This is a genomic window from Saccharopolyspora sp. NPDC050389, assembly GCF_040655595.1.
Classification (GTDB): Bacteria; Actinomycetota; Actinomycetes; order Mycobacteriales; family Pseudonocardiaceae; genus Saccharopolyspora.
The window spans coordinates 1-40482 of the sequence record NZ_JBFAKG010000088.1; the positions used below are offsets into that span (position 1 = coordinate 1).

Annotated in this window: 39 protein-coding genes and 1 riboswitch; of the genes, 24 read left to right on the top strand and 15 right to left on the bottom strand. The window is 69.8% G+C overall.

All coding sequences use genetic code 11. From position 1 onward, the window contains the following. Nucleotides 1–107: 107 nt before the first annotated feature. Both AB0I53_RS38755 and AB0I53_RS38760 read left to right on the top strand, forming a co-directional pair. A complete protein-coding gene (locus AB0I53_RS38755) occupies nt 108–341 on the top strand; it encodes a hypothetical protein (protein WP_358614026.1) in 234 nt (77 codons plus the stop codon). A gap of 128 nt (nt 342–469) precedes the next feature. Then, a complete protein-coding gene (locus AB0I53_RS38760; protein WP_358614027.1) occupies nt 470–1891 on the top strand; it encodes a PQQ-binding-like beta-propeller repeat protein in 1422 nt (473 codons plus the stop codon). A gap of 74 nt (nt 1892–1965) precedes the next feature. Here AB0I53_RS38760 and AB0I53_RS38765 read toward each other — a convergent pair whose 3' ends face one another. The 5 genes from AB0I53_RS38765 to AB0I53_RS38785 form a co-directional block, all read right to left on the bottom strand. Continuing rightward, nucleotides 1966–3201, bottom strand: coding sequence for a hypothetical protein (locus AB0I53_RS38765; protein WP_358614028.1), 1236 nt, complete (start codon nt 3199–3201; stop codon nt 1966–1968). Between the two features lie 46 nt (nt 3202–3247). Next, entirely contained in the window at nt 3248–3826 is a 579-nt protein-coding gene (locus tag AB0I53_RS38770; RefSeq protein WP_358614029.1) for a DUF3558 domain-containing protein, read from the bottom strand. A gap of 12 nt (nt 3827–3838) precedes the next feature. After that, entirely contained in the window at nt 3839–4240 is a 402-nt protein-coding gene (locus tag AB0I53_RS38775) for a hypothetical protein (protein WP_358614030.1), read from the bottom strand. Nucleotides 4241–4393: 153 nt separating this feature from the next. Continuing rightward, complete coding sequence (locus tag AB0I53_RS38780; protein ID WP_358614031.1) at nt 4394–5182, bottom strand: ESX secretion-associated protein EspG; 789 nt, start codon at nt 5180–5182, stop codon at nt 4394–4396. A gap of 94 nt (nt 5183–5276) precedes the next feature. Further along, nucleotides 5277–5564, bottom strand: a complete 288-nt coding sequence (locus AB0I53_RS38785; protein ID WP_358614032.1) for a DUF2530 domain-containing protein — start codon at nt 5562–5564, stop codon at nt 5277–5279. A gap of 60 nt (nt 5565–5624) precedes the next feature. Between AB0I53_RS38785 and AB0I53_RS38790 the strand changes: the two genes are divergently transcribed. The 3 genes from AB0I53_RS38790 to AB0I53_RS38800 all read left to right on the top strand — a co-directional run bounded on the left by AB0I53_RS38790 (nt 5625) and on the right by AB0I53_RS38800 (nt 9133). Then, the gene (locus AB0I53_RS38790; RefSeq protein ID WP_358614033.1) at nt 5625–7091 is read left to right on the top strand and encodes an NCS2 family permease; all 1467 of its coding nucleotides are present in this window, start codon (nt 5625–5627) and stop codon (nt 7089–7091) included. 240 nt (nt 7092–7331) lie between these two features. Next, the gene (locus tag AB0I53_RS38795; RefSeq protein ID WP_358614034.1) at nt 7332–7766 is read left to right on the top strand and encodes a MarR family transcriptional regulator; all 435 of its coding nucleotides are present in this window, start codon (nt 7332–7334) and stop codon (nt 7764–7766) included. A gap of 125 nt (nt 7767–7891) precedes the next feature. Next, nucleotides 7892–9133 carry an MFS transporter gene (locus AB0I53_RS38800; RefSeq protein WP_358614061.1) on the top strand — a complete coding sequence of 414 codons (1242 nt, stop codon included), beginning with the start codon at nt 7892–7894 and terminating at the stop codon, nt 9131–9133. 277 nt (nt 9134–9410) lie between these two features. Here AB0I53_RS38800 and AB0I53_RS38805 read toward each other — a convergent pair whose 3' ends face one another. Then, nucleotides 9411–10043, bottom strand: a complete 633-nt coding sequence (locus tag AB0I53_RS38805) for a superoxide dismutase (protein ID WP_358606217.1) — start codon at nt 10041–10043, stop codon at nt 9411–9413. Between the two features lie 179 nt (nt 10044–10222). After that, nucleotides 10223–10337: riboswitch (cobalamin riboswitch) on the top strand. A 93-nt stretch (nt 10338–10430) separates the two neighbouring features. On the opposite strand from AB0I53_RS38805, the gene AB0I53_RS38810 reads away from it, so the two are divergent. Genes AB0I53_RS38810 through AB0I53_RS38820 form a run of 3 tightly spaced genes read left to right on the top strand, consistent with a single transcriptional unit; the run spans nt 10431 to nt 13137 of the window. Beyond that, complete coding sequence (locus AB0I53_RS38810) at nt 10431–11366, top strand: ABC transporter substrate-binding protein (protein WP_358614035.1); 936 nt, start codon at nt 10431–10433, stop codon at nt 11364–11366. Further along, nucleotides 11363–12376 carry an iron ABC transporter permease gene (locus tag AB0I53_RS38815; RefSeq protein WP_358614036.1) on the top strand — a complete coding sequence of 338 codons (1014 nt, stop codon included), beginning with the start codon at nt 11363–11365 and terminating at the stop codon, nt 12374–12376. Before AB0I53_RS38810 ends, AB0I53_RS38815 begins: the two co-directional genes overlap by 4 nt. Beyond that, nucleotides 12373–13137, top strand: coding sequence for an ABC transporter ATP-binding protein (locus AB0I53_RS38820; RefSeq protein WP_358614037.1), 765 nt, complete (start codon nt 12373–12375; stop codon nt 13135–13137). The genes AB0I53_RS38815 and AB0I53_RS38820 overlap by 4 nt, the downstream gene beginning before the upstream one ends. Before the next feature lie 118 nt (nt 13138–13255). On the opposite strand, the gene AB0I53_RS38825 is transcribed toward AB0I53_RS38820, so the two are convergent. Together AB0I53_RS38825 and AB0I53_RS38830 are read right to left on the bottom strand one after the other, a co-directional pair. Continuing rightward, nucleotides 13256–14752 (bottom strand): glutamate--cysteine ligase, encoded by a 1497-nt coding sequence (locus tag AB0I53_RS38825; RefSeq protein ID WP_358614062.1) that lies wholly within the window; start codon nt 14750–14752, stop codon nt 13256–13258. A gap of 118 nt (nt 14753–14870) precedes the next feature. Further along, on the bottom strand, nt 14871–15809 hold the full coding sequence (locus AB0I53_RS38830; protein WP_358614038.1) for an aldo/keto reductase: 939 nt from the start codon (nt 15807–15809) through the stop codon (nt 14871–14873). A 169-nt stretch (nt 15810–15978) separates the two neighbouring features. Here AB0I53_RS38830 and AB0I53_RS38835 point away from each other — a divergent pair, with 169 nt between their 5' ends. Both AB0I53_RS38835 and AB0I53_RS38840 read left to right on the top strand, forming a co-directional pair. Then, nucleotides 15979–16782: an RNA methyltransferase gene (locus AB0I53_RS38835; protein ID WP_358614039.1), complete on the top strand. Its 804-nt coding sequence runs from the start codon at nt 15979–15981 to the stop codon at nt 16780–16782. Then, on the top strand, nt 16779–17393 hold the full coding sequence (locus tag AB0I53_RS38840; protein ID WP_358614040.1) for a DUF2537 domain-containing protein: 615 nt from the start codon (nt 16779–16781) through the stop codon (nt 17391–17393). The genes AB0I53_RS38835 and AB0I53_RS38840 overlap by 4 nt, the downstream gene beginning before the upstream one ends. Before the next feature lie 56 nt (nt 17394–17449). Here the strand turns inward: AB0I53_RS38840 and sepH are convergent, their stop codons facing one another. The 4 genes from sepH to AB0I53_RS38860 all read right to left on the bottom strand — a co-directional run bounded on the left by sepH (nt 17450) and on the right by AB0I53_RS38860 (nt 22135). Beyond that, on the bottom strand, nt 17450–18355 hold the full coding sequence (sepH, locus tag AB0I53_RS38845) for a septation protein SepH (RefSeq protein WP_358614041.1): 906 nt from the start codon (nt 18353–18355) through the stop codon (nt 17450–17452). 274 nt (nt 18356–18629) lie between these two features. After that, nucleotides 18630–19769 (bottom strand): phosphoserine transaminase, encoded by a 1140-nt coding sequence (gene serC / locus AB0I53_RS38850; protein ID WP_358614042.1) that lies wholly within the window; start codon nt 19767–19769, stop codon nt 18630–18632. Nucleotides 19770–19974: 205 nt separating this feature from the next. Next, nucleotides 19975–20895, bottom strand: coding sequence for an SEC-C metal-binding domain-containing protein (locus AB0I53_RS38855; protein WP_358614043.1), 921 nt, complete (start codon nt 20893–20895; stop codon nt 19975–19977). 109 nt (nt 20896–21004) lie between these two features. After that, entirely contained in the window at nt 21005–22135 is a 1131-nt protein-coding gene (locus AB0I53_RS38860) for a citrate synthase 2 (RefSeq protein ID WP_358614044.1), read from the bottom strand. Nucleotides 22136–22415: 280 nt separating this feature from the next. On the opposite strand from AB0I53_RS38860, the gene AB0I53_RS38865 reads away from it, so the two are divergent. The 11 genes from AB0I53_RS38865 (at nt 22416) to AB0I53_RS38915 (ending at nt 33341) form a co-directional block, all read left to right on the top strand. Beyond that, on the top strand, nt 22416–22718 hold the full coding sequence (locus tag AB0I53_RS38865; protein ID WP_132493675.1) for an urease subunit gamma: 303 nt from the start codon (nt 22416–22418) through the stop codon (nt 22716–22718). Between the two features lie 53 nt (nt 22719–22771). Further along, a complete protein-coding gene (locus AB0I53_RS38870) occupies nt 22772–23155 on the top strand; it encodes an urease subunit beta (RefSeq protein ID WP_358614045.1) in 384 nt (127 codons plus the stop codon). Further along, nucleotides 23136–24863 (top strand): urease subunit alpha, encoded by a 1728-nt coding sequence (locus AB0I53_RS38875; protein ID WP_358614046.1) that lies wholly within the window; start codon nt 23136–23138, stop codon nt 24861–24863. Before AB0I53_RS38870 ends, AB0I53_RS38875 begins: the two co-directional genes overlap by 20 nt. Nucleotides 24864–24962: 99 nt before the next feature. After that, the gene (locus tag AB0I53_RS38880; RefSeq protein ID WP_358614047.1) at nt 24963–25655 is read left to right on the top strand and encodes an urease accessory UreF family protein; all 693 of its coding nucleotides are present in this window, start codon (nt 24963–24965) and stop codon (nt 25653–25655) included. After that, entirely contained in the window at nt 25645–26361 is a 717-nt protein-coding gene (gene ureG / locus AB0I53_RS38885; RefSeq protein WP_358614048.1) for an urease accessory protein UreG, read from the top strand. The genes AB0I53_RS38880 and ureG overlap by 11 nt, the downstream gene beginning before the upstream one ends. 135 nt (nt 26362–26496) lie before the next feature. Further along, nucleotides 26497–27264: an urease accessory protein UreD gene (locus tag AB0I53_RS38890; RefSeq protein WP_358614049.1), complete on the top strand. Its 768-nt coding sequence runs from the start codon at nt 26497–26499 to the stop codon at nt 27262–27264. Next, nucleotides 27261–28163, top strand: coding sequence for an urea transporter (locus AB0I53_RS38895; RefSeq protein ID WP_358614050.1), 903 nt, complete (start codon nt 27261–27263; stop codon nt 28161–28163). The genes AB0I53_RS38890 and AB0I53_RS38895 overlap by 4 nt, the downstream gene beginning before the upstream one ends. Nucleotides 28164–28642: 479 nt before the next feature. Further along, nucleotides 28643–29296, top strand: a complete 654-nt coding sequence (pdxH, locus tag AB0I53_RS38900; protein ID WP_358614051.1) for a pyridoxamine 5'-phosphate oxidase — start codon at nt 28643–28645, stop codon at nt 29294–29296. Between the two features lie 250 nt (nt 29297–29546). Next, on the top strand, nt 29547–30845 hold the full coding sequence (locus AB0I53_RS38905) for an MFS transporter (RefSeq protein ID WP_358614052.1): 1299 nt from the start codon (nt 29547–29549) through the stop codon (nt 30843–30845). 103 nt (nt 30846–30948) lie between these two features. Then, nucleotides 30949–32352, top strand: a complete 1404-nt coding sequence (locus tag AB0I53_RS38910) for an APC family permease (RefSeq protein WP_358614053.1) — start codon at nt 30949–30951, stop codon at nt 32350–32352. 68 nt (nt 32353–32420) lie between these two features. Next, nucleotides 32421–33341, top strand: a complete 921-nt coding sequence (locus AB0I53_RS38915; RefSeq protein WP_358614054.1) for an aldose 1-epimerase family protein — start codon at nt 32421–32423, stop codon at nt 33339–33341. A 100-nt stretch (nt 33342–33441) separates the two neighbouring features. Here the strand turns inward: AB0I53_RS38915 and AB0I53_RS38920 are convergent, their stop codons facing one another. Next, nucleotides 33442–34584 carry an acyl-CoA dehydrogenase family protein gene (locus AB0I53_RS38920; protein ID WP_358614055.1) on the bottom strand — a complete coding sequence of 381 codons (1143 nt, stop codon included), beginning with the start codon at nt 34582–34584 and terminating at the stop codon, nt 33442–33444. A 140-nt stretch (nt 34585–34724) separates the two neighbouring features. Here AB0I53_RS38920 and AB0I53_RS38925 point away from each other — a divergent pair, with 140 nt between their 5' ends. The 3 genes from AB0I53_RS38925 (at nt 34725) to AB0I53_RS38935 (ending at nt 37947) form a co-directional block, all read left to right on the top strand. Beyond that, on the top strand, nt 34725–35333 hold the full coding sequence (locus tag AB0I53_RS38925; protein ID WP_358614056.1) for a TetR/AcrR family transcriptional regulator: 609 nt from the start codon (nt 34725–34727) through the stop codon (nt 35331–35333). After that, nucleotides 35330–36256 carry a carbohydrate kinase gene (locus tag AB0I53_RS38930; protein ID WP_358614057.1) on the top strand — a complete coding sequence of 309 codons (927 nt, stop codon included), beginning with the start codon at nt 35330–35332 and terminating at the stop codon, nt 36254–36256. The genes AB0I53_RS38925 and AB0I53_RS38930 overlap by 4 nt, the downstream gene beginning before the upstream one ends. Nucleotides 36257–36642: 386 nt before the next feature. Next, the gene (locus AB0I53_RS38935; protein WP_358614058.1) at nt 36643–37947 is read left to right on the top strand and encodes a citrate synthase; all 1305 of its coding nucleotides are present in this window, start codon (nt 36643–36645) and stop codon (nt 37945–37947) included. A gap of 169 nt (nt 37948–38116) precedes the next feature. Here the strand turns inward: AB0I53_RS38935 and AB0I53_RS38940 are convergent, their stop codons facing one another. Further along, entirely contained in the window at nt 38117–39292 is a 1176-nt protein-coding gene (locus AB0I53_RS38940) for an ABC transporter permease (RefSeq protein WP_358614059.1), read from the bottom strand. After that, nucleotides 39289–40200 (bottom strand): ATP-binding cassette domain-containing protein, encoded by a 912-nt coding sequence (locus AB0I53_RS38945; protein ID WP_358614060.1) that lies wholly within the window; start codon nt 40198–40200, stop codon nt 39289–39291. Before AB0I53_RS38945 ends, AB0I53_RS38940 begins: the two co-directional genes overlap by 4 nt. Nucleotides 40201–40482 lie beyond the last annotated feature (282 nt).

Sequence of the window (40482 nt, forward strand, 5' to 3'; positions counted from 1 at the left end):
CTCCCCGACCCCCAACCGCACCGGCCCACCCCGGTGACCGGGCGCGACTCGCCCCCCGCCCCACGCGCCCGGTCACCGACCAAACCCCGCGGCTCAAGGAGAACGAGATGCCGAGATCGACCGAGAACGGCTCCGATGAGCCCAGAGCTGGCTATTGGGCGGCATTCGGCTACCAGAACCACGTGATCCCAGTCGAAGACCCGCGCCGCGAGGGCCGAGAACTGATCGCGCTCTGCGGCGTGATGACAGCGCCAGAAGACGTGACCGCCCGAGACAACCGCCCCACCTGCTCCTCCTGTGCCGCCGAAGTCCGAAGTGGACGAATGGTGTGCGGCCTGTGACGTTCCGCTGAAGGCCGCATTTCAGGCATCGCGGGTCGGGCATAATTCCGTCTGGCCTGATCGCGGGCCGTTGGGGGAGCGTTCCGCGTTCTGCGAGAGCGCGTTCATGCCGAGGGGAGCATGTTCAAGTGACTCATCAAGGCTGGCCGGGAAACCAGGGCCAGCAGCCCTATCCACAGCAGCCCTACCCGCCGCAGTACCCGGCCCCGATGCCGCCCAAGAAGCGCCGCGCATGGGTGCCGTTCCTGATCATCGGGCTCGTCGTCGTCCTGGTCGGTGGCGGCGTAACCGGATGGCTCGCGTTGCGCGCCGCGTACGGCCCGAGGGATGAGGACCAGCGGCCGTTGGCGACGTTGCTCTGGAAAGAGACACCGACGATGGACGAGAAGCCGTTCAACAGCTGGGCTTCCGACGGCATCGTCGCGGTGATGCACGAAGACTGGCTCGACGCATTCCACGCCGACTCCGGTGAAGACGCCTGGGACATGGAACCGCCGCTGCGGGCAGGGGACGATGCCAAGCTGAGCCGGTTCTGCGGGATGAGCCACGAGGTGAAGAACGGCCTCGGCGTGATCGCCTACGGCCCGTACAAGAAGGACACTTACGGCGGCACCGGCTGCTCGACGATCGCCGTCGTCGATGTCAAGACCGGTGCGGTCAAGCGGCAGTTCGACATGCCGGTCGTCGAGAACCGGGGCACCACGAACTTCACCGACCCCGAGATCGTCGGCGACGCGGTGGTCTTCGCGTTGCACGACACCGTGTTCGGAATGAGCCTGACCAGCGGTAACGAGATCTGGCGCCATGATCAGGAAGCCCGCCGGGGCTGCCGGGTGCTGGGTCCGGTGGTCAGCGAGCGGACTGTGGCAGTCCCGCTCGACTGCACGACCGACGGCGCCGCCCAGGAACTCGTCCTGCTGGACCCGGCGAGCGGCGCGGAGCGCGGGCGAGCGACGTACGAATCGCAGAGTCCGGTCGGGGTGATCTCCGCCGATCCGCCGATCGTCGAGATCGCGACGAGCGACGACATCCAGGCCCCGCGAACGCTGCTCGTCTTCGACGAGGCGGGACGCCAGGTGACCACCATTCCGGAAGCCGTTCCCGCAGGACGGCTGAACATCGCGCCCATCAACGACGAGGTCGACAACAGCGCACGCAAGAGGTATCGCGCTTTCATCGCAGATGGGTTGTTCATCGCGCCGACGACGAGCAAGGCCGTCAGCGAGTACCGCGACAGCAACAAGATCGTCGCTATCGATCTGAAGACCGGCCGGCAACGCTGGGATGCGGAGCTCGGGCCGAAGGTCAGCGGCATGCCATTCGCCGTCACGGACCGCAGCGTGCTCGCGATCAACCAGCACACCTACGAGAACCCGTCCCAGGTGTTCGAGATCCCGCTCGGCGGTGGCAGTCCCAAACCGATCAGCGGACTGTTCCCGAATCCGAGCACGCTGATAGACAACTACAACCTGCATTGGAGTGAAGGCGTGGTTTACGGCGCCTACATGAACTCCGGCGCCACTCCGATGCCGATCTTCGCCGTGCGGTAGCACCTAAAAGCGCTGGCCGCGCACCGGAATCGGTGCGCGGCCAGTTTGCTTCGGTCGACTTCAGCGGGTGTTGGTCACTCGCCGAAGACCGGCGGGGCGACCTTGGGCAGGCCCAGCTCGTCCCAGGCCTCGTCCGTGTCGACCCAGTACTTGTTCTCGTGCTCCTGGTCTTCCTCGCCCTGCTTGCCCTGGCCACGACCAGCACCACCAGCGCCCATGCCGCCGGCGCCACCACGACCGGCCGCACCAGCAGCGCCACCGGCACCAGCACCGGAGCCAGAGCCGCCACCGAGACCGCCGAGGCCAGCGCGCCCGCCGGCACCCATGCCCGCGCCGCGACCAGCACCGCCGGCACCGCCGGCGCCGAGCCCACGACCGCCACCAGCACCAGCGCCGCCAGAGCCACCGCCGGGCGGCATCATGCCGAAGCCGGCACCGCCGGTGTTCGGGCCCGTAGTGACGTTGGGACCGGGGTTAACGGGCAAGCCGGTGCCGCCGCCGGTACCAGGCGGAGTCGACCACTGCGACCCGCTCTGCGCCGGAGTCGTGTAGCCGCCGCCAGGGCCACCGGTGCTGCCTGAACCGCCGCCACCGATGTTGCCGCCCCAGCTGCCACCGCCACCGCCGCCACCAGGACCGCCGCCGCCGGGAATCCCGGAACCGTTCGGGATGCTGCCAACGGTCGGGTTCGTCCCGGTGCTACCAGAACCCTGGTCGTACGCCATCTCCGGCGCCTTCGGGTAGAAGGCGAGGTTCTGCGAGACGTCCCGGGTGCTGTTGCTGTAGTTGTCGTAGTGCTGCTTGGCTTCCTGAGCCTTCTCAGTGGCCTCGCGCTCCTGCTTCTGCAGGTCCGTCTCGCCCCCGACCAGCCAAGCGCCGCCCTTCTCGAGCATGTTGTCGGTCGCGTCGACCTTCACAGGCTCGGGCATGCTGTTCTTGACGTTGCCGAAGTTCTGAACCTGCTGCTCAGCAGAGTTGGCGACGGAGTCAGAGACGCCCTTGGCGTCCTGGATGAACTGGGACATGGGCTGGAGCGACGAACCGTGCGCTTCAGCCGCCTGACCGGTCCAAGCCAGGTTGGCCTTCTTGTTCGCAGCGTCGAGGATCGAGGAGACCTCGTCGAACTGGCCCCCGATGTCCTTCTGCCACGAGGTCACGGCACCGGTCATGTCCGTGGTGCCCTTGCCCTCGTGGATCTGCTTGTACTTCTCCGGGTGGTTGAACCCGACCTTCTGCATGATCTCGTCCGTGTTGCCACGGTCAGAATCACGCGTGAGCAGGTAGCCGCCAACCAGGATCGGTAAAACCATGGTTACACCCCCTCGTTAGTAATGGTCGTGATCTACGCGGGCGCGATCAGGCGTCCGGGATGTTCTTCAGGGCTTCGCTGGTGATCTTCTCGGCGTAGCCGCAAGGGTCGTTCATTTCGGGCGTGCCGCCGGCGTTCTTGAAGTAGTTGACCTCGAGAGACTGGTCATCGGCGATGGCGAGCTCAATCCGGCAGAGATTGCTCTGCTCATCGACGCGTGCTCCTTGGTAGCCGCCGACCTGAGTCTCCTTGAAGTTGTCGCTCGATCCGGCAGCGTCCATGATCTTCGCCAGGCCGCCGGCCTTCGTGTTGATCGCGGCGTAGGCCGTGAAGGCATCGTTACGCCACTTGCACTGCGACTCGTCGTACTTGGACTTGCTCTCCTCTGGCGGCTTCGCGCCTGCATCGCCACCGAGCTGCGCGACCTGAGCTTCGGTCAGCAGTTGACACGCATCAGTGATCGCTTTGAGGTTCTTCGGGTTCTCGACCTTTGGCACAGAGGAGGAAGTGGTGGTGGCCGACTCGGTTGGGGTCGTCTTCGGCGGTGTCGTAGACCCGGGCGAACACGCCGATACTCCAAGGACGGCGAGTAGCGACACAGCGGTCAACGTTGCGCGGCGTAGCACGTTAGATCTTCCTTAAACCTGGCGGATCGAAGCGTCTTCGTCGGTGTTCTGGTAGCCGCCCTGTGCAGCCTTCAACTGGTCGATCTGCGTCTGGATGCGAGCACGAGCATCGTTGACGGCCCAGGAGAGGCAGCCCTCGTTCTCGCCGGCCATTTCCCCAAGTGAATCCGACAGCCGCTGGCTGACCTCATCGTCGCCAGGAGGCGCGATCTTCTGCAGCTGCTGTGCTGCCATGAGGATCTCGTCAAGCTTGTCCTGGGCCTTCTCGTACTCGGTGATCAAGCCCGGAATCTGCTCGATGTCGACAGTGAACGACGCTGCCTGCGCAGAGCCGCCCGAGTTGATCGCGGTGTGGACCGTCGCCTGCCGCACAGCCTTCTGCGCCGTCGTGACGATCCCGTCGAAGAATGACACCTCTCACTACCCCCTTTGTCCCCTGAATCAGGTACACGTCGCGCTTAGCTTGCCAGGTCTTTGCCCGTTCGTGCACAGGTGTGACGATCCTTGGCTTAGATCGGTTCCCAACTCGTTGCCGGATTGGTCCTTTTGGCGGAGTGACGTTGGTCGCTACCAGGCCGCTTCGCGCTGGGTCTTCGTCGCCAGCTCCCCGAGCACCCTGGTGAACGTGCTCATGTCCGCCCCCGCGAACATCCGCTGGGTTCCGCTGTTGTAGACCGCCGTCCGGCCTTGCTGCAGGTCGATGATCCGCAGCGTCTGGTCTCCCCGGCGCTCGCGGCGGCGGTCGTCCCAGATCGTGACGCCCGCTTCGCCGAGCCCCAGCCTCGGACCCTCCAGCAGCTGCGTCATCTTCCGGAAGCTCGCCACGTTCACGCCGCGCGCTCGCAGGCTCTGCTCGATCGCCTGCGGGTCGTCGTCTCCTCGCCGGCGCACCTCCGTCATGGCCGCGCGCATCTCCGCAAGGTCGACGCTCAGCGCCGGTCGGATGCGGGCCGGCGGGTGTTCCGGGAGCACCGACACCAGCGACGGGATCAGGTCGTTCGGGTGCACCGGCTCCAGGATGATCCGGTCGCCGTCGACGACCGTGCGCACCGCCGTCTTGGTCGCCTTCGACACCGCCGCGCGCAGTTCGGTGCCCTTCTTCGAGGAGAACCGCAGGTCGTACTCGACCGTCACGTGCGCGTAGATGCCGATCAGCTCCATGACCCGGTCGTTCACGCCGCTCGGGCTGATCAGGCCGCGGTCGCGGACCCGCTGCTCCGCCGCCTCGAATTCGCGCGGCATGTCTTTGACGGTCGTCCCGTAGTTGCTGTACGACGCGATCATCGGGATCCGGCTGAGATCGGCGCGTTCGGCCAGGATCGCGAATTCGAGTCGGTCGACGTCGAGCTTGGGCACTGGTGCTGCGCTCCCGCGTTAGGGCATCGGAACTTGATGTCGACTGTGCAGACTAACTGCTCGCGGGATCGTTTGGATCAGAAATCAAGCAGGCTCAGCCGTCGAGTCCGGACAGGCCCTTCCACGCGCCCCGGGAACCGCGGCGCGCCGCCGAGCGCTGCCAGCGGAACACGCCGTAGCCGATGATGCCGAGCACGCCGCCGGCCAGGCAGGTCCAGAACTGGATGCCGGCCCAGTCGCGGATGCCGAACAGGACCACACCGACGAACCACAGGGCCGTGCCGAACAGCACCACCGGAGTGGGGTCCGCCAGCCTCCGCGGCAGCGGCGGGACCGGCCGGTGACCCGGCGCCGAGGGGGTGGATTCGCTGTCCTGTGCCACGTCAGGCAGGCTACTCCCGGTAATGAACGCGCGCGCAGGCGCGGTGATCGGGAAGTACTGATGGTGGATCGAGACGTTTCCAAGAAGTCGCTGCTGGACCGGTATTTCAAGATCACCGACCGCGGGTCCAGCGTCGGGCGGGAAGTTCGCGGCGGCGTGGTCACGTTCGTCACGGTCGCCTACATCATCGTGCTGAACCCGCTGATCCTCGGCAGCTACTCCGCCGACGACGCCGGGGCCAAGCGCGACGTGCTTGGCAACATCCTGCCGGTTTCGCAGGTCGCGGCGACCACCGCGCTGGTCGCGGGCGTGATGACGATCCTGTTCGGACTGATCGCCAACTACCCGTTCGCGATCGCCGCCGGGCTCGGCATCAACACGCTGCTGGCCGTGACCATCGCGCCGCAGGTCACCTGGCCCGAGGCGATGGGCCTGGTGGTGGTGGACGGCATCATCATCCTGATCCTGGTCGCCACCGGGTTCCGGACCGCGGTGTTCAACGCGGTGCCGCCCGAGCTCAAGGCCGCGATCGCCGTCGGCGTCGGCGTGTTCATCACCTTCGTCGGCCTGGTCGACGCCGGGTTCGTGCGGCGCCTGCCGGACGCCGCCAACACGACCGTGCCGGTCGGGCTGGGCATCGAGGGGTCGATCGCTTCGTGGCCGACCGCGGTGTTCGTGTTCGGGCTGGTGCTCACCTCGGTGCTGGTGGCGCGCAAGGTGCGGGGCGCGATCCTGATCAGCGTGGCCGTCACCACGGTGCTGTCGATCATCATCGAGTCGGTCTTCCACGCGGGCCCGTCCAAGGGCGTCAACGCCTACGGCTGGAACCTCGGCTACCCGGCGGTGCCGGAACAGATCATCGGCCTGCCCGACCTGTCGCTGGTCGGCGACATCTCCTTCGGCGCCTGGACGCGGCTGCCGGCGCTGGCCGCCGCGATGCTGGTGTTCACGCTGGTGCTGGCGAACTTCTTCGACGCCATGGGCACCATGACCGGGCTCGGCAAGGAGGGCTCGCTGACCGACAAGGACGGCAACCTGCCGGGCATCGGCAAGGCGCTGGCCGTCGAGGGCGTCGGCGCGGTCGCCGGCGGGTTGGGTTCGGCGAGCTCCAACACCGTGTTCGTGGAGTCCGCGTCCGGCATCGCGGAGGGGGCGCGCACCGGGCTGGCGAACGTGATCACCGGTGTGCTGTTCCTGGCGGCGATGTTCTTCACCCCGCTCTACCAGATCATCCCGGTGGAGGCGGCGGCTCCGGCGCTGGTGGTGGTCGGGGCGATGATGCTCACCCAGATCCGGCAGATCGACCTGTCGGACTTCAGCATCGCGCTGCCCGCGTACCTGACGATCGTGGTCATGCCGTTCACGTACTCGATCGCCAACGGCATCGGCGCGGGCTTCATCAGCTACGTGCTGCTGCGGGTGTTCACCGGCCGCGTCCGCACCGTGCACCCGCTGATGTGGGTCGTGTCGGCGGCGTTCGTGCTCTACTTCTGCTCCGGCCCGCTGCACGCGATCTTCGGCATCTGATCCGCCCGCCCGGCGCGGCGTTTCCGCAGCTGATCGGCCGTGCGCGTTTTGCGTCGCCATAGCAGCACAAAGTGCGCACGGGGCCTGACCGGACGGAACGGATGTTTGGGCCGATCGGAGTAGTGCGTCGATTGGGTTGCGATTCCGGGTGCGGGGTTGGCGGCTGGCTATGGTGGACGGCCACTGATCAGGACTGATCAGTTTGTCCGATTCCCCGAGATAGTTTGGTAGACTAACGACGTGTCCGATATCGCGGAGCGCGAGCGCACCCTGGCGAGTCGGCTGCGGCTCGCGGTCGTTCGCCTGAACCGGCGGCTGCGCGCGCAGAGCGCCGACTCGAAGATCACGCTGTCCCAGCTGTCGGCGCTGTCCTGTCTGCACAAGGCCGGCGCGTTGACGCCGGGCGAGCTGGCGGCCAGGGAAGGTGTCCAGCCGCCGTCGATGACCAGGGTGATCTCCGCCCTGGAAGACGCCGGGCTGGTCGCTCGTCGGGCGCACCCCACCGACGGCCGGCAGGCCATCGTGGAGCTGACCGAGGCCGGTCAGGCCCGCATAGACGAAGAGGTCTCGATCCGGGAGCGCTGGCTGGACCAGCAGCTCGCGGATCTGTCCGAGGAAGACCGCCGCGTGCTGTTCCAGGCGGCGGAGATCATCGACCGGTTGGCCGGCCGATGACCGGAGTCCGGTGAGAGGCGGTACGCACGAGCGTGGTTGACCGATCCGCATCCCGCACGGGAACCGACCCCGGCGAGGATCCGGCCAACCACGAATCGCCATCCACATCGGACCGATCCGGCGGCATGTTCCGCTCGCTGCGGGAGCGCAACTACCGCTACTACGCCTCCGGCCAGGTCGTTTCGCTGACCGGCACGTGGATGCAGCGCGCGGCGCAGGACTGGCTGGTGCTGGAACTCTCCGGCGGCAGCCCGGCCGCGCTGGGCGTGGCGGTCGCCCTGCAGTTCGCCCCGACCCTGCTGCTGACGCTGTGGGCGGGAGTCTTCGCCGACCGCTTCGACAAGCGGCGCATGCTCGTCGCCACCCAAAGCGCGCTCGGTGCCTGCGGCCTCGTGCTGGGGCTGCTCGACGTCACCGGTGTCGTGCTGCTCTGGCACGTCTACCTGCTGTGCTTCGTGCTCGGCTGCTTCGCCGCGGTCGATGCGCCGGTGCGGCAGTCGTTCGTCGTCGAGATGGTCGGGCCCAGGCAGCTCACCAACGCCGTCGCGCTGAACTCGATGACGTTCAACCTGGCCCGCATCGTCGGCCCGGCCATCGCCGGCGTGCTGATCACCGCGATCGGCACCGGCTGGGTGTTCCTGGCCAACGGGTTGAGCTCGATCGCCGTGATCGCCGGGCTGGCGCTGATGAACGCGTCGGCGCTGCACCGGGCCAAGCCGCCGCCGAAGGAACGCGGCCAGTTGCGCGCCGGGCTGCGCTACGTGCGCGGGCGACCGGATCTGATCGTGGTGATGGTGCTGGTGTTCTGCATCGGCACGTTCGGGATGAACTTCGAGAGCACCTTCGCGGTGATCGCGCGCAACGTCTTCGGGCGGGACGCCGACGGCTACGGCCTGCTGATCACCATGCTCGCGGTCGGCACGCTGACCGGGGCCGCGCTGGCGGCCCGGCGCAGCGGCCGCGGGGTGCCGAGGCTACGGCTGATGCTGCTGGGCGCCGGTGTTTTCGGCGTGCTGGAGGCGGCGGCGTCGCTGATGCCGACCTACGAGCTGTTCGCGGCGGCGCTGGTGCCGGTCGGGATCGCCGCGATGACGTTCACCACGAGCGCGAACGCGACCGTCCAGCTGGCCGTGGAGCCGACCATGCGCGGCCGGGTCATGGGCCTCTACATGCTGTTGTTCCTGGGTGGGAAGCCGCTGGGCGGGCTGGCTTCGGGGTGGGTCGCCGAGGTGTTCGGGCCGCGCTGGCCGATCCTGCTGGGCGGGCTGGCGTCGATGGCCGCCGCGCTCGGCGGCGTCGCGGTGCTGGCGTGGCGGCGGCGATCTCGACTTGAAACGAGGACGGGGTTGCCCGAGTCAAAAGGTTAGGCTAACCTAAAATTCGTCCGCTTCGTGGTGGGAGCGGTAGTCAGTTCGGGAACAGATCGGGCCCCGGTCTCCTGCGGGAGGCCGGGGCCCGATCGTTTCTCGGGCCGGGAGAAAGACTTCGGGGCCCTCCCGGAGGAAGGCCCCGAAGTTTCGGCAGTGGGCTTGTCGGAGCACTCACCACCGAGCTGTGGGCCGTGAGTGTTTTGTGCCGCTATGGCGACACAAAACACTCACGGCTTCTGACCAGCGAGAACCGAAGGCGCGGTGGTTCTGCCTGTCAGGCGGTGGGAAGGCGGAGGCCGTTGTAGCCGGCGCGGGCGTCGGCGAAACGCGCGGCGACCTCGTCCCAGTTGACCACGTTCCACAGGTGCTTGACGTAGTCCGCCTTCACATTGCGGTACTGCAGGTAGTACGCGTGCTCCCAGATGTCGAACACCAGCAGCGGCGTCGTCGCGATCGACAGGTTCGAGTGGTGATCACGCAGCTGCTGGGTGATCAGCCGCTGACCGACCGGGTCCCAGGCCAGCACGCCCCAGCCGTTGCCCTGGATCGTCGTCGACACCGCCTCCAGCTGGGCGCGGAACTTGTCGAACGAACCGAAGTCCTCGTCGATGGCCGCCGCCAGCTCGCCGGTGGGCTTGTCCCCGCCGTTGGGCGAGAGGATCTTCCACCACACCAGGTGCAGCGAGTGCCCCGCCAGGTTGAACGCCAGCGTGGTCTCCAGCCCCACGATGGAGGAGAAGTCACCCTTCTCCCGCGCCTCGGCGATCTTCTCCACCGTGTCGTTGGCGCCCTTGACGTACGCCGCGTGGTGCTTGCTGTGGTGCAACTCGTTGATCTCACCGGCGATCGCCGGCTCCAACGCCGCGTAGTCGTAATCCAACTCCGGCAACACGTACTGCTGCGCCATTTAGCGTCTCCCTTCGCTATCGACAGACTCTAGCTACTGCCACCATATGGCAACTAAGCCGGATGGAGGCGTTGATCTCATCTGTCGGGCGAGTCTCCGCCGTGACTGCGGTGAGCAGCTAAAACGTTGCGACGCTGGGGAAATTGCCCGGTTGACCCGGTTCGCCGGCTGGGGCAGCATCCTCGGCAGACCCTGCGAGCGGGGGAAGCCGGTCGAAATCCGGCGCTGACCCGCAACGGTAGGCCGCGCGACGCGCGGCGAGCCCGATCACCCGCTTGCGAGGGATGGCTCCAACGACCGCCGTGGTCTGCGGTCGGGGTCTGGGACTCGCGGCCGCCCGCGCGGCCCCGGCTTCGGCGCAGGCTCGCTCGCCCCTTGGAAGGCACGATGCGCCGCATACTCGTCCTCGTCCTAGTCGCGCTGTCCCTCGCGGGCTGCGCCAACGTCGAGTCGCAGGCCGACGGGTTGCGCATCGAGAACTGCGGTAGCACCGAGGTGTTCCCGGAGCCGCCGAAGCGCGTGGTGAGCCTCAACCAGCACGCCACCGAGATCCTGCTGGCGCTGGGCCTGGGCGATCGGCTGGTCGGCACGGCCTACCCGGACGATCTCGCGCCGCCGCCGTCGGTGGCCGCCTCGTACGCCGGGGTGCCGCTGCTCGCCGACCAGTACCCGTCCTACGAGCGCATCCTCGAAGCCGAGCCAGACCTGGTCGTCGGCGGCTACAGCAGTGCCTTCGACGACACGGAGGGCCGGAGCCGGAAGACGTTCGAGGACAACGGCATCCGCACGCTGCTGCTCTCCGAGTCCTGCGCCGCGAGCCCGGCCGGGATGGACACGCTGCTGTCGGACATCGCGATGTTCGGCGAGGTGCTGGGCCTGCAGGAGAACGCGAGGCAGGTCGCGACCGGCATCGAGGAGCGGGTGCGCGCGGTCGAGGCGCGCCTGGCCGGCGCGGAGCCGGTCGACGTCTTCGTCTACGACTCCGGTGAGCAGGCGGCGTTCACGCTCGGCGGCAACGGCGTCGGCCACGATGCGCTGCGCCGGGCCGGTGGCCGCAACGTCTTCGGTGACGTGCCGGACGTTTTCGCCGACGTCAGCTGGGAGCAGGTGGCGGCGCGGGCCCCGCGGGCGATCGTGCTCGTCGACTACCTGGCCGCTCCGGTGCAGAACAAGCAGGCGTACCTGACCGGGCATCCGCTCGCGGCGGGCACGCCCGCGGTCCGCGACCAGCGGTTCAGCACGATCCCGCTCGTCGAGCTGACCGAGGGCATCCGGTTCCCCGACGCCGTCGAGCGGCTGGCCCGGGACCTGCACGGCGCATGAGGGCGCGGGTGGTGCTGGTGCACGCCGCGCTGCTGATCGCGCTGGTGGTGATCGGCGGATTGGCCGTGTCGCTGGGCTCGGTCCGGTTGCCGCTGGACCAGGTTTGGCGAATCGTCCTGGAGCCGGTGGTGCCGTGGATCGACGCGGACTGGACGCGGGTGCGGGCCGCGATCGTGTGGGATTCGCGGATGCCGCGGGTGGTGACCGGCATCGTCGTCGGCGCGGCGCTCGCGCTCTCCGGTGCGATCGCGCAGCTGGTCACCGCGAACCCGATGGCCGACCCGTACCTGCTCGGGGTGTCCGAAGGGGCCGGCTTCGCGGCATCGCTGGTGATGGTGCTGGGCGTCGGCGCCGGGGCGCTGGGGCTGCCGGTGGCCGCGTTCCTCGGCGGGCTGCTGGCGCTGGTCGTGGTGCTGGCGGTGGCCGGGCGATCCGGATCGGTGACGACGCTGGTGCTCGGCGGCCTGGCGGTCGGCCAGGTGGCCTACGCGGCGACGTCGTTGGTGCTGCACGTATTCGCGACCGGAGACCAGACCAAGCAGGTGCTGTTCTGGATCACCGGCGGGCTCGGGGCCGCGCGCTGGGAGTCGCTGCCGGTGCCGGCGGCGGTGCTGGTGATCGGCCTGATCGCGGCGGTGGCGGCGGGCCGCTGGATGAACGTGCTGCACGGCGGCGACGACGCGGCCGCCGCGCTCGGACTCAACGCCCGGGCCTTCCGGATGGCCTGCCTGGTCGGGATTTCGCTGCTGGCCGGGACCGCGGTCGCCGTGGCGGGCGGCATCGTGTTCGTCGGCCTGCTGGTGCCGCACGCGGCGACGTTCCTGGTCGGGGCCGAGGCGCGGCGGATGTTGCCGGTGTCGGCCCTGCTCGGCGCGGTGTTCCTGGTGCTGGCGGATCTGGCGGCGCGGCTGGTCATCGCGCCGTCCGAGCTGCCGGTCGGGGTGCTCACGGCGATGGTGGGCGGGCCGCTGTTCCTGATCATGCTTCGGCGGCAGCGGAGGATCGCATGAGCGTGCGGGTGCGCGGAGCGCGCGTGGAGCTGGGCGGCCGAGCCGTTCTGTCCGATGTGGACATCGACGTGCGGGAAGGCGAGGTGTTCGGGCTGGTGGGCCCGAACGGCAGCGGCAAGACGACGTTGCTGCGCACGCTGTACCGGGCGATCGAGCCGGCGGCCGGGACCGTCGAGGTCGCGAGGCTGGCCGGGGCCGGGCGACGCCGGCTGGCCCGGATTCTCGCTGCGACTGTGCAGGAAGCCGAGAGCCGCACGGCTTTGACCGTGCGCGAAGTGGTGTCGCAGGGCCGACTGCCGCACCTGGGCCTGTTGGAGCGGATGCAAGCGGCGGACCAGCGCATCGTCGACGAATCCCTGCGCGCCACCGGGCTTTTGGAAGCGGCGGAACGAGATGTGCGCACGCTCTCCGGCGGCGAGCGGCAGCGAGCGGCGATCGCGCGTGCGCTGGCGCAGCAGCCGCGAGTCCTCGTGCTCGACGAGCCGACGAACCACCTCGACCTGCGGCATCAGTACAGCATCCTCCGCCTCCTGCGCGACCTGGCGAGCGACGGCCTAACGGTCCTGATGACGCTGCACGACCTCCGCCACGCCGCGGAGTTCTGCGACCGCATCGCGGTCCTCCACGAGGGCCAGGTCGCCGACGCGGGAACCCCGGCCGATGTCCTGGACGAGGGCCTGCTCGCGAACGTCTTCGGAATCCGGGCCCGCCTCGCCCACCACAACGGCCGCCCCACCCTCGACGTCGACGGAGCCCTCTGACGGCCGCCGGTAATACGCCCGTGAGTGTTTTGGGGCGCTATGGCACCCCAAAACACTCACGGAACCTGACCAGCAGAAACGGCGCGCCTTTCGGTGAAAGCGCCGCGCGGGGAGCCGATCAGCCGACCGGCCAGGTGTGAACCGGGTCTCCGTTGTCGGCCAGGTCGATGTAGCGGCGCAGCATTCCCGCCAGCGCTCCGCGCCGGTCCGCGCCGCGATCTTCCAGCAGCGCAACCGTTTCCCGCTGCCACGTCGCGCCGTTGCGCTTCGCCATGCAGCGCTTCTCGATCACGCCCAGGTAGCGCTCGCGGGCGGCGTCCGATACGCCGCACGCCTGCAGGCCGTCGTGCGCCATCGGCAGCAGGCGGCGCAGCACCAGCTCGTCCGGCGACACCCAGCCGACGCTCGGCCAGTACAGGTGCGCCTCGAAGCCGTGCCGCGCCCCGGCGTAGAAGTTCTCCTCCGCCGCCGCGAACGACATCTGCGTCCACAGTGGCCGGTCCTGCTCGGTGAGCGCCCGCTGGACGCCGTAGAAGAACGCGGCGTTGGCGACGATGTCCACCACCGACGGCCCCGACGGCAGCACCCGGTTCTCCACCCGCAGGTGCGGAACCCCGTCCACCAGGTCGTAGACCGGCCGGTTCCAGCGCCAGATGGTGCCGTTGTGCAGCCGCAGCTCGGCCAGCGTCGGCGCCCGGCCGGAGTCCAGCGCGGCCAGCGGATCCTCTTCCTCCGGTTCCGGCAGCAGCGCCGGGAAGTAGCGGACGTTCTCCTCGAACAGGTCGAAGATCGAGGTGATCCACCGCTCGCCGAACCACACCCGCGGCCGCACACCCTGGTTCTTCAGCTCCACCGGACGCGTGTCGGTGGCCTGCAGGAACAGCGGAATCCGCGTCTCGTGCCACAGCGCCTTGCCCAGCAGGAACGGGGAATTCGCGCCGATGGCCACCTGCACCCCGGCCAGGCACTGCGCGGCGTTCCAATGCGCCGCGAAGTCCTCCGGCGCCACCTGCAGGTGCAGCTGGACCGACGTGCACGCCGACTCCGGCAGGATCGAATCGGCGTAGGACCGCAGCTTCTCGGGCTGCGCGTCGTCCAGCGGCACGCCCTCCATGTCGAGCAGCATTTCCTCGCCGCGCGCCAAGAAGATCTGCTCGTTGAGCAGCGAGTACCGCGGGTTGCGCGACAGCCAGTTCGGGTCGAAGTGCGCGCTGCGCAACGTCGGCAGCGTGCCGATCATGACGATCTTCGCCCCCGCGTCGTGCGCCCCGCCGTCTGCGCGCAGCAGCGCTGCGCGCAGACGGGCCTCCAGCTCCAGGGCGCTGTCGCCCGCGAGCACCTGGGGCTCCACGTTGAGCTCGATGTTCTGCTGGCCGAGCTCGGTGGTGAACACCGGCTCGCTGATCTTCTCCAGCACCACGGCGTTGGACATGGACGGCTCCATCTGCTCGTCCACCAGGCACAGCTCCATCTCCAGCCCCATCTGCTGGTGGGGGAAGGAGAAATTGCCTTCGGCGAGCATCCGGGCCAGGGCGTCCAGGCCGCGCTGCATCTTGTTCCGATACCGTTGCCGGTCCACTGGCTTGAACGCTTGATTGTCCACGTGCCGTCCCATGCCGTCTCCCCGCTTGATCGGCAGCACGTCAGCGCGCAGCGCTGGGGAAACCACCGTGACACATCGGTACCCGGGGGGCCAGCGGCCAAAACGGTGTCACGCACGGCGCGGAGAGTGATCAATCGGAGGCTTCGGTCAGCCGCTTCAGCTCGGCGTCGGTCAGCTCCAATCCGGCGGCCGGGAGCAGGTCGGCGAGCTGCTCGGTGTTGCGGGCGCTGGCGATCGGGGCGGTCACGGCGGGCTGCCCGAGCAGCCAGGCAAGTGCGACCGACGAGACCGGCACGTCACGTAGCGTCGCGATCTCGTCCAGTGCGGTGAGCACCTTCACACCGCGCTCGTTCAGGTAGGAGCGGGCGCGTTCGGCCCGCGGGCTGTCCGAGCTGTCCCCGCCCGGGCGGTACTTCCCGGTCAGGAACCCGTGCGCCAGCGCGTAGTAAGGCAGCACGCTCACCTTCTCCCGAGCGCACAGGTCGGCTAGCGCGCCTTCGAACTCGCCGCGTTCCACGAGGTTGTAGAGCGGCTGCAGCGCGGAGAAGGCGGCCAGCCCCTCGCGGCGGGAGATCTCCAGCGCCTCGGCGAGGCGGGGCGCGGTGTAGTTCGACGCCGCGATGTAGCGGACCTTGCCCTCGCGCACCAGCTCGTCGAAGGCGCCCAGGGTTTCGGCCAGCGGGATGGACGGGTCGTCGTCGCCGTGGGCGTAGTAGAGGTCGATGTGGTCGACGCCCAGGCGGCGCAGCGAATCTTCCGCCGCGGCCTTGATGTTCGCCGCGGACAGGCCGCGGCGCTCCGGAAGCCTGCCGACCTTGGTGGCGACCACGATGTCGTCGCGGTTGCCGCGGGCGCGCAGCCATTCGCCGATCAGGATCTCGGACTCGCCGCCGGAATGGCCTTCCACCCAAGCGGAATAGCTGTCGGCGGTGTCGATGAAGTTGCCGCCGGCGGCGGCGTATTGGTCCAGGACGGTGAAGGTGGCGTCGCGATCCGCCGTCCAGCCGAACACGTTGCCACCGAGGCAGACGGGGAAGACGTCGAGTTCAGTGTTGCCGAGTCGAGTCATGCCGCGGAACCTACTCCCTCCCGCGCCACCCGGGACGTACAGCCGATCTTCATGTGATTTGCCCGAATTCCCGCGAACCCCTGCCGGCACCTCCGACCCCACGAGCCGCGCACGGCAACGCGAGATCGGCCGGGCCGGCTCGATTGGCGGCGGGTGCGAGAATGCGGGCGTGGTGCACATTGTCGAGGTCGGCGATGCCGACGACCCGCGGGTCGACGACTTCCGCGATCTGTCCCGCGCCGACCGCCGCCCGGACCGGCCTGGCGGGCGGGGGCTGGTGATCGCAGAAGGCGTCGTGGTGGTCGAGCGGCTGCTCGCCTCGCCGTTCCCGGTGCGGGCGCTGTTCGGCGTGCGCCGCCGGATCGAGGAGCTGGCCGAGGCCACCGCGGCCCTGGACGTGCCCGCCTACGTCACCGACGCCGACGTGATGGCGCGCGTCGTGGGTTTCCACCTGAACCGCGGCGTGCTGGCGGTCGCCGATCGAGCGCCGGTGGTCGAACCGGCCGAGCTCATCGCCCGCTCCCGCCGCCTGGTGGTGCTGGAAGGCATCGGCGACCACGAGAACCTCGGCGCGCTGTTCCGCAACGCCGCAGCGCTCGGCGTCGACGGCGTGCTGCTCGGCGTGGGCTGCTCGGATCCGCTGTACCGGCGCAGCGTGCGGGTGTCGATGGGGCACGTGCTCCGCGTCCCGTTCGCCCACCTCGGCTCCTGGCCGGAAGACCTGAAGTTGTTGCACGACAACGGCTTCCGCATCGCGGCGCTGACCCCCAGGGCGGATGCGAAATCCCTTCGCGATGCCGCCCTGGACAGCGGCCCGGTGGCGGTGCTGCTCGGCTCCGAAGGCCCCGGGCTCACCGACGAGGCCATCGAAGCCGCGGACCTCGCGGTCCGCATCCCGATGGCGGGCGGGGTGGATTCACTGAACGTCGCCACGGCCGGGGCGATCGCCTTCCACGCGATGAGCGGGACATGATGGACGCCCGGGAAACCGGCTGGGAGCTGCACGCGCGATCCGGTCGCGCGGTGCTGGTGCGCGGCGTCGGCCGGGAGGTCGATCCGGCCAGGCTGCGTCTGCCCGGCTCGCTGGTCGCGGCGCTGCACGAGTGGGCGCACGTGGTGGAAACCGTGCAGGCCGAGGAAACCGCGGACACCACGGCCGAGCTCGTCTCGCGGCGCGGCCGCCAGCTGGCGATGCGCCTGGCGGCGGAAACCGGCGGCCAGATCGGCTACGTCGACCCGCTCAGCGGCGAACTCGACCGAATCGGCCGACCGCGCTCGGCGCACGCGATGCGCGGGTGGCGCGGCGGAACGATCGCCCCGGTGCAGCCCACGCCGTGGGGCCCGGGCCTGGTGATCAGCGCGATCATCGGCGCGATCGTGGCGGTGACCCTGGTGGTGGTGACGCTCGGCCTGGCGGACGTGAGCGGAATCCTCGCGGCGGTGGTCAACATCGCGGTGGCGGCGGGCTTCGCGCCGTCGATCTGGCTGGGCCGAAGCGTCCCGGTCTGGCGCTGGGCGGCGTACGGAACGGCGGCGGGCATCGTCGCGGCCTGGATCGCCCTCCTCCTAAGTCTCCTCGGCTGACCCCGGAAAGCAGAAAGGCCGGGGCGAGCACGCCCCGGCCTTTCTGCGGTCGTCGGTCAGCGGTGGGAGCGGACGCCGAGCAGGACGTCCTCCCACGACGGCACGATCGGATGACTCTTGCGCCCGCGCCGCGGCTCCGCCTTGCGCTGCGCGTCGTCCTCCTCCGCCGCCTCGGCGGTCGCGCCTTCGGCGCTCTCCTCCGCCGTCGGCTCTGCCACCGGCTCCGCCGGCGGGCCGGTGTCCAGGTCGAGGGCCGGTGCCTCCGGTCGCTGCGCGACCACCGGCTCCTCCACCCGTTCTGGGGCGGGCTGCGCCTGCTGGTCGAGCTGCAGCGCTTCGCGGGCCAGCTCGGTGACCGGCCGGACCGTCCGCAGCGGGCGGTTCGGGGACGGGTCGAGCAGGTCGGCCGCGTGGTCGTCGAGCGCCGCGACGGTGCCGCCGTGCGCGCCGGGGTGGAAGATCCAGTGCGCGCGATTCTCCGAGCGCCCGGCCTGCCAGGTCAGCTGGACGACCCACTTGCCGTCCTCGCCGCGCCAGGAGCCCCAGTTGGCCTCGGCGTACTCGTGGCCGCGCATTCCGAAGGTGTGCGCGACGACTTCGCCGAGCGTCTGGACGTCCGGCCCGTCTTCGCGGACCGGGTGCGCGCGCTGCGCCATCTCGGCGATCTGGGCGCGCTCGAGCAGCACGGGATAGGCGTAGCGCTCGACGCGGTGCTCGGGGATGCCGGAGGCCTCCGCGATCTGCGCCACGGACGCGCCGGAGCGGATGCGGGCCTGGATCTCCCGGGGCCGCATCTGGGCTTCCATCTCGATCTGGACCTGGCCGAGTCTGGTGAGGTCACCGCGGGCGGCGGCACGCAGTCGTTCGTCGGCGGGCACGGTGAAGCGCTCGCCGTTCTCCGGGTCCTCGCAGATGACGGATTCACCGTCCTCGTCGAGCCCGACCACTCGCAGCGCTCGCATACGCCAGCCTCCCGCCGACCTACATGTCACCAAGCTGTGACAGTAACCCGGCGCGCCGCCTTGACGCGGGAGGCACGCCGGGCACGTCGTCTCGTTGTTGGTCGCTCTCTCCGCCTTCGATCTTGCCGGAAAGGTGGCGCCTGAGCGAACGGGTAAAATCACTCATTTTCGATGAGGATCACCGCTAGTGCCCGAATGTTCACTTGGTGGTGTGGTTTTGGGCAGAATGCCGCCGGGATCCTTGCGAATCCCGGCGGCATAGCGGCACAGCGTGTCAGGAAAGCTGCGAAACCACCCAATCGATGGACTTCGTCAGCGAGGTGACGTCGTCCGGCTCGATCGCTGGGAACATGCCGACCCGCAGCTGGTTGCGGCCCAGCTTCCGGTACGGCTCGGTGTCCACGATCCCGTTGGCGCGTAGCGCCTTCGCCACCGCGGCGGCGTCGATCGAGTCGGCGAAGTCGACGGTGCCGACCACCTGGGAGCGCTTCGCCGGGTCGGTCACGAACGGCGTGGCGTACTCCGACGCCTCGGCCCAGGTGTACAGCCGCTGCGACGACTCGCGGGTCCGCTGCGAGCACCAGTCCAGCCCGCCCTGGCCGTTCATCCACTCGATCTGGTCGGCGAGCATGAACAGGGTGGCGACCGCCGGGGTGTTGTAGGTCTGGTCCTTGCGGGAGTTGTCCAGCGCGGTGGGCAGCGACAGGAACTCCGGCACCCATCGGTCGGACGCGCCGATCTCGCCGATCCGCTCGATCGCCGCCGGGCTCATCGCGGCCAGCCACAGCCCGCCGTCGGCGGCGAAGCACTTCTGCGGCGCGAAGTAGTAGACGTCGACGTCGGCGGCGTCGAACGCCAGCCCGCCCGCGCCCGAGGTGGCGTCGATCGCGATCAGCGCGTTCTCCGAGCCCTCCGGGCGGCTCGGCGCGAGCATCACGCCGGTCGAGGTCTCGTTGTGCGCCCAGCCGATCAGGTCGACGGACGGGTCCGACACCGGCTTCGGCGCGTCGCCCGGCTCGGCGGAGACCACCACCGGGTCGGCCAGGAACGGCGCCGTCTTGGCGGCCTTGGCGAACTTCGAGGAGAACTCGCCGTAGGTGAGGTGCAGCGACCGCTCGCGGACCAGGCCGAACGTCGCGGCGTCCCAGAACGCGGTGGTGCCGCCGACGCCGAGCACGACCTCGTAGCCCTCCGGCAGCGAGAACAGCTCGTGCAGCCCCTCCCGGATGCGTCCGACCAGGGACTTCACCGGCTTCTGCCGGTGCGAGGTGCCCATCACCGCGGCGCCCGCGTCGGCCAGGTTGGCGAGCTGCTCGCCGCGAACCTTGGACGGACCGCAGCCGAACCGGCCGTCGGCGGGCTTGAGTTCCTCGGGCAGCTTCAGGGTCGTCGGGTCGATTTCGGCCTGCGTCATGCCGGCGCCTCCGGGCGTTGTTGTGGTGACTGTGCAGGTGGCGGGGCAGTGCCTCCCGCGCGCCAGTGGCCTGATGACCGGCGCCTTTGCCGGCTCGGCTCAAGTGTTGCAGCAGGGTTTCGGGGTCATGACCCCGGTGCTGCGAACAGCCGCAACGCAACTTACTGCGGACACTGGCCGTTGGCCAACAGCATCCGGATCTTGGTCAGGCGAAGCCCGGAGCGCCGCAGCACTTCTTGTACTTGCGGGCGGAGCCGCACCAGCAGGCGTCGTTGCGGCTCGGTGGCCAGGCGATGGCCAGGCCGCGGCGGGCGGCTTCGGCGGCGAACTCCGCGCGGGTGGACTGCTCGTCCAAGGCGATTCCGCGCGACGCGGCGAAATCCACCAGCGCCTCGATCGAGCCGATGACCACCGCCGCCTCCGGGCGCTGCTGCAGTGCCCGCTCGGCCTCCCGGCGGTGCTCCAAGTGCTCGATGCCCGGGTACCAGTTCGGGCGTTCTCGTTGGAGGTTGGCGAAATCAGCCGCCGGCCAGTAGAGGATCGCCACGTTCTCGTCGTGCCGTTGGATGTTCTTGATCTGCTCGCCGATCTGGCGGCCGTGCTCGGTCAGCCGGCCGAGGAGTTCGTCGGGGCCGTCCGCCGGCAGACCCAGCTCGCGGCGCAGGAGGCTGCGCTGGCGCAGCAGCTCGAAACCCGCATCGCCCATCTCCATCTCGGCGTCCAGGCTCGGGACGAACCGGTTGACGCCGATGTTGAGCCAGCGCAACGCCTCCTGCGGTTCGTCGACGAGCTGGTACGCCACCGACGCGGTCACGTAGGCCCACTCGCAGTTCGAGCCCTCGCGGAGCAGCCGGGCGAAGCGCTCCTCGGCCTCCGCGCGCCGCCCGTGGGTCAGCAGGAACTTCGCGTAGGCGGCCGGGCCGTGGAGCACGTTGCCGTCGTCGTCGACCTCGGCCGCGACGCGCAGGGCCCGTTCCTCGCGCTCGTGCTCGCCCGCGAAGTGCCAGTAGTCCGCCGCCTCGACGAGGTCGTTGCACTGCTCGCCGCTGGTCTCCGCGTCGGCCTCCAGCGCTTCGGCGTACTCGACGTGCAACCGCCGTTGCGCGTCGCCGGATGTGACCGTCACCACTCCACGCTACCGCTGCCGGGAGATCCGTTGCGGGTAGACGTTTTCGCGGCTCAGGTGCCGTGAGTGTTTTGTGTCGTCATAGCGACACAAAACACTCACGGGCCGACTACACCGAGGCGATCAGCTGGTCGACCGAGCCCCAGCCCGCGACGTCCTGCGGGGAGCGCGGATCCGGGCCGATGTACTGCGCCGACGGGCGCACCAGGCGACCGGTGCGCTTCTGCTCCAGGACGTGCGCAGACCAGCCCGCGAGCCGGGCGCAGGTGAACATCGCCGGCATCATCGACGTCGGGACCTGCGCGAAGTCGAGCACCACCGCGGCCCAGAACTCCACGTTGGTCTCGATCTGCCGGTCCGGCCGGCGCTCCCGCAGCACCGCCAGGGCGGCCTGCTCCAGCTCGCGGGCCACCTCGAAGCGCGGCGCGCGCAGCTGGTCGCAGGTGTTGCGCAGCACCCGGGCCCGCGGGTCCTCGGCGCGGTAGACGCGGTGGCCGAAGCCCATCAGCCGGTCGCCGCGGTCCAGGATCGACGTCACCACCCGGCGCGCGTCGCCGGTGCGCTCGGCCTCCTCGATCATCGGCAGCACCCGGGCCGGGGCGCCGCCGTGCAGCGGCCCGGACATCGCGCCGACCGCACCGGACAGACAGGCGCCGACGTCGGCGCCGGTGGAGGCGATCACCCGGGCGGTGAACGTCGAGGCGTTCAGCCCGTGCTCGGCCGCCGATACCCAGTACGCGTCGAGCGCCTGCACGTGCTTCGGGTCCGGCTCGCCGCGCCATCGGGTCAGGAACTGCTCGGTGGCGGTGGCGGCTTCCGCGATCCGGGCGTGCGGAACCGGCGGCTGGCCTCCGCGCGCGGACTGCGCCACGAAGGACAACCCGAGCGCGCTGGAAAGCGCCAGCTGCGCGCGGGCCTGCGCCTCGTCGATGTCCAGCAGTGGCGGGAAACCGGCGGCCGGCGACGTCATCGCCAGTGCTGCCTGGACGTCCGCCCGCACGTCGCCGGTGCGGATCGGCAGCGGCGTGTCGTCTGCAGGTGGCAGGCCGTCGCCGAACCGGCCGTCCACCAGCAGCGCCCACACGTCGTCGAAGGAAACCGTGCCCACCAGGTCTTCGATGTCCACGCCGCGGTAGCGCAGCGCGCCGCCGTCGCGGTCGGGTTCGGCGATCTCGGTCTGGAAGGCGACCACGCCCTCCAGGCCCGGGCGGAATTCGGTCTGCTGGTCCGCCTTGCTCATGGCTGCCTCGTCTCCTCGGTGATCAGGACCGCGCGTGGGCGCGGCCCGGGGGACGTGGCGGGGCGTCGGGAACACAGTGCACCCGCCCACATGGTGGAAGCAATCGGAATCGGTGGGGGAAATCGCCGAAATGAGCTAGATCACATGGCGATGTCGCCGGTGTAAAAATTTTAGTTAGCGGGGTAAAAAGTTGAAAAAAAGGTTGTAATGGGTCAATTGTCTGAAGTAAAACCGCTGGACACAGCGGGCCGCGTTGATCCTCGTATGTTAAAAGGGCTTCATGCATCTTGCTCCTCATGAGCGCGACAAGTTGCTCGTCTACGTTGCGGCCCGCCTTGCGCGCGAGCGGCTGGACCGCGGGTTGAAGCTGAACTACCCCGAAGCGGTGGCGCTGATCACCGACCACGTCGTGGAAGGTGCCCGGGACGGCAAGACCGTCTCCGACCTGATGAAGAGCGGCAAGGACGTGCTGCGCGCCGACCAGGTGCTCGACGGGGTCCCGGAGATGATCCACAACGTGCAGGTCGAGGCGACCTTCCCGGACGGGACGAAGCTGGTCACGGTGCACGACCCGATCACCTGACGCGGCGGCCAGGCCGACCACCGATCTCGAATCGACATTCGTGAGGAGTTGCCATGCGTCCTGGGGAGATCATCACCGGCGACGACCCGATCGAGCTAAATCCGGGCCGGGAACGCATCCGGATCACCGTCAACAACCGCGCCGACCGCGCCGTTCAAGTCGGCTCCCACTACCACTTCGCCGCGGTGAACCCGTGCCTGGAGTTCGACCGGGCAGCGGCCTGGGGCTACCGCCTGGACGTGCCGTCGGGCACCGCCGTGCGCTTCGAGCCGAACAAGGACCGCGAGGTCAGCCTGGTGCCGGTCGGCGGCAGCCGGCTGGTGCGCGGCCTCCGGCTGGAGTACGCCGGCGAGCTCGACGCCCGCGACCACGAACCCACCCCGTTCAACTACGGCGAGAAAGGCGAGGGGCACCACGGTGAGCACATCGTTCATTGACCGGTCCCAGTACGTCGAGCTGTTCGGCCCGACGACCGGCGACCGGATCCGGTTGGCCGACACCGATCTGCTGATCGAGGTCACCGAGGACCGCAGCCAGGGGTCCACCGGGTCCGGCGACGAGGTGGTGTTCGGCGGCGGCAAGGTCATCCGCGAATCGATGGGGCAATCCGCCGCGATCCGCGCCGAGGGCACGCCGGACGTGGTGATCACCGGGGCCGTCATCCTCGACCACTGGGGCGTGATCAAGGCCGACGTGGGCATCCGCGACGGCCGCATCGTGGGCATCGGCAAGGCCGGCAACCCCAGCGCCAACAACGACGTGGACAACTCGCTGGTCATCGGGCCGTCCACGGAGATCATCGCGGGCAACGGCAAGATCCTCACCGCCGGCGGCATCGATTCCCACGTGCACTTCATCTGCCCGCAGGAGATCGACACCGCGCTCGCCTCCGGGCTGACCACGCTGATCGGCGGCGGCACCGGTCCTGGCGAGGGCAGCAAGGCCACCACGGTGGCGCCCGGCGCCTGGAACCTCGGCCGGATCATGCAGGCCCTGGACTACCTGCCGGTCAACGTGCTGCTGCTGGGCAAGGGCAGCACGATGCGCGGCGAGGCGCTGTGGGAGCAGCTGCGGGCCGGCGCGGGCGGCTTCAAGATCCACGAGGACTGGGGCGCCACCCCGGCTGTGCTGGACAGCGCGCTGCGGGTGGCCGAGGAGTCCGGCGTCCAGGTCGCGCTGCACGCCGACACGCTAAACGAGGCCGGCTTCTACGAATCCACGCTGGAGGCCATCAACGGCCGCTCGATCAGCGCGTTCCACGTCGAAGGCGCCGGTGGCGGGCACGCACCGGACATCATCCGACTCGCCTCGCAGCCCCACGTGCTGCCCTCGTCGACCAACCCGACCCGGCCGCACACCGTCAACACCATCGACGAGCACCTCGACATGGTGATGGTCTGCCACCACCTGAACCCGGCGGTGCCCGAGGACGTGGCCTTCGCGGAGAGCCGCATCCGGGAGTCCACCATCGCGGCCGAGGACATCCTGCACGACCTCGGCGCGATCTCGATGATGAGCTCGGACGCGCAGGCGATGGGCCGCATCGGCGAGGTCATCATGCGCACCTGGCAGACCGCGCACGTGATGAAGCTCCGCCGCGGTTCGCTGCCCGGCGACGGGCGCGCGGACAACAACCGCGCTCAGCGCTACGTCGCGAAGTACACGATCAACCCGGCCATCGCGCACGGCATCGCCAAGCACGTCGGATCCGTCGAGGTCGGCAAGATGGCCGACCTGGTGCTGTGGGACCCGAAATTCTTCGGGGTCCGCCCGCACATCGTGCTCAAGGGCGGGTTCGCCGCGTGGGCGGCGATGGGCGACGCGAACGCGTCGATCCCCACGCCGCAGCCCTACATCGCGCGGCCGAGCTTCGGGGCGCAGCCGCGCGCGGCCGCAGCGAGCAGCGTGTTCTTCGTAGCTCCGGTTGCGCTGGACGCCCAGTTGCCGGAGCAGCTCCAGCTGAGCTCGCGGCTGGTCGCGGTCGAGAGCACGCGGTCGGTGGGCAAGGAGCACATGCTGAACAACAACGCCACCCCGGACATCCAGGTCGACCCGGACAAGTTCCAGGTGGACATCGACGGCGAGCGGGTCAAGCCGAACCCGGTGGCCGAGGTGCCGATGGCGCAGCGCTACTTCCTGTTCTGACCGGCCGAAACCCCACCCGGAACGGCGAATCTTTCCGGGTGGGGGGCGCCCTGCGGCGCCCTTCGACCACCACCCACGCGAAATCGAAAGGGGAGAGCGGTGCGAGCCGGTCTTGCGGTGCTGGCACTCGCGGACTCCCGGTTCCCCGGCGGGGGGCACGTGCACTCCGGCGGCGTCGAGGAGGCCGCCGCACGGGGGCTGATCACGGGAATCGGCGACCTGCGCGAATTCCTGTACGGGCGCTTGCACGGCGCAGGCGCCCTGCAAGCGGTGTTCGCCGCCGCCGCGGCGCACGCCGCCGCCCGCGGTGTCCGAAGTGGACACTGGCGGGAGCTGGACGTCGAACTCGACGCCCGCACCCCGTCCCCGGCGCAGCGGGAGGCCTCGCGCGCGCAGGGGCGGGGCATGATCCGCGCCGGCAAGGCCGCCTGGCCGTCGCCGGTGCTGACCGAACTGGTGGCCGCGACCCCGCGGCCACACCATCCGATCGTGCTCGGCGCGCTGGCGGCCATCGCCGGGGCCGGGCCACTGGAGGCCGCGCTGACCGCCGGTTACCTGGCCGTCAGCGGACCGTCCTCCGCCGGCGTCCGACTGCTCGGGCTGGACCCGTTCGCGGTCAACGCCGTGGTCACCGAACTGGCCGACGACCTCGACCGGATCGCCGCCGCGGCGGCCGCGGTGGCCGGGCTCGACCCGGCCCAGCTGCCCGCCCCCGGCGCCCCGGCGCTCGACCTGCTCGCCGAAGCGCACGATCGCCATCACCGGGAAGAGGTGCGTCTCTTTGCTTCCTGAACACGGACACGGCCACGGGCACGGTCACACGCATCCGGTCAACTTCGACCCCACCGCGACCGAGCCGGACCCGTTCACGGCCGACCCGCAGAACGGGCGCCCGTTCCGGCTCGGCATCGGCGGGCCGGTCGGCAGCGGCAAGACCGCGCTGACCGCGGCGCTCTGCCGCGCGCTGGGCCAGGAGCTCAACCTCGCGGTCGTGACCAACGACATCTACACCACCGAGGACGCGGACTTCCTGCGCAAGGCCGGGGTGCTGGACACCGACCGGATCGAGGCCGTGCAGACCGGTGCGTGCCCGCACACCGCCATCCGCGACGACATCACCGCCAACCTGGACGCGGTCGACCGGCTCACCGACCGGCATCCCGGGCTGGAGCTGGTCATCGTGGAAAGCGGCGGCGACAACCTGACCGCGGTGTTCAGCCGCGGGCTGGCCGACCGGCAGATCTTCGTGGTGGACGTCGCCGGCGGCGACAAGGTGCCGCGCAAGGGCGGCCCCGGCGTCACCACCGCGGACCTGCTGGTGATCAACAAGATCGACCTGGCCGAGCTGGTCGGGGCCGACATGGAGGTCATGGTCTCGGACGCGCACCGGATGCGCGGCGAGCTCCCGGTGATCACCCAGTCCCTCACCCGAACCCCGAACGCACCCGACGTCTCCACCTGGGTCCGCGAGCAGGTCAAGGTCGGCGTCAGTGCCTGAGGGCCGGCTCTCGCCCGCGCGGGAGGGGGCGGCGATTTCACGCGAAATCGCCGCCCTCCGCGCGTGCCGGGTGCCGATTTCGCGCGAGATCGCCCGCGGTCGCCTGGAGAGTTCTGCGGCGGAAGGTGGTGCGGCGTGCGCGCCAGTGCGCTGCTGAGCGTGGAGCTCGGGACCGGTGGGCGAAGCGTCGTGCGGGAGCTCCGCTCGGAAGCGCCGATGACGCTGCTGCCCCGGCGCACGGTGACGGCCAGTCCGGACGGCACCGCCGTGGTGCACCTGGTCAACTCGGCGGCCACCCCGGTCGGTGGCGACCAGGTCGACCTGCGGGTCCGGGTCGGGCCGGGCGCCCGGCTCCGGCTGCGCGGCACCGCCGCCACCATCGCCTTGCCGGGCCCGCACGGCGAGACGAGCCGGGCCACCCTGCACATCGAGGTCGGCGCCGGCGGCGTCGTCGACTACCTGCCGGAGGCCACGGTGATCAGCGCCCGCGCCGATCACCAGGCCGAGATGACCATCGAGCTCGGCGACGGCGCGCGGGCGAGGTGCCGGGAGACGCTGGTGCTCGGCCGGTACGGCGAAACGCCCGGCCGGATGACCACCACGACGCACGTGGTTCGGGCGGGGACGCCGCTGCTGCGGCAGCGGCTGGACATCGGCGCGGACCGGCTCGGGGCGAGCGCGGGTTACCTCGCTGGGGCGCGGGTGCTCGCGACCGAGACGGTCGTGTGGGGCGACGACCCCGCCGAGGCGGTCAGCGGCGAGTGGTGGTCGCTGGTCCCGCTGGCCGCGGGAGGCTCGCTGGCCACCGCGCTGGGCGAGAACGCCGTGACTGCGGAACGGCGGCTCGCCGAGGCGATGGGGCACCACCCGGAGGCGAAGGATCTAAAGGTTCACAGCTGGTGAATGTCACTTCGAAGGCAACGGGGCCCGAAGTTCGGCACGGCGCGCGGGACTTGCTGCGCGCCGTGCCGACGGGCGTCTCGCAGGTGTACTTGCAGGACAGCGTGCCCGCCGGACTGCTGTTCGTGGTCGCGCTGCTGCTGGCCGGCCCGCAGCTCGGGCTGGCCGCGCTCGTCGGCAGCGCCGTGGGCGTGCTGACCGCGGCGGCGCTGCGGGTGCCGCCCGAGCGAATACGCCAGGGCCTGTTCGGCTTCAACGGAACGCTGGTCGTGCTGGGAGCGGTCACCGCCTTCCAGCCGCTGGGGTCGGCGTTGCTGGTCGGAACCGCGGGGGCGGTCGTCGCGACGGTGCTGATGCGCATCGCGGACGCCTTCCTCACGGTCCCTGCCCGCACCGCCCCCTTCGTGTTCACCTACTGGCTGATCGTCTACCTGGGACACCGGTTCGACTGGGCGCCCGCAGCGGCGACGACGCCATCGCCGGTGCTCGGGCTGCACGGCGACTACCTCGGCCTGTTCACCGCCGAGTCGGAGGTGTTCCTGGTCAGCGGCTGGCTGCCGGGCGTCGTGATGCTGATCGGGTTGGCACTGGTGCGGCTCCGGCTGGCTGTGGGCGCGTTCTGCGGCGCCGCGGTGTCGGTGCTCGCGGTCGAGCTGCTGCCGATCACACCGCCCGACGTCAGCGCCGGGGTGTACGGCTTCAACGCGGCGCTGGTCGTGGTCGGGTTGCTGACCACCGGGCGCGGTTGGCGCTCGTGCGTCCTCGCGGTGCCCGCGGTGCTGCTGCTGCACGGCGGGATCGAGGCGATCGGCCTGGTGCCGACCACGTTCCCGTTCGTCCTGGCGATGTGGACCGCGGATCTGCACCAGCGGTACCGATCGGCGGCCCACCAGATGGCGTAAGCATTCCCAGGGGCGATGTTCGCGCTGGTCACGGGGCTGTGAGTCTTTTGGGTCGCTATAGCAGCCCAAAAGACTCACGGCCCCGTACCTGCAGGAACGGTCCCTCGCGGCTGGACCGCCGTGGTGGTGCCGGCGGGGCTCCGGAGTGGCCGGGTTCGTAGCAGCTCCGGCGTGCTCGCGGGTGCTTGTTCTGTTTTGGCTGGTTAGCGGCTTTTCGCCGGAAAGTGTGAAATGGCTGGTTCTGGCGGATGGTTCCGCGCGCCTCGGGCGTCCGAACGAGTGTGGGAACGATCACTGCATCGGTTGCGGAATCGATCGTGAAGCACCACTGATTCGGCGTCCGTTCGGATCCCGTTTACCGTCGTACGCGTGGCTGGCGCCACCAATCGTGTCGCGCCGGCCGGTCCAACCCGTACCGTCCGGCGAACAGCCGGAGAAGTCGAGTCGTGCCGCTGCCGGGCGAGTCAGGGAGGAACAGGATGTCGGAGGCCAACGTCGCGCTGCCGTCCATGCGGGTGTCCTACGAGGCCGGGGCGTTGGAGGAGTCCTCGCTCGCCGCCACCTGGCACGAGCAGCTCCAGCTGTGGTTCGACGAGGCGGTCCAGGCCGACCTGGTCGAGCCGAACGCGATGGTGCTGGCCACGGCCGATCCCGAAGGCATCCCGTCCTCGCGCACCGTGCTGTGCAAGGGATTCGACGAGCGGGGCGTGGTGTTCTTCACCAACTACACCTCGGCGAAGAGCCACGACCTCAAGGCCACCCGGGTCGCCGCCGCCACCTTCCCGTGGCTGGGCCTGCAGCGCCAGGTCAACGTGCGCGGCACGGTGGAGAAGGTGGCGTCCGCGGAGACCGCCGAGTACTGGGGCGAGCGCCCGCGCGGCTCCCAGCTGGGCGCCTGGGCGTCGCCGCAGTCGCGCGTGGTCGCGAGCCGCGACGCGCTGCAGGCGTCGCTGAGCGGCATCGAGCGGCGCTTCGCCGACGCCGAGAAGGTGCCGGTGCCGCCGCACTGGGGCGGCTGGCGGATCCGTCCGGAGTCGGTGGAATTCTGGCAGGGACGCCCGGACCGCCTGCACGACCGGCTGCGCTTCCGCCGCACCAACGACATCTGGACCGTCGAGCGCCTCGCCCCCTGAGCCCGGCGGCGTTTGTGCAGTTGATGCCGATTTCGCCAGAATTCGACGGTTGCCAGTGTGATCGTCGAATTCTGGCGAAATTGCGTCTGGCGTCCCGTTTTCGGCGTTTTCGCAGGTGGGGAAGGTTGTTCGCGCCGTAGGTCAGGTCGCGGGCGGGTTTGTCCGATTCTGTCGGAATGCGTTAGACATCGGTCACATGGGCGGAAAATCGAATGCCGTTAGCCGGTCTAATCGCTAGAGTTTTGCATCTGTGCAGCCCAGCAGCGGAACCCCGACCTCATCCCGTCGATCCTTCCGATCCCTGCTGAGCAAGGTCTTCCTCGACACCCGGCCGCTGAAGTACCCGGCGTACCGCAGGTTGTGGCTGTCGAACATCGTCACCGCCGTCGGCGCGCAGTTCTCCGCGGTCGCGGTGCCCAAGCAGCTCTACGACATCACCGGCTCCTCCGCCTACGTCGGCCTCGCCGGGATCTTCGGCCTGGTGCCGCTGCTGGTGTTCGGCCTGTGGGGCGGCGCGATCGCGGACACCGTCGACCGCCGCAAGCTGCTGCTGATCACCAACGGCGGCCTGGCCGCCAGCGCCGTGCTGCTGTGGCTGGTGGCCGCGGCGGGCGTCCAGTCGGTGTGGCTCGTGCTGGTGCTTTTCGCCGCGCAGCAGACGTTCTTCGCCGTGAACATGCCGACTCGCGGCGCCGCGATCGCCCGGCTGATCCCGCTGCACCTGCTGCCGTCGGCGCAGGCGCTTGGGGCCACGGTGTTCCAGCTCGGTTCGATCGCCGGGCCGCTGCTGGCCGGCGTGTTGCTGCCGATGCTGGGGCTTTCGGTGTTGTACCTGGTGGACGCGGTGGCGTTGTGCGCGGCGTTGTGGGCGGTGTTCCGGCTGCCGCCGCTGCCGCCGCAGGAAGGCGCCCCGAAGCGCGCCGGACTGCGCGCCGTGCTCGACGGATTTCGTTATCTGGCAATGCATACCGTGCTGCTGGCGTCGTTCCTGCTGGACATCATCGCGATGGTGTTCGGCATGCCGCGGGCGTTGTTCCCGGAGATGGCGGAGCGCACTTTCGGCGATCCGCCGGGCGGCGGGGCGGCGCTGGGCTGGCTGTTCGCGGCGATCCCGCTGGGCGCGTTCGCGTTCGGCGTGTTCTCCGGCTGGCTGCACCGGATCGCGCGGCACGGCGTCGGCGTCACCGTGGCGGTCGTGGCGTGGGGAATCTCGGTGATCGGGTTCGGCTGGTCGGATTCGCTGTGGCTGGCGGTGTTCTTCCTGGCGCTGGGCGGCGGTGCGGACCTGGTGAGCATGGTCTACCGGAGTTCGATCATGCAGACGGCGGCCACCGACGAGATGCGCGGCCGCATCCAGGGCGTGTTCACCGTCGTCGTCGCCGGCGGCCCGCGGCTGGCCGACACGCTGCACGGCCTGGCGGGCGCGGCGGTCGGCACCGCGGCGGCGGTCACCGTCGGCGGCGTCCTGGTCGTCGTCGGCGCCGTGATCGCGGCGTTCCTGCTGCCCGCCTTCTGGCGCTACCGGGCACCGGTGTCCGACCAGCAGTGATCGCGCGGCTGGGCAGGGTGCCACGCCTGAGCCGACCGCAGCAGTGCAGTTCGACCAGGGGTGGGCAGACAGCTGGACCAACCGCATTGCACACTTCTCAGCTATGGCCAACGAGACGACCGTGAACGACGACGCGCCCGGCGGTGCGCAGGAGCCTGGCCTCAAGAAGGTGATGGGCCCGAAACTGCTGCTGTTCTTCGTGGTGGGGGACATCCTCGGCACCACGATCTACTCCTTGACGGGCAAGGTGGCCGGCAAGGTCGGCGGAGCGCTGTGGGTTCCGTTCCTGGTCGCGTTCGTGGTCGCCTTCCTGACCGCGTTCAGCTACCTGGAACTTGTCGGGAAGTACCCGAAGGCGGGCGGCGCGCCGCTGTACGTGCACAAGGCGTTCGGCGTGCACTTCCTGACCTTCATCATCGCCTTCGCGGTGATGTGCTCGGGAATCACTTCCGCCGCATCCGCCGCACAGGCCTTCAGCGGTGACTACCTGGAGGCGATCGTCGGCGACGGCGTCTCCTCGTGGGCCTGGCTCGTGGCGATCGGCTTCCTGCTCCTGCTGGCCGCGATCAACTTCCGCGGTGTCGGCGAGTCGGTGAAGATGAACGTGGTGCTGACCTTCGTGGAGCTCACCGGGTTGGCGATCGTGATCGTCTTCGGCCTCGTCGCGCTGATCTCCGGGACGCACAGCCCCGACGTCGACCCGGACCCGGGCCGGCTGCTGGAGTTCAACACAGACACCTCGCCGCTGCTGGCGATCACCTCGGCGACCGCGCTGGCGTTCTTCGCGATGGTGGGCTTCGAGGACTCGGTGAACATGGCCGAGGAGACCCGCGACCCGGCAAAGACCTTCCCGCGCGCGCTGCTGCTGGGCATGGTCATCACCGCTTCGATCTACCTGGTGATCGCGCTGATCACCTCGACGCTGGTGCCGACCGAAACGCTGGCGGAATCCGACGGGCCGCTGCTGCTGGTCGTGAAGGCCGCGGCTCCGTGGTTCCCGCCGATCCTGTTCTCGCTGATCGCGCTGTTCGCGGTGACCAACACCGCGCTGATCAACATGCTGATGGCCAGCCGCTTGGTCTACGGCATGTCGCAGGAGCGCATCATCCCGAAGCAGCTCGGGCTGGTGCACCGCACGCGGCGCACGCCGTGGGTGGCGATCGTGTTCACCAGCATCATCGCGGTGGCTCTGGTGAGCTCGCTGAAGATCTCCGACCTGGGCAGCACCACCTCGCTGCTGTTGCTCGTGGTGTTCGCGGTGGTCAACGTGGCGGTGCTGGTGCTGCGCAAGGACAAGGTCGAGCACAAGCACTTCAAGGCGCCCACGTGGGTGCCCGTGCTGGGCGCGCTGACCTGCGCGTTCTTCGCCAGCCCGCTGTCCGGTCGGCCGGGCACGGAGTACATCATCGCCGGCGTCCTGCTGGGCATCGGCGTGATCTTCTGGGCGATCAACTTCCTCGTCGGCGGCCGCGGGCAGAAGTTGGACGCCGCGAAGCTGGGCAAGTAAGTCGCACCGGAAAGCCCTCCGAGCCGATTTCGTCGGCTCGGAGGGCTTTCTGCTTCTACAGTGACCATGTGCACGAGCCTGTTCCCGCCACCGGGCGGCAGTTCGAAATCACTTCCGGCACCGCGCGCGCCGTGATCACCGAAGTCGGTGCGTCGCTGCGGGTTTTCGAGGTCGGCGGGGTGCCGTACGCGGAGACCTACGACGCGGACCGGCTCCCGCCCGGCGGCGCCGGCGGAGTTCTGGTGCCGTGGCCGAACCGGGTCGCCGGCGGTCGTTGGCTGTTCGACGGGGAGCCGCAGCAGCTCGCGCTGACCGAGCCCGCGCGGCAGAGCGCGATCCACGGCCTGTTGCGGCACACCGCGTGGACCCTCGTCGAGCACGCCGAGTCCACAGTGGTTTTGCACGCGATGGTGCCCGCGCAGCCGGGCTGGCCGGTGCCACTGCTGACGTCCATCGGCTACGCCCTGGACGAGGACGGCCTGACCGTCACGCACACCGTGGAGAACCTCGGGGCGAGGGCGGTTCCGTTCGGGGTCGGCGTGCACCCGTATCCGCGCGCAGGCAACGCCGCAACCGACGACTGCACGCTCCGGCTGGCGGCGTCGTCGGTGCTGCCGGTGGACGCCGAGCGGTTGCTCCCGGTGCGCCCGCCGCGGTCCCTGCAGGGCGACGAGGTGGACTTCCGCACCGGGCGCCGGCTGGCGGGGCTGCTGCTGGACACCGCTTTCGGTGGCGCGACCCCGGCGCCGGGCGACGACCTCGTGCGGCACAGCCTCACCGACCCGAGCGGGCGCGGCGTCCAGCTGTGGGCCGACCCGGTGTTCAAGTGGGTCCAGGTCTACACGGCGGACGAGTTCCCGGGGCGGGGCAGGGCGATCGCGATCGAGCCGATGACCTGCCCGCCGGATGCCCTGAACTCCGGCGTGGACCTGCTGGTCCTGCAGCCCGGCGAGAACTGGATCGGCCACTGGGGCCTCAAGCCGTTCTGACGCCTGCTGACCCGTGTGTGTTTTGTGCTGCTATAGCAACACAAAACACACACGGGCACTTACCTGCAGAAACGTCACGCCTGTCGCATGGGCGCCGCTCCTACCGCGCGAGGTTGCGGGCGATGAGCATGCGCTGGATCTGGTTGGTGCCCTCGAAGATCTGCAGGACCTTCGCCTCGCGCATGTAGCGCTCCGCCGGGAAGTCGCGGGTGTAGCCCGCTCCGCCGAGCACCTGGACGGCGTCGGTGGTCACCTTCATCGCCGCGTCCGTCGCGACGAGCTTCGCCACCGACGCCTGCTGCCCGAACGGCAGCCCGGCGTCCCGCCGCCGCGCGCCGTCGAGGTACGTCGCCCGCGCCGAATGCACGGCCGCGGCCATGTCCGCGAGCAGGAACTCCAGGCCCTGGAACTCGATGATCGGCCGCCCGAACTGCCGCCGCTGCTTCGCGTAGTCCACCGCGAGGTCCAGCGCCGCCTGCGCCAGCCCGACCGCGCAGGCCGCGATGCCGAGGCGGCCGGAGTCCAGTGCCGACAGCGCGATCTTCAGCCCGTCGCCTTCGGACCCGACGAGCCGCTCCGCGGGCACCAGCGCGTCCTCGAAGTACAGCGGCGTGGTCGGCGAGCCGGTGAGCCCCATCTTGTGCTCGGGCGGGCCGGCGGACAGCCCCGCCGTGCCGCCGTCGACGAGCAGGCAGCTGATGCCGAGCGGCCCGTCGTCCGAGGTCCGGGCCATGAGCGTGTAGAAGTCCGCGACTCCGCCGTGCGTGATCCAGGCCTTGGCCCCGTTGACGGCGTACGAGTCGTCCTGCCGCGCGGCCCGCGTGCTCAGCGCCGCCGCGTCGGAGCCGGCGTGCGGCTCGGACAGCGCGAACGCGCCGAGCAGCTCGCCGCCGATCATGTCCGGCAGCCACCGGGAGCGCTGTTCCGCGCTGCCGAAGTGGGCCAGCGGGAAGCAGCTCATGGTGTGCACCGACAGGCCGACGCCGACGGTCATCCAGGCGCTGCTGAGCTCCTCGAGAACCTGCAGGTAAACCTCGTACGGCTGGGCCCCGCCGCCGTGCTCCTCCGGGTAGGGGAGGCCGAGGAAGCCGGCCTCGCCGAGCAGCCGGAAGGCGTCGCGCGGGAACTTCTCCGCGGCCTCGTCGCCCGCCGCGCGCGAGGCGAGCTCGTCGCGGGCGATCTCGTGGGTCAGCGCGAGCAGGTCGGTGGCTTCGGTGGTGGGAAGCAGGCGTTGGACGGGCATGGCGGTTCGCGCTCCTGGTGCCAGTGTGACAGTGCCGGTAGTACTGATTGCAGTACTGTAGGACGTCCGACAGTACTGTGAAAGTCTCACCAGTAGGAACCCGCGCAATCGTTCGAAGATGCTGTGGCAGGCTTCCACCGATGACCACCTCCGAAGGCCGTCGCAGGCCGGTGAACGCGCGGCGGGCCCAGCTGCTGGACCGGCTGCGCGCCCTTTTCCTCGCGGAGGGGTTCGCACACTTCACGCTGGACGACCTCGCGGCCCGGCTGCACTGCTCCAAGTCGACGCTGTACACGCTGGCGGGCAGCAAGGAGCAGCTCGCCGTCCGCGTCGTCGCGCACTACTTCAAGAGCGCCACGCAGCAGGTCGAGCAGCGGGTCGCGGCGGCCGACGACGTGCGGGAGAAGGTGCGGGCGTACCTGGATGCCGCGGCCGAGGCGCTGCGCCCGGCGTCCCGCGAGTTCATCGACGACATGGCCGCCAACATCTCGACCCGCACGACCTACGAGGCCAACGCGCACGCCGCCGCGGACCGGCTCCGCGGCTTCATCGGCGAGGGCGTGCGCCAGGGCGTGTTCCGGGAGGTGCACGCCGCGTTCGTCGGCGAGATGGTCGGCCTAACCATCGTCGGCATCCAGCGCGGCGAGATCGGCGAGCGCACCGGCCTTTCCGACGCGGCGGCCTTCGCCGCGTTGTCGCAGTTCCTGCTCGGCGGGCTGACCGCCCAGTACACAGTGGAGGAAAAGTGATCGTCATCGGCGGTGAGGCGCTCGTCGACCTCGTTCCGGACCCGTCCACGGCGGACGGCGAACTCGGGCCGCTGCACCCCCGCCTCGGCGGGGGCCCGTACAACGTCGCGATCGCGTTGGGACGGCTCGGGATTCCCGCCGCGTTCTTCGCCCGGCTGTCCACGGACCAGTTCGGCGACAAGCTCTTCGAGCGGCTGAAAACATCCAATGTGGACGTCGAGCTGGTGCAGCGCGGCCCAGAGCCGACGACGCTGGCCGTGGTCGGGCTGGCCGAGGACGGTTCGGCCCGCTACAGCTTCCACACCGAAGGCACCGCCACCCGCTTCGTCGTGGACCGGCCGCTGCCGGCGGAGGCCACGGCGATCTGCCTGGGCACCCTCGGCATGGTGCTCGAACCCGGCGCCTCGGTGTACGAGGAGGTGTTGTTCCGGGAGGCCGGGCGCGGCCGGTTCGTCGCGCTGGACCCGAACATCCGCGCCGACCTGATCGCCGATCCCGACGCCTACCGCGCGCGGTTCGCCTCCTGGCTGCCGTCGGTGGGGCTGCTGAAGGTCTCGGACGACGACGCCGAATGGCTCGCGGACGGCGGGGACGTGCTCGCCGCGGCCCGCGAGTGGCAGCGCAGCGGCCCGGCGGCCGTGGTGCTGACCAGGGGAGCGGACGGGCTGACTGCGGTTACCGGCGACGGCGAGGTGACGGTGCCGGGCGTGCGCGCCGAGGTGGCCGACACCATCGGCGCGGGCGACACCGTGCAGGCCGCCCTGCTGGCGTGGCTGCACCGCAACGACGCGCTGTCGGCGGACGCCGTCCGCGCGCTCGACCGGGCGCAGTGGGAGCAGGCGCTGCGGTTCGCCGCTGCCGCCGCCGCGATCACCGTCTCCCGACCGGGTGCCGAGCCGCCGTGGGCCGCCGAGTTGGCCTGACGGTCGGCGAACCGGGTCTGACGTGCGCGAGGCCACCTTGTGAGGTAAACCGCGCGGGGCCGAGCGGCCGAGATCGTGTTAGCCCGATCGGATGGGCCTGTTGGTCACAATGAACGGATCGGCTGGCTTCGGAGCGTCGAGAATCAGCCGTCAAAAGCGCCCCGATGTGATGTGATCGTGGTCCCACCTGCCAAAAAGCCGAAACGCGATTGCTGCGCTAGGACCCCACTGCGGTCTAGCGTGACTACTGACAGGACCCCAACGGGGTGGTGCTGCGGCGGTTCGGACACCCCGACCGGCGCGCGGGCGACATCGCAGCCCTGCCGCTTGGCTGGGCAACCGCGGTCGTCACGACACGCACCCCGACGAGCGCGAGAGGTTCCCGAATGCCCGACGACGTGACCGCCAAACGTACCGTCGCGCTGCGCTATGACGCCGGCGAGCACGAAATGCAGGTGAAGCAGCCGACCGAGGGCGCCCCCGGGGTGGATCTCGGCAAGTTGCTGGCTCAGACCGGTTTGGTGACGTTGGATCCGGGCTTCGTCAATACGGCGGCCTGCACCTCCGACATCACCTACATCGACGGCGACGCCGGCATCCTCCGCTACCGCGGCTACCCGATCGAAGAGCTCGCGGCCAAGTCGAACTTCATCGAGGTCAGCTACCTGCTGATCTACGGTGAGCTGCCGACCCAGCAGCAGTACGACGAGTTCGCCGAGCGGATCCGGCGGCACACCCTGCTGCACGAAGACCTCAAGCAGTTCTTCGACGGCTTCCCGCGGGACGCGCACCCGATGCCGGTGCTGTCCTCCGCGGTCTCCGCGCTGTCCACCTTCTACCAGGACAGCCTCAACCCGTTCGACAAGGACCAGGTGGAACTGTCCACCGTCCGCCTGCTGGCGAAGCTGCCCACCATCGCGGCCTACGCCTACAAGAAGTCGGTCGGCCAGCCGTTCCTGTACCCGGACAACTCGCTGGGCCTGGTGGACAACTTCCTCCGGATGACCTTCGGTTTCCCCGCCGAGCCCTACGAGGTCGACCCGGTGCTGACCCGCGCCCTCGACCTGCTGTTCATCCTGCACGCCGACCACGAGCAGAACTGCTCCACGTCGACGGTGCGGATGGTCGGCTCGGCCGAGACGAACCTGTTCGCCAGCATCTCGGCCGGCATCAACGCCCTGTTCGGCCCGCTGCACGGCGGCGCGAACAGCGCGGTGCTGGAGATGCTGGAGGGCATCAAGGCCAACGGCGGTGACGTCGACTCGTTCGTCAACCGGGTCAAGAACAAGGAGCCCGGCGTCCGTCTGATGGGCTTCGGGCACCGGGTCTACAAGAACTACGACCCGCGCGCGGCGATCATCAAGAAGACCGCCGACGAGGTGCTCGGCAAGCTCGGGGCCAACGACCCGCTGCTCGACATCGCCCTGAAGCTCGAGGAGAAGGCGCTCGCCGACGACTACTTCGTCGAGCGCAAGCTCTACCCGAACGTCGACTTCTACACCGGCCTGATCTACAAGGCGATGGGCTTCCCGACGAAGTACTTCACCGTGCTGTTCGCGCTCGGCCGGCTGCCCGGCTGGATCGCGCACTGGCGGGAGATGCTGGAGGACCCGGCCCGCAAGATCAGCCGTCCGCGGCAGGTGTACACCGGTTCGCCGGAGCGCGCCTACCAGGCGATCAACCTGCGCTGAATCGAAACCTGAATCCTGTCGGTTGCCGACGCGACCGACCCACCAGCGGCCCCGGACACCGGCCTTCCACGGCCGGTCCCCGGGGCCGATCCGTATCCGGGGTGCGGTCGGGACCCGTGTGTACTTCGTGTCGCTGTAGCAGCACGAAGTACGCACGGGCCCACGGCGCTCAGGCGGCGCGGAGGGCGTCGCGCAGCTTCACGCGGGCGCCGGTGTGCAGCACCGCGTTGCTGTAGATCCGGCCGCCGAGGCGGAGCACCACGGCGATGGCCGCGACGCTCAGGACGACGGACAGGGCGATTTCCCACGGGGCGGCGACGCCGAGCGCGATGCGCATCGGCATCAGCGTCGGCGAGAAGCCCGGCACCAGCGAGAGCGCCGCGGCGAGCGTGCTGTCCGGCGAGCCCGGCAGCATCGAGACGCCGATGACGAACGGCACGACCAGGACCATGATCACCGGGCTGATCACGTTCTGCAGGTCCTCCTGGCGGGACACCAGCGAGGACGCCGCGGCGAGGACCGTCGCGTAGGTGAAGAACCCGAGCACGAACCAGGCCAGCCCCCAGCCGAGGGCGCCCGCCAGCGCCGCGGACGGCAGCGTCAGCACGCCCCCGACGCCGGACGCGATCAGGCCGGCGGCGGCGATGATCACCAGCTGCAGCAGGTTCGTCAGGCCGATGCCGATCACCTTCCCGGCGAGCAGCTGGGTCGGCTTGATCGTGGACAGCAGCAGCTCGACGACCCGGCTGGACTTCTCCTCCACGACGCCCTGCGCGACCATCTGGCCGCCGATGATCAGGAACATGTAGAGCACGACGCCGGCCGCGATGGCCAGGCCCAGCCGCTCGCCGCGGTGCGGGTCCTCGGTTTCCAGGCTGGTCACGGAGACGTGCGCGCTCTCGGTCGTGGCGCGGACCCCGGCCGGATCCAGCCCGGCGCGGGTGAGTTCGGCGTTCAGCGCCTGCTGTTGCACGACCGCGTCCAGCGCGGCCCGGAGCTCGCTGTCCGGGCTCCGCTTGACGACCAGCCGCGGCGCGTCCGGCGTGCCGGTGATCAGCGCCGCCAGGTCGCCGTCGCGCACCTGCCGCTCGCCCGCGGCCTCCTCGACCGTGCTGATCTCGAAGGACTTGCCGAAGGCCGTGCCGGTGGCCTGCAGCGGCGCGCCGACGGCCGCCGCCTGCGCGGTGACGCCGACCTTCGTGGTGCCGGCCTGGTGGCCGATGAACATCATGAGCGCCGCGTAGCCGCCCATGATCAGGATGGTGGCGACGGTGCCGGCGATGAAGGCGCGGGTCCGCACCCGGGTGCGGATTTCCCGGCGGGCGACCAGCCAAACGGGGCTCATGCGGCGGGCTCCTCGGAGACGACGTTGCGGAAGAGTTCGGTGAGCGTGGGCCGGTGCCGGCTGAATTCGTGGACCGGGCCGGTGGCCAGCGCGGCCTTGAGCACCGCCTGGTCGTCCGCGTCGTCGGCGAGCCGCAGCGTGGTCCGGCTGCCGACGACCTCGACGACCTCGGCGCCGGGCACGTCGTCGGCCCAGCCGGGCTGCGCGTCGGGCGCGTCGACGACCAGCGCGGCCGGCCCCTGGTCGCGCAGCTCGGCGACGGTTCCGCAGGCCACCATCTGTCCACTTCGGACGATGCCGACGCGGTCGCACAGCCGCTGCACCAGGTCGAGCTGGTGGCTGGAGAACACCACCGGCACCCCGGATGCGCACTTCTCCCGCAGCACCTCGCTCATCACGTCCACCGCGACCGGGTCGAGCCCGGAGAACGGCTCGTCGAGGATCAGCACCTCCGGGTCGTGCACCAGCGCGGCGGCCAGCTGCACCCGCTGCTGGTTGCCCAGGCTGAGCTTCTGCACCTCTTCGTCGCGGCGGGCGGCCAGCCCGAGCCGTTCGGTCCACCGCTCGGCGGCGGCGCGAGCGTCCGCAGTGGACAGACCGTGCAGCTCGGCGAGGTAGGCGAGCTGTTCGGCCACCTTCATCTTGGGATAGAGACCGCGTTCTTCCGGCATGTAGCCGATGCGGCGGCGGGCCTGCAGGTCCAGCGGTGCGCCGTGCCAGCGCACCTCGCCGGAGTCGGCGGCCAGCACCCCGAGCGCGATGCGCATCGTGGTGGTCTTGCCGGCGCCGTTGCTGCCGACGAACCCGAACATCTCGCCGGCGCGGACGGAGAACGTCATCTCCCGCAGCGCGGTGACGTTCCCGTAGCGCTTGGAGATCCGGTCGATCTCCAGTTCGCGATCAGGCATCCCGTCTCCCTCGATTGGTGCTCGAGTGTCCATCGTGCCTGGTTGCGGGCGAATGTGCGGGATATTTGCGTTTGCCGGGACGCGGCCTGCGGCTGAAGCGCCGGTGCCCGGAGGATGATTTTCGCCCGGATCACCCAGGGCTCGACGTTCCGCAGGCACGGGGCCCGTGTGTACTTTGTGCTGCTATAGCAACACAAAGTCAGGTCACGGTGACCGGAGGACAGCGTGGGGTCGTGTTCCCACCAGTCGATCCCCATTTCGCGGGCGCGCTCGACCGAGGCC

Coding starts and splice junctions, on each gene's coding strand:
- AB0I53_RS38860 (WP_358614044.1), bottom strand. CDS start 22,135: ATGAGCAAGGCGGACCAGCAGACCGAATTCCGCCCGGGCCTGGAGGGC.
- pdxH (WP_358614051.1), top strand. CDS start 28,643: ATGTCGGAGGCCAACGTCGCGCTGCCGTCCATGCGGGTGTCCTACGAG.
- AB0I53_RS38870 (WP_358614045.1), top strand. CDS start 22,772: ATGCGTCCTGGGGAGATCATCACCGGCGACGACCCGATCGAGCTAAAT.
- AB0I53_RS38765 (WP_358614028.1), bottom strand. CDS start 3,201: ATGGTTTTACCGATCCTGGTTGGCGGCTACCTGCTCACGCGTGATTCT.
- AB0I53_RS38940 (WP_358614059.1), bottom strand. CDS start 39,292: ATGAGCCCCGTTTGGCTGGTCGCCCGCCGGGAAATCCGCACCCGGGTG.
- AB0I53_RS38840 (WP_358614040.1), top strand. CDS start 16,779: ATGATGGACGCCCGGGAAACCGGCTGGGAGCTGCACGCGCGATCCGGT.
- AB0I53_RS38755 (WP_358614026.1), top strand. CDS start 108: ATGCCGAGATCGACCGAGAACGGCTCCGATGAGCCCAGAGCTGGCTAT.
- AB0I53_RS38910 (WP_358614053.1), top strand. CDS start 30,949: ATGGCCAACGAGACGACCGTGAACGACGACGCGCCCGGCGGTGCGCAG.
- AB0I53_RS38815 (WP_358614036.1), top strand. CDS start 11,363: ATGAGGGCGCGGGTGGTGCTGGTGCACGCCGCGCTGCTGATCGCGCTG.
- AB0I53_RS38935 (WP_358614058.1), top strand. CDS start 36,643: ATGCCCGACGACGTGACCGCCAAACGTACCGTCGCGCTGCGCTATGAC.
- AB0I53_RS38810 (WP_358614035.1), top strand. CDS start 10,431: ATGCGCCGCATACTCGTCCTCGTCCTAGTCGCGCTGTCCCTCGCGGGC.
- AB0I53_RS38925 (WP_358614056.1), top strand. CDS start 34,725: ATGACCACCTCCGAAGGCCGTCGCAGGCCGGTGAACGCGCGGCGGGCC.
- AB0I53_RS38920 (WP_358614055.1), bottom strand. CDS start 34,584: ATGCCCGTCCAACGCCTGCTTCCCACCACCGAAGCCACCGACCTGCTC.
- AB0I53_RS38800 (WP_358614061.1), top strand. CDS start 7,892: ATGTTCCGCTCGCTGCGGGAGCGCAACTACCGCTACTACGCCTCCGGC.
- serC (WP_358614042.1), bottom strand. CDS start 19,769: ATGACGCAGGCCGAAATCGACCCGACGACCCTGAAGCTGCCCGAGGAA.
- AB0I53_RS38830 (WP_358614038.1), bottom strand. CDS start 15,809: ATGACTCGACTCGGCAACACTGAACTCGACGTCTTCCCCGTCTGCCTC.
- AB0I53_RS38945 (WP_358614060.1), bottom strand. CDS start 40,200: ATGCCTGATCGCGAACTGGAGATCGACCGGATCTCCAAGCGCTACGGG.
- AB0I53_RS38790 (WP_358614033.1), top strand. CDS start 5,625: ATGGTGGATCGAGACGTTTCCAAGAAGTCGCTGCTGGACCGGTATTTC.
- sepH (WP_358614041.1), bottom strand. CDS start 18,355: ATGCGAGCGCTGCGAGTGGTCGGGCTCGACGAGGACGGTGAATCCGTC.
- AB0I53_RS38820 (WP_358614037.1), top strand. CDS start 12,373: ATGAGCGTGCGGGTGCGCGGAGCGCGCGTGGAGCTGGGCGGCCGAGCC.
- AB0I53_RS38865 (WP_132493675.1), top strand. CDS start 22,416: ATGCATCTTGCTCCTCATGAGCGCGACAAGTTGCTCGTCTACGTTGCG.
- AB0I53_RS38825 (WP_358614062.1), bottom strand. CDS start 14,752: ATGGGACGGCACGTGGACAATCAAGCGTTCAAGCCAGTGGACCGGCAA.
- AB0I53_RS38805 (WP_358606217.1), bottom strand. CDS start 10,043: ATGGCGCAGCAGTACGTGTTGCCGGAGTTGGATTACGACTACGCGGCG.